Here is a 56,556-nt window from a genome sequence, read left to right on the forward strand (position 1 = left end):
CCAATCGCCGCTCGCCGCGGACCTACGACCGCGACCTCTACAAGGCGCGCCATCTGATCGAAAATTTCTTCGCCAGGCTCAAGCAGTTCCGTGCCATCGCAACCCGCTATGACAAGACTGCCCGCAACTTCCTCGCCGCGGTCCACCTCGCCGCCGCCGTCGTTTGGCTTAATTGACGACACGCCCTAGTCGTCGCCCGGCTGACGCAATCGCCGGGGCCAGCGACGCCCTCACAAGGCCGAAACGAAGGGCAACCTTGATGAAATGGGCTGAGAGACGGTTGGTCATCATCTATAACGTGTGTCCCGATGTCGGATGCACATCAGCCGACGGCAATGTGCCGGTCCGAAGGAACTCCGCACACGTGTCGGCATGGACGATAGCTACGCGATGGTGGGCCGCCCGATATACCTGCATGCGGCCAGGTTCGATAACGGCGACATTGGGGCTCTGGAAGTCCTTGAAATTGAAAGTTGCCAGAATATGCGCGCGGCCCGCAATGGCGGTATCAAGAACACGTCCGTCTTCATCGCCAGCACGTGGCGGGACGACAGACGGGTCGTAAGGGTTGTAGATCGGCATCGTGGCTTCCGCCGTCGAGGCGACTCCGCCACCAAGCACGACATGTGGTGCGACCCCCGCTGGGCCGCGCCTGGACATAGTGCCGATGTTGGAGCAGAAGGCGGACGCATCGCCGGGTCCGTAGCCAAGCTTTACGAGGACGTCCTCCAGGCGAGATAACATGGTGTGAGATACCACGACCTGAATGGCTCCTGCCGTGCAACGCCCGGCCTGAACCGCCTCGACGATGGCTTGGGCGGCAGTTTGCCGCTCTGAGGGGCGGACTGAGGCACGCAGGTAACGAACCCATACGTTCAGATCAACGCAGAGCCGAATGACTCGATGGACGGGGAGATCAAGCTCCACGTTTGAGAGCGGCCTTCGTGAGACGGACCGCCTCTGCATCAAGCGCCTCATCACTCATACCGTCAGGCATAAGCTCTAGAGAATGCGGCGCCATCCGCTGGCAGGTCATCTCGAACTCCGCGTTGTTGAGTGCTCGCGCGACCTCGTTCAAGGCGGCCCTCCGCTGGTCCGGCGTGCCAAGGTTGTCCAATGCGTTCACGGAGGCGCGCGCTTCCCTTGGCAAGGCCATGAAAAAGCGAACCGCCTGCGCCGCGAGCTGCGCGGGCGAGCGGCTTTCCCTTCGCGCCTCCAAGGTGACGGCCTCGGCGACATCGTCGGATACCCATGCCGAAACGGCTCTGCCAGCCATGTGTCCATCCTCCGAAAACTCAAGACACTCTAGAGCCTGGAGCGGCAACTAGCAAGGTGGATATCGGATGATGTCGGTTACCAGGCACGCTGTGCGCTGAGGTCGAGGCGTCGATGCCGTTCGCCAGATGTAAGCCGAATCCCTCAGATCCATATTTAACGCGGAAGCACGCAACAAGATGGAGCAGCCGACCAATTCACCCCAGTCTAAGTTGCCCAGGACAAATCGATCGCCAATCGGTTAGAACCCTGGTATATGGGGCGAATGGTGAACGGAGGATTGATACGGTATTATGGCTCAAATGCCCCCAACATGCGGCTCCCAGTTGTGGTAGACGTTCCTGTTGCTGCACCCGGTGGCCGCAATGGACTAGATTCGTGCTCCCGACGCGGCTCATGCAGATCCCGGTCGACCCGGCGGTCTACGCCAGACGTCACCCGCGATAGCCGCAACGATGTCGGAGCGCCGTTCGGGAATCAGATGCCGGGCGGGGGGGCGCTTGGCTCCTCGGGGTCGTCGGGCCACACAAGCATCGGCCGCGGGCGGAACTTGAGGCCAGCGTAGATGTCGGCCAGGGAGAACCGGACACCCAGCATCGGCAGGTCCAGCATCGCCTCCGGCCCAATCAGCGGTTCCGGGTGTTCCATCCAGGCGCCATCCGGGCCGCGTCGGTGCATGAGCGCCTGGGGGGCGTAGGGGTCGATGAGGACAATCGCCTCGATTGAGGGGACCGCACGGAAGTCCTCGATCTTGGCGAGGAAGTCGAACTGGTCGCTGCCGCCGACATTGGATTTTGACAGCACCTCGAAGACGGCGCGGGGCTGGTCGGCCTCCATGCCGTCCTCGTCGGGTGCCCCGCATTCGACGCCGAAATCGGCCTGCCGACGGCGGTCGGCCGGCGTCGGAATCCGGATGAAGATGTCCGCAGTGAACGGCTGGCACCGCGATCCGGCCAAGGCCGCCTCAAGCAGCCGCAAGCCGTTCCGGACGATGCGGTCGTGGCGCCAAGTGGCCCCGGCCATCAACCGGACGACGAAGCCGTCGATCAGCTCGAAGCGGCCCGCCTCGCGGGGTTGCGAGCGGACGAAGGCGTAGAACTCGGCGACCGTCACAAGAGGGCCGCGTGGGGCTTCGGACATGGCCACCTCCTTCCCGGACGCGGACTATACGACAGAACCCGCTGTGGCGAATAAGAAAGCCGTCCCGCCACGAACCTCCTGCCAAGTCCACATTACAGTTCAGGAAATGCCGAACTTGGGGGCATTTGAGCCATAATGCCGGAGGCTCTTGTCGGCTTCCGGGGTGGACGGGTGAGGCGTCCCACGGCCCCGAAATCCAACCAGAACCGTGTTGAAAAGGTCCACGACACTGCCCTGTCGGACGACGTGCGCCCCCGCTGCGGCAACAGCCCTGCTGCATTTGCGTTCATCTGCGGTTCCATTTCTGCTTTGGCGCAGCACGCACGCGTTGGAACATCCCTCCCGCCGCCACGCTGATTCAGGAACCGCAGATGAACGCAAATGGGCCGGTGGTGAACTGGACCTCCGAACGTGCTGTTGGCCGCGCGCCGATCGTTGCCAGGGCGCTCGGTTGCGGTTTTCAAGGCTCCTGCCGGGTTCCGGATGGGCGGTGAAGCGTCTCACCACCCCGAAATCCAACAAGAGCCACTGCGGTTTGCTGCCGATCCGTCTATGATAGGCGGGACAACGCACGGGATACAGGCGATGACCGACAAGGAGACGCTGATCCGCCAGTACGCAGCCGGTGATCTTACCTGGCACGCGCTGCAGGAGCGTGGCTTCAACGACTACATCCAGGTTCTTGCCGCCCTTGGTGAACTCGGCCTGAGGCCGCCGATCGCCCCGATGACCGGCCCGAACCGCGCGGCGCGGGAGCGAGGGCGTGCCATGATCCGTGACGCCCTACGGGCGCGGCCGTGAGCGAAACATTCAGCCTTTGATCACCGATGAGCATCGACGACGTAACGACGCAGGGCCTCCGCGTTAGCCGCTCAACCTGGTTTCTCCGGATCAGCAACAGCCGATGCGAAGCGCGCCGCTGAGGCCTGCGCTTCCGCAAGCAAAGACGACCAGTCACCGGGAGGGTTGCCCCGCTTCAGCACGCCGGCAAACACCGCATAGGGATCGCTGGATGCACCGGCCTTGCGCAGCGTGTCGCGATCATTGACCCAGGCATACACGATGATCCGGGACGCGGAATCAACCCGGTAGAACAGACGGAAGCGATTGGCGCCGAATTTCGCCCGGAACCAGTGCCGATGCGCGGGACCGAGCGTGTTGCCCTGGCGAAACGCCGGCGCAAGCGGATCGCGCGGGATCCGGTCCAGGACCATCGTCATCAGGGCCGGAAGTAGCTTGACATTGGCGTTTCCCGGCCAGTCTTTCGGGTTGGCCTGCCGGGCACGCTCGGCTGCGGCCGTCAGTCCTTCAAGCTGGTCGAGAAACAGCGGCAGGGCGAACAGCGTCCAGCCATGGCGCTGGATCACGGCTTATAATCCGACGTCGCCCTCGATCGGGGCGTCCGGATCGACGTCGATGTCCCTGGTCAGGCGCTTGATCCGTCCGACGAGATCGGCGGGCAGCGGAACAATGGCCTCCGGCCGGGTTTTGATCTCGCGCGCCAGCAGTTCCAGGAACGGAGCGAGCGCGGGATCGGTGGCCGAGTCATCGGCGGCATGGACGGTGACGGCGCCATCTTCGATCCGGAACGCGATGCGGCTGCCATAACCCAGGCCAAGTGCTTTTCGAACGGCCTTCGGAACCGTGGTCTGGCCTTTAGCGGTGATGGTGCAGATTTCCTCGATCGGCATGGCACTCTCCAGTCGTGCCAAATGTAAGGAATCTGCATTACCAATTCCAGCACTTTCCGGGCGCCTGTCATGCCGTCGGACGTTCCGCGACCGCTGGCAACTGGCCTGTCCCCGCCAACCGCGCTAGACACCCGGCTTCTCCGGCTGCACACGCCCCGCAAACACCAAGGACCCCGCCATGCCTGCCTATCGCTCCCGCACCACCACCCACGGCCGCAACATGGCCGGCGCCCGCGGCCTGTGGCGCGCGACCGGCGTGAAGGACGGCGATTTCGGCAAGCCGATCATCGCGGTGGTGAACAGCTTCACCCAGTTCGTGCCGGGGCATGTGCATCTGAAGGACCTCGGCCAGCTGGTCGCGCGCGAGATCGAGGCGGCCGGCGGCATCGCCAAGGAATTCAACACCATCGCGATCGATGACGGCATCGCCATGGGGCATGACGGCATGCTGTACAGCCTGCCGTCGCGGGAACTGATCGCCGACAGCGTCGAGTACATGGTCAACGCCCACTGCGCCGACGCCATGGTCTGCATCTCCAACTGCGACAAGATCACCCCCGGCATGCTGATGGCGGCGATGCGGCTGAACATCCCGGCGATCTTCGTCTCCGGCGGGCCGATGGAGGCGGGCAAGGTGGTGCATCGCGGCGAAACCCGCGCGGTGGACCTGATCGACGCCATGATCGCCGCCGCCGACGACACCGTCACGGATGCCGAGGTCGAAGTGATCGAGCGCTCCTCCTGCCCGACCTGCGGCTCCTGCTCGGGGATGTTCACCGCCAATTCGATGAACTGCCTGACCGAGGCTTTGGGCCTCAGCCTGCCGGGCAACGGCACGCTGGTCGCCACCCATGCCGACCGCAAGGGCCTGTTCCTGGAGGCGGGGCGGAAGATCGTCGAGATCACCCGCCGCTACTATGAGACCGACGACCTCTCGGTCCTGCCGCGCAGCATCGCCACCTTCGCCGCGTTCGAGAACGCGATGACGCTGGACATCGCCATGGGCGGCTCCACCAACACCGTGCTGCACCTGTTGGCGGCGGCGAACGAGGGGCAGGTGCCGTTCACCATGCGCGACATCGACCGCCTGTCCCGCCGCGTGCCGGTGCTGTGCAAGGTGGCGCCGTCCGTGCCCGACGTGCATGTCGAGGACGTGCACGCCGCGGGCGGCATCATGGCGATCCTGGGCGAGCTGGAGCGGGTGGGGCTGATCGACACCTCGGTCTCCACCGTGCACGCCGAGACGCTGGCCGAGGCGCTGCAGCGCTGGGACATCAGCCGCACCCAGGACGAGGCGGTGAAGACCTTCTACCGCGCCGCGCCGGGCGGCGTGCCGACCACCGACGCCTTCTCCCAGTCCGCCCGCCACGGGTCGCTGGATGCTGATCGGCAGACGGGGGTGATCCGGGAGGCGGCGCACGGGTTCTCGAAGGACGGCGGGCTGGCGGTGCTGTACGGCAACGTCGCCGAGGACGGCTGCATCGTGAAGACCGCCGGCGTCGATGCCAGCATCCTGGCCTTCGCCGGCCAGGCGCGGGTGTTCGAGAGCCAGGACGCGGCCGTCAGCGGCATCCTGGGCGGCGGGGTGAAGCCCGGCGACGTCGTGCTGATCCGCTACGAGGGGCCGCGCGGCGGGCCGGGGATGCAGGAGATGCTGTATCCGACCAGCTACCTGAAGTCGAAGGGCCTGGGCAAGGTGTGCGCCCTGGTCACCGATGGCCGGTTCTCGGGCGGCTCGTCCGGCCTGTGCATCGGCCATTGCTCCCCGGAAGCCGCCGAAGGCGGGGCGATCGGCCTGATCGAGGATGGCGACACCATCACCATCGACATCCCCAGCCGGACCATCCGGCTGGAGGTTTCCGATGACGTGCTGGCACGGCGCCGCGCGGCGATGGAGGCGAAGGGCGACGCCGCCTGGCAGCCGGTGGCGCGGCAGCGGCACGTGTCCTCGGCGCTGAAGGCCTATGCCGCGATGGCCACCAGCGCGGCCCGTGGCGCGGTGCGGGACGTGAGCGCGGTGCGGCGGCGGTAACCAGGCGAAGACCCGGGCCTGGCCGGCGACAGGCGCGGCATCACGCGGCTGTCGGCGCGTCAGGCTTCGGCGCCGCTGTACGGGCGTGGCGAATCCGGTCGCCATCCCGCCGGTGGGGCAACCGCGCCGCAAGCTCACGCAGCAGCGCCCGGGCGTCGCACAGGTCCCTGGTGCCGAATCCTTCGGTGAACCAGGCATGGACCGGCGCGAGAACGTCGTAGGCCTCCCTGGTCCGGCCCCGGTCGCGCATGAAGCGCGCGTAGCTTGTCGCGGTGCGCAGTTCCCAGGACCTGGCCTGCTGGCGCCGCGCCCAGTCGAGCGAGGCACGGTAATCGCGCTCGGCAGCTTGAACATCGCCGGTTTGCACGCGAACTTCGCCCCTGATCCGGAGGATTTCGGCGATGTAGCTGCGCTCCTCCCAGCCCGGGCGCTCGACCTGCTGGATGGCGGCGTCGAGCAGGCGCAATGCCTCGTCCAGGCAGCCGAGGCGCGCCATGCCCTCGGCAAGGACGCTCCTGCAATAGGGAATGCCATTTCGGCCGCCGCCGGCCTCCCAGGCTGCCAGGCTCGTCCGGAGCAGGTCCGTTCCTTCGGCCGCTTCGTTCAGCCGGATCAGCACCATGCCGCGGAAAATGGGCGCGAGAATGCGGCAGAAGAAAGGCAGGCCCAGCTCTTCGCCCAGCCGCTCGCCTTCCATGGCGCGCGCAAGCGCCTGGTGGGGCTCGCGCAGATAGTTGAAGATCTGCGCGCCCGTCGCGGCCGTGAACGCGAGGTCGAACGGATGCCCGGTCTGGCGCGCGTGGGCCTCCTTGGCGGCGTTGATGCTGATCGCCTGGTCCGGATAGCCCAGGATCCAGGCCGCCTTGGACAGGTAATGCAGCGCGTGCGATTTCGGGTCGTGGTTGAGGACCTCGGCAAGATCCCTGTCCAGGCTCGTGTCGTACAGCGACAGCACCTGCTGTGCGTGATGCCGGCAGTCGACGAAATCCCCGGCCCAGAAGCAGCCAGTCAGCATGGCGTGGTGCCCCTGCATCAGCGTGTTCCTGTCCCGGTACAGTCCGGCGACGTCGAGCGTCTGCCTGGCCCAGTTCAGCGACTCGGCCACGCGGCCCGCGGACAGCACGTGCAGGAAGGTGCCCAGCAGGACCGGCAGCAACGCATCCATGCGGTCGAGAGACCGGGCAAGCACGAGCGCGGGAAAGACGCTGGCCCAGACTTCCTCGGCCTGCCAGCCCTTCAGCCGCATCCCGGCCGTGCCCAGCGCCGTGCGAAGATCCAGTTCCAGGCTGTCGCGTTCGCGGGAGGGCGCAATCGCGGCGATCAGCTCCAGCCCTCGGTTCAGGTGCTTCACGGCCTCCGTCAGGGCCATGCGCCGGATCGCCAGCCGCCCGGCCTTGTGCCAGAGCGGAACGGCCTGGCCGAAGCGCGCGGCCTCGGTGTAGTGATGCGCCAGCAACTCGGGGCCGGTCTGCCGGAGGTCGGGCAGGTGCTCCTCGAGCACGGTCGCGATCCTGGCATGCAAGGCCTGCTTCTGGCTTCTGAGCAGGGAGTCATAGGCGGCATCCTGGACCAGGGCGTGCTTGAACCGGTAGACGGCAGCGGGCGGCGTGCCCTTGCAGGACGCCAGCCCTGACGCAACCAGCCGGTCGAGTGCCTCGTCGCGCTCGGCCTTCGCATGCGGCGCGACGGCCGCAACCAGCTCATAATCGAACTCGCGGCCGATCGCGGCGCCGACCTGGGCGATTTCCTTCATCGGCACGAAGCGGTCCAGCCGCGCCATCAGCGAGTCACGCAGCGTCGGCGGCACGCCCACCGCGATCGTGGCACCCGCGTGCCGGGAGCGGCTGCCGGCGTCACCGGGCGTCACCGTCTCCAGCACCGATTTCGTTACTTCCTCGATAAACAGCGGCACGCCATCGGCCCTGGCGAGGATCTGGTCCATCAGGTCGGGCGGCAAGGTGGTTCCGTGGCTGATACCCTCTATCAGCCGCACGCTCTGTGCCCTGGTCAGTTTTGGTAGAGTGATCGCCGTCACGTTGCCCCAGTTCAGCCAGTTGGACCGGAACCCGGGACGGTGCGTCAGGACGAGCAGCAGGGGAATCTGCGCCAGCCGGTGGACGAGCAGGTCGATCGAGCCCAGCGTGGTCGGATCGGCCCAGTGGACATCCTCGATCAGCACGACCGTCGGTTGCCGGCGCGCGATGGCCTCCGTGACGTCGACCAGGACCCGCAACGTTTCGTCCTTGGCCTTCTGCGGCGTCATCGTGACTTGCCCGTAGCGATGTTCGCACGGGATGGAGAGCATCGCGGCAATGAAGCCGGCGTCCGCCCGCGCGAGTCCGTACTGGCCCACCATCAGGCCCTCCAGCTTGTCGAGCCTGGCATCGGGCGTCTCGTTCCCGCGGAGCTTCAAGGCGCGCGCGAAGTTGTCGATGACCGGATGGTAGGCGCTGTTGACGCGGTGCGGCGAGCATTGCAGGCGCACGCTTTCGACCCGGTGCCGTTCAAGCCGGTCGCGCAGTTCCTTCAGGATGCGGCTCTTGCCGATGCCCGGTTCGCCGGATAGCAGAACGGCCTGTCCCTCGCCGCCCTGCGCGAGGTCCCAGCGCTCCAGCAGCAATGCCAGTTCAGCCTCGCGGCCGATCAGGGGAGCCAGGGGGCCGGCGCGAATGCGGTCAAACCGGCTGCCGGGCCTGGCGGGACGCTCGACCGCCCAGGTCTCCAGGCTTTCGGCGTCGTCGCGGACGAGCGGGGCGTGCGTGCGGTAACAAAAGAGCCCGCCGGTGAGACGGCGCGTCGCCGTCGTGACCAGGACCGTGTCCGCGTCGGCGTGCGCGGCGAGGCGGGCGACGTAGGTGACGGTTTCGCCCAGGACGGCAGGCTCGCCGGGCGATCCGCCAATGACCACCAGACCCGAGGCAATGCCGATGCGGCGATGCAGGCCACCGGGCTGGCCCGTCCAGGGCTGGCTGGCCGGTCCGACCAGCGCCAGTCCGGCATGGATCGCCCGTTCCGCCTGGTGCTCATCGGCCTGCGGATAACCGAAATAGGCCAGCATGCCGTCGCTGAGCAGTTGCGCCACCGTGCCGCCGGCTGCGCGGACGATCTGCGCGCAGTGGGCATGGAAGACGGTGAGAAGGGCGTGCAGATCTTCAAGGTTTCGCCGGGCGGCGAGAAAGGCCGGGCCTGACAGCACGCACTGCAGCACGGTCAACTGGCGCCGTTCGGGCGCGGCCGGACGCTGTTCCGGCGCGGTTGTGGCATCGCCGTCCTCGGGTTGCGCGGTCGGCGAGGCGCGCGTGACCCGCGCGGTGAACTTGTAGCCCGCACCCGGAGCGGTAACGATCAGGCTCGGGTGCCTGGGATCAGGTTCGATCTTTCGCCGCAGGCGCACCACCAGCATGTCGATGCTGCGGTCATATGGGTCGGCATCGCGTCCCGCCGTCGCGCTCAGCAGATCGTCGCGCGACAGGACCCGTCCGGGCCGATGCGCGAACTCCCGCAGCAGCCTGAATTCGCCGGGCGTAAGGGGAATCTCCGTCCCGGTCCGGCCGGTCAGGCTATGGCCGGCGAGGTCGAGGTCGTACTCCAGGAACCGCAGGATCACGGGCACCGGTTCATCGTGCGGCTGATACATTGCGCTAGCGGCCCGGTTTGGCCCAAGCCAGGCCGGCAACGCCGGTGCCAGGCCATGACGGTACGAAACCGGCGGGTGCCGGGGTGCCCGGGACTCCTGGCTCGGATTCCCGAGCACCTCCGTTTCGTCCTGATCTTTTCGGAATCGTTATGACCGGTGCACGACGTGCGGGATCCATGCGCCGGGCAGGGGCGGCGTTCGCGGCGCGGGCACCGCGATGCTTTGCACGATCCGGCAGGCGGTTGCCCGGAATCCGCAAATATGTAGTCCAGATCACGCGTGCTGATCGACGGGGCATCGTGTCCTCCGCTGCACGTCCGCAGATGATGGTCTCCCAGGTGGCGGCACTGTTACCGTCCGGTTACACGGCGATGATACACGATTTACAGCGTTCGCCTAATAAAGAGCCGGGTAGGAGCCAGTCCGCGCCTCCGGAACAGCCGGCGTATGCCGGCTCCGCCATGCGATCCCATAGAGCTTATGGGACGATGCCATCTGGTCAAATGATTTCTACTGCGACTCGATGAGTTCAATTTCAGCGGGCAGAAAGCAATGGTAACAGATGTCACCTACCTGGGTCCGGCTGCAATGTTCCTGTCGCGGGTTTCCAGGATCTATTATACATTGTCGCGTTCATTGTCGCCGGTTCATGGCATGGCATGGACGCTGCTCGTCCTCGCCGCCACCCTGCTCCTGCCGGGCAAGGCATGCGCCGGGCACACGGGCTATATCTTCGTCAGCCACGAGCAGAGCAACGACATTGCGGTCATTGATCCCCAGCAGGACTATCGCATCATCAAGTGGATCAGGACATCCCATCGGCCGCGGGAACTGAGGTTCCGCAAGGATCATCAACAGATATTGGTGGCCTGTGAGGAGGACGATGTCATCGACGTGGTCGATGTGGCGACACTCCAGGTTGCGGATCACATTCCGACCGGGCCACATCCCGTCATGTTCGCGCTGAGCCAGGACGAGGATTTCATCTATGTTCCTGACAAGGCGAGATCGACGATCGACAAGATCAGCGTCACGGACAAACTGATCGAACGTGAAATACCGACCGGGGCCGATCCCGAAGCCATCATTGCCGGCAGCGACGGAAAGACGTTGTATGTGACGTCCGCGGTGAACCACATGGTCCACGTGGTCGACCTGGAGGCCGCCGCGGTCACCGACAACATCCAGGTAGGCACGCATCCCGCGCGCCTGCTTGCGCCGCCGGGCAGTCACGGGCTGTGGGTTTCGAACCAGCTGTCCGGAGAGCTTTCCATCGTGGACCGCTCGACGAAGCTGGTGTCGGGCACGCTCGACCTGCACCTGCCGCATGCGCCGCCGGGCCGTCCCACGCCGGTTGGAATGACCACGACGCACGATGGCGCAACGGTCGTCGTGGCGCTGGGCCAGGCAAACGCCGTGGCGTTCATCGATGCCAGGACGCTGGAAATCGAGGACTACTCACGCGCAGGTTTGTTTCCGTGGGCGGTCGCGTTCAGCGCGGACGACAGGCTGCTCTATGTCCTGAACAGATCCAGCGACGATCTCACGATCGTTGACATGCTGGATCATGGAGCAGTTCGGTCCGTTGCCGTCGGTCCGAAGCCGTATGCGTTGCTGGTCGACGAATAGCTTGCGCCCACCGGCGTCGCGGGCGTGTTCTCGGCAAGGGGCTTCACCATCCGGCGCCATGACGTGGCGCCGGCCGTGGCTCAAATCGCCGGCCGCGAATCCGGCTATCGATTTCTCCGCAACATGGTGATAGACAGCGGGACGGGCGTGGCCGCCACGGCCGCGTTTGTCGATACGCCCATTCAGCACCCGGCTCCTGACGGATGGTACACACCGAACCGTCTCCTCGATAACAGCCCTTTGTACGCTGACAGAAAAAAGGAGGATCAGATGGCCGTAGCGAGTGTCACGAAAATCACCGCCGCGTCCGCGGACGGCTTTGACGCCGCCGTGCGGGAAGGCCTGGAGCGCGCCAACAAGACGCTGCGCAACATCACCGGCCTGCATGTCATGGAACAGAAGGCCAGTGTGAACAACGGCAAAATCAGCGAGTATCGCGTGACGATGGAAGTAACCTTCATCCTTGAGTCCTAGGTCCTGCCGCGGCGCCGGCGGCTGTTCCGCCGGCACCGCGCTCAGGAAGCAGGTCACGGGTGCTGAATGGGCCAATGCCGCGCCGGCTCTCCTGGCCGAAAGCCACGATGCCGGCAGCGGCCACGAGGCTGACAGGGATCCACCGCCGGCACGACCGCCCCGGATGTCATGTGAATGCCACGCAGTTCAGGGGTGACAGCCCCGGTTCGGGCGGGCTAACAGGGCGCATACGCAACCCTCCCGCGGACAATCGGCTTTCAGGGACATGTCAGCCACGAAATACCCCTCGCTGGCCGCTGGTTGGCGCCTGCCGAATCTGTGGGACGCCATCGCGTTCACCTGCGTCATCGGCATCCTGGTGGCGTTCGGCCATGGCGCCGAGGGCACGCTGGTGCCGATCAGCCAGCCAGGGGCCATCGAGGTCTCGCTCGATCCGTCGCACCTGCCGGAATACGCGCTGCGCACGACGCTCCGCATGTTCGCCGCGCTGGCGGCGTCGCTGCTGTTCACCTTCACCTACGGCACTGCCGCCGCCAAGAGCCGCCGCGCCGCGCTGGTGCTGGTGCCGGTGCTGGACGTGCTGCAGTCGGTGCCGATCCTGGGGTTCCTGACGTTCACCGTGGTGTTCTTCATGAACCTGTTCCCCGGCAGGGTGCTGGGACTGGAACTGGCGGCGATCTTCGCGATCTTCACCAGCCAGGCGTGGAACATGGCGTTCAGCCTGTACCAGTCGCTCAAGACGGTCCCGGCCGATTTGTCGGAAGCCGCGGTCAGCTTCCACCTGACCGGCTGGCAGCGTTTCTGGCGGCTGGAGGTGCCGTTCGCCGTCCCCGGCCTGGTGTGGAACACCATGATGTCGATGTCCGGCGGCTGGTTCTTCGTCGTCGCCTCGGAAGCCGTCACCGTCGGCGCCCACAGCTGGAAGCTGCCCGGCATCGGTTCGTATGTCGCGCTGGCGCTGGAGCGGCGCAACATCGGCGCGGTCGCCTGGGCGATCCTGGCGATGCTGCTGGTGATCCTGGCCTATGACCAGTTGCTGTTCCGCCCGCTGGTTGCCTGGTCGTCGAAGTTCCGTTTCGAGACCACCGCCGGCGCCACTGCCGCCGATCCCTGGGTGCTGCGGCTGATCCGGCGCACACGGCTGCTGAAGCCGGGGGGCGAGGCGCTCGGTGACGCCGCCGCTTACCTCGGCGGGCTGCGGTTGTCGCTGGCGGGCCGCCCGCGGGCCGCGCGGGAAACCCGGCCGTCGTGGCTGATCGACGCCGCCTGGGGCGCGGTGCTGCTGGCGGTGCTGGCCTGGGCGGTCTGGCGCGTGGTGAGCTTCGTCTCCCAGGCGGTGAGCTGGACGGAAGTCGAGCACGTGGTGCTGCTCGGCCTGATCACGCTGCTGCGCGTGGTGGTGCTGATGATCCTGGCCAGCCTGGTCTGGGTGCCGATCGGCGTCTGGCTGGGGCTGCGGCCGGTGTGGGCACGGCGGGCGCAGCCGCTGGCGCAGTTCCTGGCGGCGTTCCCGGCCAACCTGCTGTTCCCGCCGTTCGTGCTGGCGATCGTGTATTTCCACCTCAGCCCGGATGTCTGGCTGACGCCGCTGATGGTGCTCGGCACGCAGTGGTACATCCTGTTCAACGTCGTCGCCGGCGCCGCGGCGTTTCCCGGCGACCTGAAGGAGGCGGCGGCGAATTTCCGCATCGGCGGCTGGCTGTGGTGGCGCAAGGTCATCATTCCGGGGATCTTCCCGTACTACATCACCGGCGCGATCACCGCTTCGGGCGGGTCGTGGAACGCCGCGATCGTCGCCGAGGTGGCGTCCTGGGGCGACACCAGGCTGCAGGCGCACGGCCTGGGCGCCTACATTGCCGACGCGACCGACAAGGGCGACATGGCCAAGGTGGTGCTGGGCGTGGTGGTGATGTCGGCCTTCGTCGTGCTGTTCAACCGCCTGCTCTGGCGACCGATGTATGGTTACGCGCAGCGGCGCCTGACCCTGGCCTGAGGAGTTCAAGCATGGATACCGCCGTCGATCTCCGTCCCTGTCTGATTGACGTCAAGGGCTGCCGGCAGGCCTACCACAAGGACGCCTCCGCCGATCTGGTGGTGCTGGAGGACGTCAACCTGACCCTGCGCGAGGGCGAGATCGTCGCCCTGCTGGGCCGCTCCGGTTCCGGCAAGTCCACCCTGCTGCGCATCGTCTCGGGGCTGCTGAAGCCGACCGCCGGCAACGTCACGTGGCGCGGGCGGCCGGTGACCGGGCCGACCGACGGCGTGGCGATGGTGTTCCAGAGCTTCGCGCTGTTCCCCTGGCTGACGGTGCAGGAAAATGTCGAACTCGGCCTGGAAGCCCGCGGCGTGCCCCGCACCGAGCGCGAGCGCCGCGCCGAGGCGGCGATTGACATGATCGGCCTGGGCGGGTTCGAGAACGCCTATCCGAAGGAGCTCTCGGGCGGCATGCGCCAGCGCGTCGGGCTGGCGCGGGCGCTGGTGGTGCATCCCGACCTGCTGCTGATGGACGAGCCGTTCAGCGCGCTGGATGTGCTGACCGCCGAGACGCTGCGCACCGACCTGATCGATTTGTGGGTGGACGGGCGGCTGCCGGTGAAGTCGGTGCTGATGGTGACGCACAACATCGAGGAAGCGGTACTGATGTGCGACCGCATCCTGGTGTTTTCCTCCAATCCCGGCCGGGTGGCGCACGAGCTGCGGGTGCCGTTCCCGCATCCGCGCAACCGCCTGGACAAGGCGTTCCGGCAGGTGGTGGATGACATCTACGGCATCATGACCCGGCGCAAGCCGGTGGAGACGCGGGCGCCGACGGCGGCGCCGGTCTCGCCGCTGGCGATGCCGCTGCCGCGCGTCGGCACCAACGTGATGTCCGGCCTGATGGAGACGCTGGCGGCGGAGCCGTACAACGGCCGGGCCGATCTGCCGGCGCTGGCGGCGTCGCTGCAGTACGAGGTGGACGACCTGCTGCCGCTGGGCGAGATGCTGCAGCTGATGGGCTTTGCGCTGCTGGAGGAGGGCGACATCCACCTGACCGAGCTGGGGCGGCGGTTCGTCGGGGCGGAGACGGACGAGCGCAAGCAGATCTTCGCCGAAACGCTGCGCCAGCACGTGCCGCTGGTGAACATGATCCGGCAGGTGCTGGACGAGCGGTGGAATCACCGGGCCTCGGCGCTGCGGTTCCGGGAGGAACTGGAGGATCATATGTCGCCGGACTATGCGGCGGATACGCTGCGGACGGTGATCGGCTGGGGGCGGTATGCGGAGCTGTTCAGCTATGATGAGGAGGCGGAGCAGTTCAGTTTGGAGGATATCGAGTAGGGGCATGGAGGATAACCCGTGCGCTATCCGATCGCGATTGAAATCGGCACCGGCGAGACGGCGTATGGCATTGTCGTGCCTGACCTGCCCGGCTGCTTCTCGGCTGGGGACACGCTGGATGAGGCCGTGGTTGGCGCTGGGGAGGCGGTTACGGGTTGGATCGAGGCGATGCCTGGCGCCGGCGGTGTGGTTCCTGCGGCGTCCGCAATGGCGGCGATACAGGGGGAGCCGGCGTATGCCGGATGGCTGTTTGACGTTGTTGTGGTGGAGCCAACCGACTACAGCGGTATCGGCTGAATTCGGTCTGTTAACGGCCGATTAACCTCTCCGCGCTATTGCCGTTCGCGGTTGGCCCCTCATGATGGATTTCATGCTGAAGGGTGCGCATCGGCAGTTGGTATCGACACCACGTCATGGTGGGCGAAGGCCCCATTGGCGTTGAAATAGGGCTGGCTGTTGCCTCCACCGTCATGGCCCGGCTTGTCCGGGCCACCTGTCGCGGCACAGTGCTGGAATAGGTGGCCCGGACAAGCCGGGCCATGACGATGAGGACAGGCCACCTGTGCGTCCCAACCGACCTGCGGTCTGCTGTAGGTCGATGCGGACACGCCGGGCCATGACGATGAGGACAGGCCGCCTGTGCGTCCCAATCGACCTGTGGTCTACTGTAGCCGCCTTCCCTCACAGAGCCGACTGCACATCCGTCCGCGAAAAGTCGTTGCCAACGTATAGCAGCGGGCACTTGCGGGTTTGCGCCAGCACGAAGGCAAAGCAGTCGCCGTAGTTCAGGCCAGCCGGGTGAACGCCCTTGCCCCATCGGTTGTAGGCATCCGCCACGCGCACGGAATCAGCTTCGATCAGCGGTATCACCTGCATGTCCGCGCCGGAAATGAGGCGGTCCATTTCTGCTGTCAGACCTTTCCGCGACGCTACGATCAAAGCCTCCGCCAAAGTGGCGGCTGAGATCATGATGTCGGTTTCAGCCGCCAGGACTTCGGCGCAGGCCGGACCGCGTGCTTCACCGGCGGCAATGGCGAACAAGGCGGAGGTATCGACAACGATCAATCTGGAAGCCCCTGATCGTCATACAGGAAATCCTGGCTGCGTGCCGCATCCTCGCCAGCCGTTGCGATCTTGGTACGTCCGCTTTGCATGATGTCGGCGAACAGCGCGCGCTTTTCAGCGGCTGTGGGCATGTGCCTGACGCGTACCAGACGCATCACCGGCTGACCGTGCCGGGTCAGCACAATGTCCTCGCCGGCTTCGGCGCGGCGCACCAGTTCGGTCAGTTGCGCCTTTGCGTCGCTGATCGGGATATTCATGACAAGGTCTCCTATATTTTGGACTACCATGATGGTCCAATCTGATCAAGGGCTTGACGTGCCATCAAGAAGATCGGGGTGCGGTCAAACCCTTGCAGTGGAACTGAAAAGAAGGGTTGTCGCTGCCCGAAACAGTTCATCGTGCTGCTGAATTGGTCTGGTCTGCGGTCCAAGCTCGACCTGTTCTGGCTATTCACGGTGAAGCGCCGGCAGGCCGAGCCCGGCTTGTTCACGCGGGTCGGGAACGCCGTGCGGTTAGTCTTCCGAGCATCCGCCTGAAGCGCGAAGGGCGTTCCCCCGCCTCCCGCAGTGCCTGCTCATGGTTGGCTTTGACAATCCTGGTGTCCGGGTGATCCGGCCCAAGCCTGCGTTCCAGCCCGTCCGCCGCGCGCCGGGACAGCGGCAACGCTGTGGATGCATCGCCACTGCCCCGGAGGAAGCTGGCGGCAAGGTCCGGCAATGTTGCCGGATCCGCACTGTCCTGTTCCGGTGCGAAGCGCCCCGCCACCGCCTGCTGATGCGACGGCAGCAGGCGGCAGAGCGGCGAGACGGTGGGATCGCCAAACCCATACGGGAACGCCGCAAGGCGCGCCACGGCAGCGTCCCGAGCCTGGACGTCCTCGCCCTGGCCGCTGGTGAAGTCGTCGTACGGGAAGCCGGAAACGTCCATACAAAGCCTGCAAGTCGATACGATACAAATATAGTGTCGAACTCCACTGGTGCGTCAGGCCGGCCTGACGCACAGGAAGATGACTCGACCTCCCACCCCCGCTGCCGCATGGAACCGCATCGCCTGACAGAAGGGTTATTCCTCATGCGGATCAACAAACTCGGCCTGCTCGGCGCCCTGGGCTGCATGCTGGCACTGCCGGTCGCGGCGCAGACGACGCAGACGACTCCCACCAAGCCGTCACCCTCCATGGCGGCCGCCAGGCCCGCCCCGGCGGCTGCGCTGGTGGACATCAATTCCGCCGCCGAAGACGATCTCGACAAGCTGCCCGGGATCGGCCCGGCCCGCGCCAAGGCGATCATCAAGGGGCGGCCCTACAAGGGCAAGGACGAACTGGTGACCCGGAAGATCCTGCCGCGGGGCGTGTACAACGGCATCAAGAACAAGATCATCGCCCGGCAAGGCTAACGCCACCGGCGCGATCCGGCGGCGGCTGCAGCGCCGATGGTGGTGACCGCCGCATTGGCGTCAAAATAGGGCTGGCTGTTGCTTCTTCGTCATGGCCCGGCTCGTCCGGGCCACCTATTCCAGCACTGTGCCGCGACAGGTGGCCTGGACAAGCCGGGCCATGACGGAATGGCAAGCATCGTGCCGCCACGCTATTTTAACGCCAATGGGTGACCGCCGGGCTCTGGCATGGTAACGGCCAGGACACTGCCGGTGCGGAACCATCCGTGCACGGCCATGCAGAAAGGATCGCGCACCCGATGCAAGCCTGGAGGTTCAGGGCGGCGGTTGGCCTCATCGCCGGGCTGACGGCGGCGTTCGCTGCCTGCGCCGCCGTTCCCGAATACGTCGTCAGCGTGCAGAAAACCTATCCGCACGATCCGCTGGCCTTCACCGAGGGGCTACTCTACCACAACGGTTTCCTGTACGAAAGCACTGGCCTGGAAGGGCACTCCTCGATCCGCAAAGTCGTCCTGGCCACCGGCAAGGTCGTGCAGGAGCGCGACATCGACCCGCGCTACTTCGGCGAAGGCATCGTCATCTGGAAGAACCGGCTGATCGAGCTGACCTGGAAGTCCGAGATCGGCTTTGCCTACGACGCCCGCTCGTTCGCGCCGCTCTCCAGCTTCCATTACACCGGCCAGGGCTGGGCGCTGACACGGGACAGGACGCATATTTTCATGAGCGACGGCACCAGCGACCTGCGCGTGCTCGATCCCGGCAGCCTGAAGGAGACTAGCCGCATCCACGTGACCTGCGACGGGCGTCCGCTGCAGGCCATCAACGAACTGGAATGGGTCAACGGCGAGATCTACGCCAATATCTGGCAGACCAACGTGATTGCCCGGATCGATCCGGCAAGCGGTCATGTCGTTGGCCTGATTGATCTCAGCGACCTGGCAGCCTGGATCGGCGTCGGGCACCACGTGGATGTGCTGAACGGAATCGCCTACGACGCCAAGGGCAAGCGTCTGTTCGTTACTGGGAAGTTCTGGCCGAGCCTGTTCCAGATCGCCCTCATCCCCCGCACGGCGGCGAAGGACCTGTGCGGCAAGCTGCCCTGAGTCGCCGGCGCGAAGCCTAACCGGCTCACAGAGCTACCCGCCTGTCACACGATGATGTTCCAGAGCGGCAGATGCCAATTCTTCGCCACCTGTGCCGTATCCTGCCCAGGCAGCCATTCGTGGGCCATATCGTCTTGTCGTGGCGCCATCCCGGCCGGGCTACAGCAGACCGCAGGTCGGTTGGGACACTGAGGCCCCCTGTCCTCATCGTCATGGCCCGGCTCGTCCCTACGCAATGCACACATCCTGGAAACGAGTCGGAAATGACCGTAAAATCAAGTGCTTGCCTGGGCGCCAAGAGCGTTCCCCCATCGTCATGGCCCGGCTTGTCCGGGCCACCTGTCGCGGCACAAGTGCTGGAATAGGTGGCCCGGACAAGCCGGGCCATGACGATGGGGGAACGCTGCGGCGGACCGTTTCCGAGATGTGTGCATCCCGTAGGGCTCGTCCGGGCCACCTATCGCGGCACATGTGCTGGAACAGGTGGCGCGGACGAGCCGGGCCATGACGATGAGGGGGCGCCGTCGCCCTGTCTCAATCGACCTGCGTTCTGCTGTAACGCAGACCGCCTCGCTTGAACCACCGCACGGCATCCTCCACCGAGCGAAACACCTGCCCCGGGCCGATCGTCGCCAGCAGGCCGGTCCGTGCGGCGCTGTCATAGGCGCGCTCGGCCGACAGGCGAGCCAGGGCGACCTGGATGCCTTCGCTCCGCAGCCGCCCGATCGCCTGCAGCAGCACGGTCGCGCCGGTGTAGTCGATACCGGTCACGCCGCTGGCCTCCAGCACCACCAGCCGGACCGGTGAGGGCGCACGCTCGATCGCCGCCGTCAACTGGTCGCGGATGAACGTGGCGTTGGTGAAATTCAGCGGCGCGGCGGCGGCGAACACCAGGATGCCCGGTTCGTGCTCCCCGGCCTCGCCGTGCGGCGGCCACCATACCGTCGTGCCCGGGGCGCGGGCCAGTTCCTCGCACAGCGGGCGGGCGATGGCATAGGAACTCAGCAGCAACGACAGGATGATGCTTGCGAGCATGCCGGTCTCGATCGGCAGCAGCACCACCAGCGCGGCGCTGGCGGCGACCAGCCAGATTTCCGCTCCGCCGCTGCGGGCAATGGTCACCATCTCCTTCAGCCGGAAAATCCGCACTGCGACCGCGATCAGGATCCCGCCCAGCGCCGCGTGTGGCACGAACGCCAGCAGCCCGCCTCCACCCAGCAGCAGCGCCGCGGCCAGGATCACGGCGACGATCGAAACCAACTGCGAGCCTCCGCCCGCGGACACCACCACGGCGGTGCGCGGCGGGCTGGCGTTGACCGCGAAGCCGCCAATCAGGCCGGCGATGACGCAACCGGCGCCGACGCCGCCGAAGTCGCGGGCAACGTGGCGCGGGCCATCCGGGTGGGACGGGAAGGCGCGCAGCACGGCGGCGGTCTGCATCATGCAGACCAGGGCCACGATCAGGGCCAGCGGGGCGATCCGCAGGACGTCGTCCGGCCTGGCCACCGGAACAGCCAGATGCGGCAGGGTGGCCGGCAGGGTGCCCAGGACGTCGACGCCATGCCGGTCCAGGTGCAGCAGGGCGGTCGCGCCGGCCACCGCGACCAGCGCCAGCAGCGCCCCGGGCAGGTGCTTCGCCCGGCGCTCGGTTGCCTGCGTGGCGGCCAGCACGAACAGGCCGATGGCCAGCGCGAAGGGGTTGGTGTCGGGCAGGCGCTGGATGATCTGGAGGGCCTGTGCCGCGATCGGGCTGTGCACGTCGGGCAGGCCAAGCACCGAGGGCATCTGGCCGACGATAATGTGGACAGCGATGCCGGCCATGAAGCCGGTGGTGACCGGGATGGACAGCAGGTCGGCCACCCAGCCCGCGCGCAGCAAGGCGGCGCCGATCAGTACGGCCCCGACCATGATCGAGAGCAACGTCGCCAGCCCCGCGTAATCCGCGGACCCCGGGGCAGCGAGCAGGGCCAGCGAACTGGCGAAGATCGGCGCGATGGTGGAGTCGGCGCCGGCCGACAAATAGCGGTTGGTGCCGAACACGGCGAAGCCGATGGCGCCGGCCGCGAACGCGAACAGGCCGGCCTCGGGCGGCATGCCGGCAAGCCGGGCGGTGGCGAGTTGTTCAGGAATGGCGATCGCGGCGAGCAGCAGGCCGGCCATGGCATCCCGCGGCACACCGCTCAAGAGGTTTCGCGCCTGTTTCAGCACCGGATGGTTCCCGCCTGGTCGTTGCAGGCGCGCAGGATAGGCCAGCCCGGACGGCGTTGGGTGTGATTTTGTGGCCCTGCGGGCAATTTCCCCGCGTGGCCACCGGAGCAGGCCCAGCGGACGGGGCGGCGTCCTGCGGCGCGGCGCGCGCAAGCTCGGCCGGGTCGATACCAGGGAGTCGGTCAAACCCCTGCCGCCCGGCCCATGCGGCAGCGAACCGCGGATGGATCGGCACGCCGCTTTGGGAGCCGGGATCTGCCACCCCGTGACGGTGGCCCTGCGGCCGCCATGACGGGGTGGCACCGGCTTTCCCCATTTTTCGTGATGGCCGCGCGGCCAGGGGGACCGCTGGCGAACCAGTTGCCGCAAATAGGGGTATCACTGGTATTTGAATTCTGGCCTGCCCCAATCCACTCCGAATTTGATCGTTGTCAATGTCTTATCCGCCGGGTCGTCAACAGTGCATCGACAAACCTCAGATGCGACATGCCAATGCCGTGGGCTCAAATCCAGGACTGCGCGGATGTGGATGAAGTCCGTTCTGTGACCGGACCGGTCGTGAGCGAGTACTTTGCCGCGAGCGGCGGGCCGTTCCACGTGCGCCTGGTTTCGGTTGCCCTGCACTGCCTTCGGCTGGACTGCGCGACCGAAACACTCCCGCGCTCACTTTTCCTCGAAATGCACGATCGCGTTGGCATTGGCTTTTCCGCCAGTAACAACTTTCCGATGAAGCATCAGGGCGCGGAATTGCTGGCCAATGAGATCTCCATGATGTCTCCAGGAGGGACGCTGTGGCATACCACGACCGGCCCGGGCGATTGGTTTACCATGGCATTGCCCGAGGATGATTTCGCCGAGGCTGGGTCCACGCTCGTCGGCCGGGACATCATGGCGTGCACGCCGTCCCTGGTCGCCAGGGTAGCGCCGTCGTCACTGGCAAGGTTGCAATCCCTTTATGCCGCTGCGGTACGGGCTGCGGAAAGCGCGCCCGAAATCATCGCCCATCCCGCCGCCGCGCGCGCACTGGAAACCACGCTGATCGAAGCCATGCTCGAATGCCTTGCCCAGGGTGACATGCGATACGACAGCGCAAGCCGGCGGCGCCACGCCACCATCATTGGACGGCTGGGTCAACTCGAAGAGGCCAATCGTGGCCGCCCGCTCTTTCTGGCCGACGTCTGTCGAAGCCTGCGGGTCAGTCAGCGCAGCCTCCACCAGATCTGCCAGGAATATCTCGGTGTCGGTCCCAAGCGCTATCTCTTGTTGCGCCGGCTTCGCCTGGCCTATCGCGAACTGGAAACGGCTTCCCGCAGCGAGACGACGGTCACGGAGGTTGCCACCAAGTACGGGTTCTGGGAGCTCGGCCGCTTCGCCGTTGCCTACCGGGAAACATTCGGTGAATCACCTTCAGCCACGCTCGCGCGATAAAGCCGTCGACATCCGTTGGATGCACGCCAGTAAAATCTTGCGGCAGCCGGAGAATTCTCGGTTTCCGCATAGACAAGCGCAGCTTCCGACTGTGAATTTCAGGACAATCCGCCACTCCTGAAACGGCCATGGTGTCGTTGGACACTTTGCGACACGGAGATGACGAATGCTGAACTGCGGTTCGTCGACATTTGCCGATGCCGAGGACTACGAAGCGGCTCTGCCGTTTGATGCCGATCTTCTTTTGTTGCAACCCGGCCACTTCCTCTCGCGCCTCACCTGGATAAACCTGCCCCGGTTGGGCTTGCTGCGCGGGCAGGAGTCGCTGTCCCGGGTCGCCCGCGTGTCGCTGCCGCTGCACCGGATTTTCGTGATTTTTCCAATGGACCGCGCCTCACCATTGATCTGCGACGGCGTCTCCGTGCCGTGGGGCGACATCATGCTTCGCGGCCCTGGCGAACGCTTCTGGCAACGAACCGCGGCCGCCAGCGTCTGGGGCGCTATCTCGCTGACACGCTCCTGCCTGGTTTCGTATGGCCGCACGCTCATTGGCCGCAGCTTCTCACCACCATCCTATGGTCAGGTGCTGCGGCTCGCTGCGGGCGATCGGGAGGACCTGCTGCGCTTGCACAGCCATGCGGCACGCCTGGCCGAAACCGGACCGGAGCGTCTCGCACGACCCGAAATTGTTCGAGCGCTCGAGCACGACGTCATCGCTGCTCTCGTGACGGCGATCGCGGACGCTGATCCGCGACAGGGTGTGACGGATGGGTGTCATTGTTGCGGGCTCCTGGTACGACTGGCGGACGTGATCGCCACTTCCCCGCATCACGTGCCGTCGATCCCGCAGTTCTGCCGCGCCACCGGCGTGTCGGAGCGGATGCTGCGGACCTGCTGCCTGAATCTGCTGGGCATCAGCCCCGCCCGCTACATAAGCCTGCGCCAACGCAAACACCTGCGCCACGCGTGGCAGCCCACTCAGGAACCTGCCGGAAAGGTGGAGGCAACGGGCGCCTGCCGCTCCCACCGCGGCGCCACGGCGACCGGCAGGCCTCCGGTATGGCGGCCGTGCATGAGGGCCTGATTCAGACCGGTTGAAAAACGTTGTCGCGGCGCTGAAATCGCTCTGGTTTGCTGGTGCGCGCAGGCCTTCCGATCGAGTCCGCCGCAGGTCAGGCATCGGTGCGGATCTGGTTTCCGCTCAACCCGGGAAGCATCCTGGCCGGTCAGCGACGGGATGCTCCGGAACCCGGAACTTGCGGGCGGTCGCGTTTCCGCGCGTGCCCCGGGCCGACGCTATTGCGGCGCCTCCTTCTTGGCGGCGGCGGCGGCCATCAGGGTATCGAAACATGGCGCGGAAAGTTGCGAGACATGCGCCTTCATGCAGGCCTTGATGCGTCCCTGGCCCGGCGGCACCCCCGGGCAAAGCCGATCGATGTCGTTGCCGCAGGCCTCGGCAATCTGCAAGCCGCTCGGTGCTGCCGGCGGCTGCGCGAAACCGGGCTTCGCCAGCAGCAGGATTGCGATGGCGATACCCGTCATCAGCTTGGTCATTCGTGTCCTCCGTTGCTCAACCGGCCATGTCATTCCGCTGCTACAGCGGATGCAGCGACAGCTCCACCCGGCGGTTCTCGGCGCGTCCTTCGGGCGTGGCATTCGAGGCGATCGGATCGGCATCGCCGAAGCCCTTCGCCGCGATGAGGTTGGGCCTGACTCCCTGCGAGATCAGGAAGTGCATGACCTCATCGGCCCTCCGTTGTGATAGGACAACATTGGACGGAATGCCCTGCGCCGCCAGTTCCGGGCCAATCGGCGTGCTGTCGGTGAAACCGCTCACATACAGCATGTGCTCCTGCGTCGGCGCGAGTTTGCGCGCGATCCCGGCGATGGCCGCCTTGCCGGCGTCGGACAGTTGCCATCCCCCCGGCGGAAACAGCATGTCGCTTTTCAGCGTGTACAGGACCGAGAGCGCGCTCATCAGCGTATCGAAACAGGACGCCGAGAGCTGCGACATGTGTTTCTTCATGCAGGCCTTGAGGCGCCCGCCGCCTGGCGCCACGCCGGGACAGAACCGATCGACGTCGCCTGCACAGGCCCGTGTGATCTGCTTGCCGCTCGGCACCGGCTCCTGCGCGACGGCAATCGTCGCGAACGACAGGATCAGGACGGAAAGCCCGAAGCCACGTTTCAACATCGCATTCTTTCCTTACCCGCGAAATCCGTCCGTCCCGGTCCCGGTGCCACGGCGATGCGGTTGCTTCGACGCATCGCCGCACCCGGACGAGCGCGGCTTCCGGCGGACGCGATGGATGCTGCTGCCGTAATATTACATACTGACAGCGGACGGGTGGGGCCCATCAGACTGGCCACGGCGCGGCCAATGCCGGCCTGGCAGATCCGCTGCCAGACACGCCAGATGGTTACGCCTGCGACGGCTGAGGCCGTTGCACCGTTGCGGTGGAGTTTTGGCACGTCCCGGTCCTGTATCCGCCGATTTCTTGTCTGGAGAACCGCTGAGCGGCCGCCCGTCGTGCCAGGATGCCTCGCCAGGCGTTCCATTGCTGTGCAAATTCGGCATATACAACGCGAAAATGGCACCCCCGGAAGCCGAAGACTTCCGGGGGTGGCGCGTCACGATGGCGGGCGCCAGGGTGCAGGCAAAGCGGCGACCGGATGCCGAAGCGAGACGGGTATTCCAGAGACGGCCTGTCTTCATCGTCATGGCCCGCCTGTTCGCATCGGCGCTACCAAGGGCCCAAGCCAGGATAACTGACCCACCGGAGCCAGCGCACCGGGCCTTGCCTTTCTCCGTCATGGTGGGCCTGCTCCCCATTGGCGTTAAAATAGGGCTGGCTGTTGCCTCCTGGTCATGGCCCGGCTTGTCCGGGCCACCTATTCCAGCACTGTGCCGCGACAGGTGGCCCGGACAAGCCGGGCCATGACGGAATGGCAAGCATCGTGCCGCCGCCACGCTATTTTAACGCCAATGGGGCCTGCTCCCACCATGACGGGGAGGCACCGACCTTGCCCATTTCCATCCATTGTGGCGGCCGTGACGACAGGGCGGCGCCTCAGCTCAGGAACCCGGTGGAAATCCACGGCACGGCGGCGATCACCACCAACCCGAACACCAGCGCGACCATATACCCCATGATCGGCTTCAGCCCCAGGTCCGGCTTGATCCGGCTGACGGCGCAGGCCGAGTAGTAGCCGACGCCGAACGGCGGCGAGAACAGCCCCACGCCCATCGCCAGCACCACGACGATCGCGTAGTGCACCTCGTTGATCCCCACCGAGCGGGCGATCGGGAACAGCAGCGGGCCGAACAGGACGACCGCCGGGATGCCCTCCAGCACGCTGCCCAGCACCACGAACGCCAGGATCGACACCGCCAGGAAGCTGGCCTTGCCGCCCGGCATCGATGCCATCGCCGTCGCCAGCGCGTGTGAAAAGCCCGACTGCGTCAGCGCCCAGGACATCCCGGTGGCGGCGCCGATGATGATCAGGATCGCCCCCGACAGCGCCGCCGTCTCCACCAGCATCGGCATCAGCCGCCGCCAGTCGAACCGCCGGTAGACCAGCAGGCCGACCAGCACGGTATAGACCACGCCGATGGTCGAGACCTCGGTCGCCGTCGTCGCGCCGCTGATCACGGCGTAGCGGATGACGAACGGCAGCAGCAGCCCGGGCAGCGCCACCAGGAAGGTGCGGCCGATCTGCGCCCAGGAGGCTCGGCGGTGGGTGGCGTCAGACGGCTTGCCCCGCAGCCGCCAGCGCATCACGCCGCACAGCATCAGGCCGAGCACCAGGCCCGGCAGCAACCCGCCGGTGAACAGCGCGGCGATCGACACGCCGGTGACCGAGCCGATGGTGATCAGCACCAGCGACGGCGGGATCGTCTCGGTCTGCGCGCCGGTCGCCGCCAGCAGCGCCAGCAATTCGCCCGGCGCGGCGCCGCGTTCCTTCATTTCCGGGAACAGCACCGGCGCGATCGCCGCCATGTCGGCCGCCTTCGAACCGGAAATGCCAGAGACCAGGTACATTGCGCCAATCAGCACATAGGACAGGCCGCCGCGCACATGCCCCAGCAGGCTGACCAGGAACCCCACCAGCGCCCGGGCGATACCGGTCATCTCCATCAGCAGGCCCAGGATGACGAACAGCGGCACCGCCAGCAGGATCAGTTGCGACATGCCCTCGTCCATGCGCCCGACCAGCACCTGGTCCGGCACGGTGGTGGTCAGCGTCAGGTAGCCGTAGGTGGCCAGACCGAAGGCAAAGGCGATCGGCACCCCGGCCAGCACCATGGCGCCCACCAGGCCGACGAAGAAGACCAGCAGGTTGATGTTGCCCAGGTGGTGCAGCAACGGCTGCGCGGCATAGAACACCGCGCCGATGGCGACGATCGCGCCGATGCCGGCGGCGACCATGCGCAGGCTGCCGACGGTCGCCAGCCGCAGCAGCGCCACCAGCAGCATCAGCGTCGCGCCGACGGGGAAGGCGGCCGCCGCCCAGGCGCCGGAGATTTCCAGCGCCGGCGTGGTGATGAAGCCCTCGTCCTGCGCGAATTCCAGCCCGGGCAGGATCATCAGCGCCAGGAAGGCCAGCGGCACCGCCATCGCCAGCACGTCCAGGAAGGCGCGGGTCGAGGGCTTGGCGCGGACGACCAGCGCGGTCATGCGCATGTGCTCATTCCGCCGCAGCGCGACGACCGAGCCGAGCATCGCCAGCCAGAGGAACAGGATCGACGCCAGTTCGTCCGACCAGATCAGCGGCGCGTTGAACACGTAGCGGGCGAGGACGCCGGCGAACAGCACCACCAGTTCCGCGACGACCAGCAGCGCGGCCGGCACTTCGACCAGGTGCCCGATGACCCGGTCCGCCAGGATGACCCAGCGCGCGCTCTCGCGGCGCGGGGCTGATTCGGAAAGGGCCATGGTGCTCATGCCAACCTCCCCGAGGTCTGCTCCAGCAGGCCCCAGGCCTCGGCACCATACTTGGCCTTCCAGTCGGGGTAGAAGCTGGTTTTCGCCAGGGCGTCGCGGAAGGCGGCCCTGTCCACCTCGTTGAATTTCAGGCCCTTGGCCGTCAGGGTCTGGCGCAGGCTGACGCTGAGCCTGGCGATGTCGGCGCGCTGGTCCATCGCCGACTTGTCGAACTCGCGGGTGACGATGGCGCGGACATCCGCCGGCAGCCTGGCCCAGGCGCGGCGGTTGCCCAGCAGGCAGTAGCCGTCCCAGACATGGCTGGTGAGGGAGCAGTATTTCTGCACCTCATACAGCCGCGTGGTGGCGATGATGGCGAGCGGGTTTTCCTGCCCCTCCACCACCTTGGTCTGCAGCGCCGAATACACCTCGCTGAAATTGATCGGCGTCGGCCCGGCGCCCAGCGCCTGGAACAGCGACGTCAGCATCGGCGCCGGCGGCACGCGCAGCTTCAGGCCCTTCAGGTCCGCCGGGGTGACAATCGGCTTCGTCGAGGTGGTGACCTGGCGGAAGCCGTTGTCCATCAGCTTGCAGACCTGCACCAGGCCCGCCTTGCCGATTTGCGTGCGGACGTAGTCGCCAAGCCCGCCGTCCACCGCTTTCCAGACAGCGTCGTAGTCCGGGAAGGCAAAGCCCGTGCTGAGGATGCCGGCAACCGGCACCAGCGTCGCCAGGATCGCGTTGGACAGGTTGAACATCTCGACCCCGCCCAGGCGCACCTGCGACAGCAGGTCGGTATCGGAGCCAAGCTGGTTGGCCGGGAACAGCTTGATCTCGAGCCGGCCGGACGTCGCCTGGCGGATGCGGTCGATCGCTTCCTGGTCGCGGATGTTGATCGGGTGCGTCGGGTCCTGGCCGGTGGCGAGCTTGTAGCTGAACTCGGCCGCGGACCCGGGCCGCGTCAGGACGCCGACAAGCGGCAGCGCGGCGGCCGAGGCGAGCAGGCCGCGGCGGGTGACGTGTGTGGCCTTCATTGGTGTTTCCCCTGTCTCGTCCGGCTTCAGCCGATGAAGTTGAGTCTGCGATAGCTACGAATTACCTGGCTGTCATCCGCGGCGCCCTCGCCACGGCCGGAGGCGGCGAGGAAAAGCTGGTGCGCCAGCCCCGCCATCGGCAGCGCCGCCCTGGCGTCGCGGCCCGCCTGCATGACGATGCCCAGGTCCTTGACGAAGATGTCGATGGCGCTGGTGACGATGGGGTCCGCTTCCAGCATGCGCGGCCCGCGGTCGCCCAGCATCCAGCTGGCCGCCGAGGAGCCGCCCATCACCTCCAGCAGCATGCGGCCATCGACGCCGAGCTTTTCCGCCAGCGCCAGCCCCTCGGCGGCGACGGCGATGTGCGCGCCGCAGAGCAACTGGTTGACGGTCTTGACCACGGCACCCTGGCCCGGCGTGTCGCCGACATGGAAGATGCGCTGGCCGAGCGCGGCGAACACCGGGCGGACGGCGGCGAACACGTCGTCCGGCGCGGCGGCCATGATGGTGAGTTTCGCCGCGGTGGCGCCGGCGACGCCGCCGGAGACCGGGGCATCGACGAAGCGCCGCCCGGTGGCGAGCACCTTTTCAGCGATCGCCGCGACAGCGGCGGGCGGGCAGGTGGCCATCAGCACGACGATACCCTCCGGCGGCAGCGCGTTCAGGGCGCCGCCGGCGAACAGCGCGGCCTCGGCCTGGGCGGCATCGACCACCATCAGCAGCAGGGCGTCGGCATCCTCGGCGGCCGTGGCGGCGGTGTGGCAAGCAATGCCGCCGGCCGCTGCCAGCGCTTCGCAGGCGGCGGGCCGCACGTCGGTGCCGCGCACGGCGAAGCCGGCGGCGAGCAGCGCCCGCGTCATCGGTTGGCCCATGGCGCCGAGGCCGACGAATGCGATCGTCTTCATCACAGCCAGCCTTTCAGCGTCGCCGCCATCGCCGGGGCGGAGAGGCCGTAGCGGTCGTGCAGCGTCGGCAACGCACCGGCGTCGAGGAACTGGTCCGGCAGGGCGACCTGGCGGAAGCGGGGGGCAATGCCGTTCCGCAGCAGCGTGGCCGCGACCGCCTCGCCGAGGCCGCCGACGACGGAGTGGTTTTCCGCCACCACGACCGGACGGCCGGCGCGTGCCGCCTGGGCGCGGATGGTGGCCTCGTCCAATGGCTTGATCGTCGGCACGTGCAGCACGGCCGCCTCGATCCGGTCCCGGCGCAGCAGGTCCGCGGTTTCCAGCGCGCGCATGGTCATCAGGCCGGTGGAGACGATCAGCACGTCGGCGCCGTCGCGCAGCAGCGCCGCCTTGCCGAGTTCGAACTTGTAGTCGTACTCGTCCAGCACCAGGGGCACGGCGCCGCGCAGCAGCCGCATGTACACCGGCCCCTGGTGCGCGGCGATGGCCGGCACCGCCTGCTCGATGTCCAGCGCGTCGCACGGATCGACGATGGTCAGGTTCGGCATGCCGCGGAAGATCGCCAGGTCCTCGGTGGCCTGGTGGCTCGGGCCGTAGCCGGTGGTCAGGCCGGGCAGGGCGCAGACGATCTTGACGTTCAGGGCCTCCTCGGCGATCCCGAGGCAGATGAAGTCGTAGGCGCGGCGGGAGGCGAACACGGCATAGGTGGTGGCGAACGGGGTGAACCCCTCGCGCGCCAGGCCGGCGGCGGCGCCCATCAGCAGCTGCTCGGCCATGCCCATCTGGTAGAACCGGTCGGGATGCGCCTGGGCGAAGATGTGCAGGTCGGTGTATTTGCTCAGGTCCGCGGTCATGCCGACGATGTCGGGCCGCTGCGCCGCCAGCGCCGCCAAAGCGTGGCCGAACGGGGCGGGTTTCGTCTTCTGGCCCTCGCCGGCGATCGAGGCGATCATCGCCGAGGTGGTCAGGCGCGGTTTCGTGGCGCTCATTGGGTTGCCTCCTCCCGGTCCAGGATCGCCAGGGCCTGCTGCCATTCCTGCGGCTCGACGCGCAGGAAGTGGTTGCGCTCGCGGGCTTCCAGGAACGGGATGCCCCTGGCCATGCGGGTATCGAAAATGATCACGCGCGGACGCGGCTCGGCCAACCCGCGCGCGGTGTCGAAGGCGGCGCGCACGGCGGCGATGTCGTTGCCGTTGACACGCTGGGCGTGCCAGCCGAACGCCTCCCATTTCGGCGCCAGCGGTTCGGCGCACAGCATCGACGTGGATGGGCCGTCGGCCTGCTGGTTGTTGAAGTCGACCAGGCAGATCAGGTTGTCCAGCTTCCAGTGCGCCGCCGACATCGCCGCTTCCCAGGTGGCGCCTTCCCCAAGCTCGCCGTCGGACATCATATTATAGACGAAGGCGCCGGAGCGCTTGCGCTTCAGGCCGAGGCTCATGCCGACGGCGATGCCAAGCCCCTGGCCGAGCGAGCCGCCGCTGATCTCCATCCCCGGCGTGTAGGCGGCCATGCCGGACATCGGCAGGCGGCTGTCATCGATGCCGTAGGTTTCCAGCTCGTCGCGCGGGATGACGCCGGCCTCGATCAGCGCCGCATACATGGCGATGGCGTAGTGGCCGACGGAGAGCAGAAAGCGGTCGCGGCCTTCCCAGTCTGGCTCCTCCGGGCGGTAGGCCAGGGCGTGGAAATACGCCACCGCCAGTACGTCTGCGATGCCGAGCGCCTGGGCGATGTAGCCCTGGCCCTGGACCTCGCCCATGCGCAGAGCGTTGCGGCGGATGTTGCGGGCGCGCTCGGCCAGCGTCGGCGCGTTCGGACGGTCGGTTGCCATGGGTTTCCCCTCCGGTCAGTGGATGTGCATGCCGCCATTGACGTCGATCTCCGCGCCCGTGATGTAGGACGAGAGATCCGAGGCGAGGAACAGGAAGGCGCCGGCGACGTCGTTCGCCTCGCCCAGGCGGTCGAGCGGGATGCCTTTGCGGATGTCCAGCTTCATCTCCGGGGTCAGCTTGCCGCCGGTGATGTCGGTCTGGATCAGGCCGGGGCAGACGGAATTGACCCGGATGCCATCGGCACCAAGCTCGCGCGCCATCGCCTTGGCGAGGCCGAGGACGCCGGCCTTGGCGGCGGAATAGTGCGGCCCGCCGAAGATGCCGCCGCCGCGCTGGGCGGACACCGACGACATGCAGGCGATCGAGCCGGACTTCCGCTGGCGCATGTGCGGCACCACCGCCTGGCTCAGGTTCAGCACGTCGTCGAGGTTGACGGCGATGATGCGCTGCCAGTCGGCCGGCGTGATCTCCTGGAATTTCACCGGCTGGGTGACGCCGGCGTTGTTGACCAGGATGTCGATCCGGCCGGTCTCCGCCAGGGTGCGGCCGATGGCGTCGCGGCAGGCCTCGGGGCTGGTGACGTCGCAGGCGAAGCCGAGATGGTTCGGCCCGATGGACGCGGCGGCGTCCTTTGCTGCGGCTTCTTGCAGGTCGAGGATAACGACACGGGCGCCGTGCGTGGCGAACAGGCGGGCGGTGGCCAGGCCGATGCCGCGGGGGCTGGCAGCCCCGGAAATGACGGCGACGCGGTCCTGCAGCAGCATGGTTTCCTCCGGAACGCTTTGGATGGGGATTCTACTGGACGGTATTTCGATGAGTGACAAACGCGAAATTTGCACCTATTGATGAATTCAGTTCATCGATTTTGCCATGAAGCAGTTGCCATTGACCGGACTCCGCGCCTTCGAGGCGGCCGCGCGCACCGGTTCGTTCCGCGCCGCCGCCGACCTCATCGGCGTGACGCCGAGCGCGGTCAGCCACGCCATCCGCTCGCTGGAATACGCGCTGCAGACCTCGCTGTTCTTCCGCGAAGGGCGGAAAGTCGGCCTGACCGCGCAGGGCGACGTGCTGCTGCGGCACGTGCAGCTTGGGTTCGAGGAACTGATCCGCGGCATTGCCGCCGTTTCCGGCCAGAACCGCATGCTGTTGCGGCTGCACTGCGCGCCGAGCTTCGCCGCGCAGTGGCTGGTGCCGCGGCTGCCGCGGCTGCTGGCCGACACCGCGGGGCTGGAGGTGCGGGTGGCGGCGAGCGTGAACTTCTCCCGCTTCCGCGCCGACGAGTTCGACGTCGACATCGTCTATGGCGCCGACGTGGCGGAGCGCTACGCCCACAGCCGGCATCCGCGCCTGGTGGTGCTGCCGCTGGGCGAGGAAACCGTCACCCCGCTGTGCTGTCCCGCGCTCGCGGCACGCATCCGCACGCCGCGCGACCTGCTGGGGGAGACGCTGATCGAAAGCGATAACAAGGGCGTGCGCTGGCCCGCTTGGTTCGCCGCCAACGGCCTGCCGCCGCCGGAGCCGCATGGGCCGCGCTTCGACCGCAGCTTCCTGTCGATCAGCGCGGCAGCGGACGGGCTGGGGGTGGCGCTGGAATCGACCCGGTTGGCGGAGCGGGAACTGGCGAGCGGGCGTCTGATGCGGCCGCTGCCGGCAGCGCGGGATGTCGCTTATGTCGGCCACTTCCTGACGTTCCCATATGCCGAGCGCTACCGGCTGGAACTGCTGGTGCTGACGGGGTGGCTCGCGGCCGAGCTTGGGATCAGCCTGGACCTGGGGAATGCCGGCAGCGGCGGATAGGGTTGTGGCCAGGAGCCGCGCTGCGGCAAACCGCAGGCAGGTTGAGACGTGGCGACGGCGCGCCTTCATCGTCATGGCCGCCGAATGGCAGTCGTCTACGCCCTACGATGCTGGTTCCGGGAAAGGCGTGGATGGCGGCCTGTGCCCGCCATGACGCCAGGGCGGCCGCCGGGACCATGCGAGGCAGCAAGCCCATGACCGGAGAGACTGGCATGACGGCAATATCCAACTGGCCCATCCGCCAGGGCCGTGACACCGACGGCCCCGGCATCATCGCCCTGATCGCCTCCTGCTGGGCCCGCTATCCCGGCATCCGCATGGACGTGGACGGCGAAATGCCGGAACTTCATACCCTTGCGACCTATTATTCACAGCAGGACGGAGCCCTCTGGATCGCCGGGACCGACAGCCGCGTCGCCGGCATGATCGCCACCCGGCCGCTGGACAGCGGCACCTGGGAAATCTGCCGGGTCTACGTGGACCCCGCATTGCACGGCGCCGGCCTCGGCCATGCCCTGCTTGACCATGCCGAACGCCACGCCATCGCCGCCGGCGCGCAATGCCTCACGCTCTGGAGCGACACGCGCTTCGGCCGCGCCCACCGATTCTACGAAAAGCGTTCCTACCTTCGCCACGGCCCGGTGCGGGTGCTGGCCGACATCTCCAATTCCTTGGAGTTCGGTTATGCAAAGCCGGTCAACGGCCTGGAATTGTTGGATATTGCCGCGGCAACGGCCGCCGCGGCCCGGCTGGCCGACATCCTCGTCGCCTGCGTCCAAACCAGCGCGTCACTGGAATTCCTGCCGCCTCTGGCCGCCGGCAAGGCGCGCGCCTTCTGGCACCAGATCGCCGCCGATGTCGGCGCCGGCCGCCGCGCCCTGGCGGTCGGCTGGCGTGATGGCGTGCTGCTGGCGGCCGGCCTGCTGGACCTGGCAACGCCCGAGACCCAGCGGCACCGCGCCATCGTGCGCCTGGTGATGGTCCACCCCGAGGCCCGCCGCGCCGGCCTGGGCCGCCAGGTCCTGCGCCGCCTGGAGCAGGCGGCCGTTGCCCACGGCCGCACGCTTCTGACCCTGGAAACCCGGGCCGGCGACCCGGAGGAGCCGTTCTTTCAGGCGGAAGGCTGGACCGAGGCCGGGCGCATCCCCGACGCCATCAGCGGCGCCGAGGCTTCGGCGCACGCCGCGGTCGTCTTCTGGAAGCGCGCCGGCTGAGGCGGCTCAGCGCAGGATCGAATGCGGCCGGGCGTAGGTCATCATCCTGGCGCCCATCGCCCATTTCGACGTGCTGTTCGGATCCTCCTGCAACAGCGCGTCCTGCACCGGCTTGCCGACGGCCCCCAGTTCCATCGACAGCTTCGCCGCCGCATCCATCACCTGCGGCAGCACCGCCCGCGGCCGCGGCGGGCGCATCCGCATCGACGGCGAGCTGATGTGCAGCACCGCCACCACCGCCCCGGTGGCGTCGCGCACCGGCGCGGCGATCCCGACGGCGCCGGCGACGACTTCGTCCGAGGTGATCAGGTAGCCGCGGGTGCGGATGCGCTGCAGGTCCGCGGCGATCCAGGTAGAGTCGATCCGGGTCGCGGGCGTGAAGCGGTTCAGCCGCTGGGCCAGCAACTGGGTCTGCACCGGCTCCGGCGCGAACGCCAGCAGCAGGCGGCTGCTGCCGGCGTGCAGCGGGCCGCGCTTGCCCACTTCGGTGTACATGCGGATGGCCGGATCGGTCTGGTAGATCGCGACCGTCTCGCTTTCCATCCCGTCGCGTACCCGGAGATAGACATTCTCCCCCGTCGCCTTGCCCAGCGCCGCCATGATCGGCATGGCCGTCGCGGCCAGCGCGCCCTGGTCCGCCGCCGCCCGACCCAGCGCGCTCCAGCGCGCCCCCAGGCGCCAGAGGCCGCGCGCCTCGTCCTGGATGGTGAAGCCGCGTGCCTTTAAAGTACGCAGCAAGCGAAACGCCGCCGTGCGTGTGCAACCGGCGTTTTCCGCCAGCGCCGCCAGCGAGGCCGGCCCGAGACGCGACAGCGCCTCCAGCAGGTCGAGCGTACGATCGACGGCGGCGATGTTGTAATCCCGGGACCGGCCGGGAGGAAATGGATCATGGGCAGGGGGCGCGGCTTTGAGCTTGGTCTTGGTGGTGGTCGTGCTGCTCTTGGCTGTCCCCATTGTCCGGTCCCTCTACTTTTAGGTGGTGCACGGCGTTGTGGCACACGTTTGATACGCCAAACTGTTTAAACCGGCACCAAAAATACTTGTTGGTAGATTTGCATTCCAAAAAGTTGCAGTCAAAGGGCTTGCTGCATAGGAGCTATGCAATCCGTCCAAAACCGTGCACTATATTGCATATGGTTGCGGCGCACGCGGCTGGCTCGCGTCGGCAGGGGGGTGCTGCCGGTTTGGGCACCAGTCCCACCTTCGTCGCTTGTCGCGCCGCCTCGCCTGCGCTAAAGCGCCGCGTTCAGGTCGCCGCGAACGCGATTCGGGGCGCGCAGACTTATGCGGGCGTGGTGAAACTGGTAGACACGCCAGATTTAGGTTCTGGTGGCGAAAGCCGTGGGGGTTCAAGTCCCTTCGCCCGCACCAGGCGCTGTTGACGTCACGCAGCGGCGACGGGCCGGCAAGGCCCGCACATTCGGTTGAACAGGATTTTTTGGTAGGATTGGCTGGCACAATGCAGGTTACCGAGACGCTCTCCGACGGGCTGAAGCGTGGCTACACCGTGGTTCTCCCCGTCGCCGATCTGGACGCTCGCCGGACCGAGCGCCTGGCCTCGATCAGCAAGTCGGTGCGTCTCCCCGGCTTCCGGCCAGGCAAGGTGCCGATGCCGATCATCCGCCAGCGCTTCGGCAAGGACGTGTCGGCCGAGGTGCTGCAGGAGTCGGTGAACGAGGCGACCCAGCAGGTGCTGAGCGAGCGTGGCCTGCGCCCGGTGCGGACGCCGAAGGTCGACATGGTCACGGAAAACCCCATCGCGCTGGCCACCGACCTGGAATTCAAGCTCGAGATGGAGCTGATGCCGGACGTCACCATGCCGGATTTCAGCACCATCCAGCTGACCCGCTACAAGGCCGAGATGCCATCCGACGCGGTGGACAAGGCGCTGCAGCAGATCGCCAAGTACAATCGTACGCTGGAACCGCTGTCCGCGGAGACGCTGGAGGCCCGCGGCAACGGCGCCGTGACTGGCGAGATCGTTACCATCGACTTCGAGGGCAAGATCGACGGCGTGCCGTTCGAAGGCGGCAAGGGCACCGACATGCAGGTGGAACTCGGCGGCGACGGGTTCATCCCGGGCTTTGCCGAGCAGCTTGAAGGCGCCCGGCCGGGCGAGGCGCGCGTGCTGAACGTCACCTTCCCCGAGAACTACGGCAAGGCGGACCTGGCCGGCAAGCCCGCCACCTTCGACGTCACGGTCAAGCAGGTCAGCAGCCAGGCCATCCCGGCGATCGACGACGAGCTGGCCAAGAAAGTCGGCGCCGGTACCCTGGACGCGGTGAAGGAAATCATTGTCGCCCGCCAGCGGGAGGAGATCGATTCCGCCTCCCGCCTGCGGCTGAAGAAGGAACTGCTGGACGCGCTGGCCGGCATGGTTTCGTTCCCGGTGCCGGACTCCCTGGCGAACCAGGAATTCGACCAGATCTGGCGGCAGTTCGAGCAGGCCCGCAAGGCCGGCACCGAGGACGAGGACGACAAGAACAAGGATGAGGAGACCCTCAAGGCCGAGTACCGGGCCATCGCCGAGCGCCGCATCCGCCTGGGCCTGCTGCTGGCCGAGATCGCGCGGCAGAACAACATCGCCGTCACCGAGCAGGAAGTGACCCGCGGCATCATCCAACGCGCGATGCAGTACCCGGGGCAGGAATCGCAGATGATGGAGCTGTACCGCAAGTACCCGCACCTGACGGACAGCGTGCGTGGCCCGCTGCTGGAGGACAAGACCGTCGATTTCATCCTGGAGCTGGCGAAGGTGACCGACGCCACCGTCACGATGGAGGAGCTGATGCAGGAGCCGCCGGAGGCGCCGAAGACGGAGTCATCGGCGGCATAAGCGCCACATCGTGCTGATTTGCCGCTGGCCATCTGGCCGGGTGGCTGGACTTCCGGCGGCAGGCACATATTTATGAATGGCTTCTGGCTCGACCCTCTGCAACCTCTAGGTGATTATGATGCGGGACCGCGATCCTGTTGAAATTTATGGCAATTCCCTGGTTCCCATGGTGGTCGAGCAGACCGCGCGGGGGGAGCGGGCGTTCGACATCTACTCGCGCCTGCTGAAGGAGCGGATCATCTTCCTCACCGGCGCGGTGTATGACCAGGTCAGCGCGCTGATCTGCGCCCAGTTGCTGTTCCTGGAGTCGGAAAACCCATCAAAAGATATTTCCTTCTATATCAACAGCCCGGGCGGCGTGGTGTCCGCCGGCTTGGCGATCTACGACACCATGCAGTACATCCGCAGCCCGGTCAGCACGGTCTGCATCGGCCAGGCCGCCTCGATGGGCAGTCTGCTGCTGACCGCCGGCGCCAAAGGCAAGCGCTTCGCCCTGCCGAACGCGCGCGTCATGGTGCACCAGCCCTCCGGCGGCGCCCAGGGCCAGGCGACGGACATCGAAATCCAGGCGAGGGAAATTCTTACCCTCCGCAAACGGCTGAATGAAATTTACGTTCGTCACACCGGCCAGCCGATCGAGGCGATTGAACGGAAGCTGGAGCGTGATACCTATATGTCGGCTGAGGAAAGCCGGGACTTCGGTCTGGTGGACGAGGTGGTTGACCGCCGTCCGCCGGTCGAATCTGCCGAGCCTTCCAAGAGCTGAGGCCTATCTCCATTCCAGATATCCGAGGCAGGGGCTTCCTGCCTCGGAATTTTCCCTTTCAGTCAATTCATTGTGGTTTGTGCGGCAGAGTTCGCCGTATGCTTTCCAGCGTTGTAAGGGATGGGCTGTTCGCGGTTCTTGTCCCTGCCGCGTATAGGGAGTTATGCTTCCCCATTGTGCCCCTGTGTCCGGGGGAGGAGTGCGCATGAGCAAGTCCGGCGATTCGAAAAATACCCTCTACTGCTCGTTCTGTGGCAAGTCCCAGCACGAGGTCCGCAAACTCATCGCCGGTCCGACGGTCTTCATCTGCGACGAGTGCGTCGAGCTTTGCATGGATATCATCCGTGAGGAGCACAAGACGCACCTCGTGAAGTCCCGCGACGGGGTGCCAACTCCGCGGGAGATCTGCAAGGTCCTGGACGACTACGTCATCGGCCAGGATCACGCCAAGCGCGTGCTGTCGGTGGCGGTGCATAACCATTACAAGCGCCTGGCCCACGGCCAGAAGAACAACGACGTCGAGATCGCGAAGTCCAACATCCTGCTGGTCGGCCCCACCGGCTCCGGCAAGACCCTGCTGGCGCAGACGCTGGCCCGCATCCTCGACGTGCCGTTCACCATGGCCGACGCCACCACGCTGACCGAGGCGGGGTACGTGGGCGAGGATGTCGAGAACATCATCCTCAAGCTGCTGCAGGCGGCCGACTACAATGTGGAGCGGGCGCAGCGCGGCATCGTCTATATTGACGAGGTCGACAAGATCTCGCGCAAGTCGGACAACCCCTCGATCACCCGGGACGTTTCTGGCGAAGGCGTGCAGCAGGCGCTGCTGAAGATCATGGAAGGCACGGTTGCCTCGGTCCCGCCGCAGGGCGGGCGGAAGCATCCGCAGCAGGAGTTCCTGCAGGTCGACACAACCAACATACTGTTCATCTGCGGCGGCGCGTTCTCGGGCCTCGAGAGGATTATCAGCTCGCGTGGCAAGGGCTCGGGCATCGGCTACGGCGCCGAGGTCCGCTCGCAGGATGAGCGCCGGATGGGCGCGATCCTGCGCGAGGTGGAACCGGAAGACCTGCTGAAGTTCGGCCTGATCCCCGAGTTCATCGGCCGCCTGCCGGTGGTCGCGACGCTGGAGGACCTGGACGAGGGCGCCCTGATGGAGATCCTGACCAAGCCGAAGAACGCGCTGGTCAAGCAGTACGGGCGTCTGTTCGAGATGGAAGGCGTCAAGCTGTCGTTCACCGACGACGCGTTGAAGTCGGTCGCCACCCGGGCCATCAAGCGCAAGACCGGCGCGCGCGGCCTGCGCTCGATCATGGAACAGATCCTGCTGTCCACCATGTTCGACCTGCCGGGCCTGGACGGCGTCGAGGAGGTCGTGATCAACCGGGAGGTGGCGGAGTCCCGTTCGAATCCGCTGTACCTGTACGGGAAGGAGCGGGCGGAAAGCACCGCCTGATCCCGACAGCAACCCGGAAACCCGGCTCTCGGTGGAGCGATCACGGATTTCAAGGGCTTGCGACAATCTTTCCTGCGGCCATATCGGCCGCATGAGATTGCGACAGGCCCATGAATGCGTCGTCCGTGCCGCTGCCGGGCGGATAACGCTGACTGTCCATCAAGGAGGTCATGAATGACGGAACAGGATCGGCCAGCCCCCGAGCGGCCAGCGAACCCGCAAAGACCACAGGGTCAGAGTGACGTGATGGCCGTGCTGCCGTTGCGCGACATCGTGGTCTTCCCGCACATGATCGTCCCGCTGTTCGTCGGCCGGGAAAAGTCGGTGCGGGCCCTGGAAGCGGTGATGCGGGACGACAAGCAGATCCTGCTGGTCGCGCAGAAGAATGCCTCCCAGGACGATCCGACGGTCGAGGATATTTATCGCGTCGGCACCGTCTCGACGATCCTGCAGTTGCTGAAGCTGCCGGATGGCACGGTGAAGGTGCTGGTCGAGGGCGGCCGCCGCGCGCGGATCACCGGCTTCAAGGAAACCGAGGCGTTTTTCGAGGCGCAGACCGAGCCGATGACCGACGTCGTCGGCGAGAAGAAGGACCTGGAAGCGCTCGGCCGCACCGTGGTTTCTCAATTTGAGCAGTATATCAAGCTCAACAAGAAGATCGCGCCGGAAGTCCTGGTGTCGCTGAACCAGATCGAGGAGCCGTCGAAGCTGGCTGATACGGTCGCCAGTCACCTGAACCTGAAGATCCCTGAGAAGCAGGACCTGCTGGAGATCGCCAAGGTCAGCGAGCGCCTGGAACGCGTGTTCGGCCACATGGAGTCGGAAATCGGCGTCCTGCAGGTGGAGAAGCGCATCCGCAACCGCGTCAAGCGGCAGATGGAGAAGACCCAGCGCGAGTACTACCTGAACGAGCAGCTGAAGGCGATCCAGAAGGAACTGGGCGAGCGCGAGGACGGCAAGGACGAGAACGCCGAGCTCGAATCCAAGATCAAGAAGACCCGGTTCTCCAAGGAAGCCCGCGACAAGGCCATGGCGGAGCTGAAGAAGCTGCGCACCATGAGCCCGATGAGCGCGGAAGCGACGGTGGTTCGTAACTACCTGGACTGGATGCTGTCGATCCCCTGGAAGAGGCGCAGCAAGATCCGCAACGACGTGGTCGAGGCCGAGAAGGTGCTCGAGGCGGACCACTATGGCCTGGACAAGGTCAAGGAGCGGATCATCGAATACCTGGCGGTGCAGGCGCGCAGCCCCAAGGTGCGCGGCCCGATCCTTTGCCTGGTTGGCCCGCCCGGCGTCGGCAAGACCTCGCTGGGCAAGTCGATCGCCAAGGCGACGGGGCGCAACTTCGTCCGCATGTCGCTGGGCGGCGTGCGGGATGAGGCGGAGATCCGTGGCCACCGGCGGACCTATATCGGCTCGATGCCGGGCAAAGTCATCCAGGGCATGAAGAAGGCCAAGACTTCCAACCCGCTGTTCCTGCTGGACGAGGTGGACAAGCTCGGCTCCGACTGGCGCGGCGACCCGTCGTCGGCGCTGCTGGAGGTGCTGGACCCCGAGCAGAACTCCACCTTCGCCGATCACTACCTGGAGGTGGACTACGACCTATCGGACGTGATGTTCGTCACCACGGCCAACAGCCTGCGCATGCCGCAGCCGCTGCTGGACCGCATGGAGATCATCCGCATCCCCGGCTACACCGAGGATGAGAAGGTCGAGATCGCCAAGCGCCACCTGATCAACAAGCAGGGCGAGGCGCATGGCCTGAAGAAGGACGAGTGGAGCATCACGGAAGACGCCCTGCGCGACCTGATCCGCTACTACACGCGCGAAGCCGGCGTCCGGAACCTGGAGCGCGAGATCGCCAACCTGGCGCGGAAATCAGTGAAGGAGATCGTCACCAAGAAGTCGCCCAAGATCGCCGTCACCCGGAAGAACCTGGAGAAGTTCGCCGGCGTGAAGAAGTTCCGCTTCGGCGAGACGGAAGCCGAAGACATGGTGGGCGTCGTCACCGGCCTGGCCTGGACCGAAGTCGGCGGCGAGATCCTGACCATCGAGTCGGTGCTGCTGCCCGGCAAGGGCAACGTCAAGCACACCGGCAAGCTGGGCGACGTCATGCAGGAAAGCGTCTCGGCCGCGATCAGCTACGTCCGCAGCCGCGCGACCAAGTTCGGCATCAAGCCGACGCTGTTCGAGAAGCGCGACATCCACGTGCACGTGCCGGAAGGGGCGACTCCGAAGGACGGCCCGTCGGCGGGCGTGGCGATGGCGACGTCGATCGTCTCCATCCTCACCGGCATCCCGGTGCGGCGTGACGTGGCGATGACCGGCGAGGTGACGCTGCGTGGGCGCGTGCTGCCCATCGGCGGCCTGAAGGAGAAGCTGCTGGCGGCCCTGCGCGCCGGGATCACCACGGTATTCATCCCGAAGGAGAACGAGAAGGACCTGGCCGAGATCCCGGACAACGTGAAGAAGCACCTGAAGCTGATTCCGGTGTCCGATGTGGACGAGGTCATCGCCCAGGCCCTGGCGCGGCGTCCGACGCCGATCGAGTGGGAAGAGCCGGCGGAGGCGCCATTGCCGGCGGCACCGGCGGCACCGGCCTCGACATCCTTGCCACATTGAACATGAACGGCCCGCTGAACCACTTCAGCGGGCCGTTTTCCCCAGAAATCCGTGGTTCCCAGCATTGACGCGGTTAAAACCCGGCAAGTAGTGTCCGCCGGCTTTCTCCGGACATGTTGTTCGGGACTTCGATTCGTGACTATGGATATGAGAGGGGCCACGCCGTGAACAAAATGGACCTCATTGCAGCGGTCGCTGACGGGACAGACCTCTCGCGTGCGAAGGCAGGTGAAGTCGTCGATTCCGTGTTCGGCGCGATTATCGATGCGCTGAAGAAGAAGGAAGAAGTCCGGCTGGTTGGCTTCGGCACGTTCGTCGCGGCCACGCGTAAAGCCAGCACGGGCCGCAATCCGCGAACCGGCGAAGAGATGGAAATTCCCGAATCGACCACCGTGCGCTTCAAGGCCGGCAAGGGCCTGAAGGACTCGGTGGGCTGAGACGGGCAAGGGGGGGTGCTTTCGGGCGCCTCCCGCCTCCAGGGGCGGTTAGCTCAGCGGTAGAGCGTCTCGTTTACACCGAGAGGGTCGGCGGTTCAAATCCGTCACCGCCCACCAGGGTTCCAGACCTACCGTTGCCTTGAAGCAGTCCGTCTACTGGCAACTTTTCTCCCAATTGGCTTCCTGTACGCCGTTGGCGATGAAAGCCGCCAGGGGTCGAGGCCGCGCTTGTGGCTCCTGTCGCCACACAGGCCAGAACGCGCAAGCCGACCGAATCTCCGTTCGTAACATGCCGCTGACACGAAGTGGACCGGCTCTCCGCCCAAGTGGCGGCCTTGGGCTCCTGTGGTTCTAATCCCATCGGTCCTTTGACCAGTTACGCACCTCCACGCTCCCGTCCGCACGCACCTCCACCAGCAGGTTGATCAGGCTGTCCTGGCATTCAACAGTGTCAAGCGCCAAGCCAGACAAACGGCATTGCTCGTCGGCCGCTACCGTTGGCACGATTATGATCAGCCCATTGTGTACCTCAAGCTGGGCATAGATCCGAAGGAAGTCACGGCGATTGTTGGTGACGATGATGTAGTCGCGTTCAGCCGCCAACATGGCCAAAACCCGGTCGTCAGCGCCTTCCCGATTAAGCCAGGCGACGTGCATTGCGACATAGCCACGCTCTTTGGCCGTGCCAGCCAAATAGGGCGACAGACACTCATCAATCAGGATGGGGTCCATCACGCCGCAGCCGGATGGTCCCGCCAGCCTGGCCCGATCGTCTCCTCAGCCCACGCGATGGCCGCCTCGATCCCGTCGAGAGGCAGGGAGGGGTAGTGATTGAAGATGTCCACGCGGCTGTATCCTGCCCGCAGATGCACCAGGATCATCTCCACCGGGATTCGCGTGCCGCGAATCGTCGGTACCCCGCCCATGATCTCGGGATTGCAGACAATCTCCGCCGGGAGGCTCCGCTTCTTTGCGTGCAGAATCATGACCGGTGGCTCCTTTCCCCAATATATACCCGCCAGTCGCGCGATTTCCAGCCAAACGCCCTTGACGCCCTACGCCGCCCGGCATACACGCAGCGCCACACGATGCGCGGGTGTAGCTCAGTCGGTTAGAGCGCCGGCCTGTCACGCCGGAGGTCGCGGGTTCGAGCCCCGTCACTCGCGCCATCATCTCATTCCCCACCGCACATGCCGAAAGCCCGGGCTGCCCTGACGGCCCGCTGTGCCGTGCGGATTTGTTGTGAATCCGCTTCTTCTTGCGCGCTCGTCATCTTCCGGTGCAGGTTTTGTTACCTTAGCCTATGGCCCTCGCCGCGCGTTCGCGTTAAGAGCCTTGCGCAACTGCGGAACCGGACAAGCCCACGCGAGACGCGCGCGGCGCGGCCGGTTCTGCGGTCGCGTCCAAAGAGCAAGTGCGGATCAATCAATGCAACCTGTCCTGTTCGGGTATCTGCCCATCCTCGTCTTCCTGGTGATTGCCGGCGTTATTGCCGTCGCCATGGTGGGTGGGTCATTGATCGCCGCCCGCCAGAAGCCATATGCCGAGAAGCTTTCGGCCTACGAGTGTGGGTTTGAGCCCTTCGACGATGCGCGCCGGCGGTTTGACGTGCGGTATTACCTCGTCGCGATTCTCTTCATCATCTTCGATCTGGAGGTCGCGTTCCTCTTTCCCTGGGCCGTCGCCCTGAAGGGAATCGGCGCCTTCGGCTTCTGGTCGATGATGGCGTTCCTGGGCGTCCTCACCGTGGGCTTCATCTACGAGTGGTGCAAAGGCGCCCTGGAGTGGGAGTGACAGCATGAGCGACGCAACCGTACTGGCCTGGAACCGCGACCATCTGCCGCCCGGCCCGGAGCAGGATGCCGTCATCAAGGGCATCACCGGCGAGATGGCCGACAAGGGCTTCCTGGTGGCGAATATCGACAAGGTGGTGAACTGGGCACGCACCGGCAGCCTGTGGCCGATGACCTTCGGGTTGGCCTGCTGCGCGATCGAAATGATCCACGCCTACATGCCGCGCTATGACCTCGACCGGCTCGGCATGATCCCGCGCGCCTCGCCGCGGCAGAGCGACGTGATGATCGTCGCCGGCACGCTGACCAACAAAATGGCGCCGGCGCTGCGCAAGGTGTACGACCAGATGCCGGAGCCGCGCTGGGTGATCAGCATGGGCAGCTGCGCCAACGGCGGCGGCTACTACCACTATTCCTATTCCGTGGTGCGCGGCTGCGACCGGGTCGTGCCGGTCGACGTCTACGTCCCCGGCTGCCCGCCCACCGCCGAGGCGCTGGTTTACGGAATCATGCAGTTACAGAAAAAGATCCGCCGCACAGGGACAATTCTCCGTGGCTGACGCAGAAACGAAAACCGAGGCCGCTCCGCCGCCACCCTCGCCGCTGGAACAACTCGGCCAGGCGGTCGCAACGATTCGCGGCATCGCCGGCTGGCGCATCGAGCGCGATGAACTGATTGCCACAGCAGACCGCGACTCGCTGCTGGCGGTGATGCTGACGCTGCGCGACGACCCGCGCTTCGCCTTCGAGCAGGTGATGGACATCTGCGGCGTCGATTGGCTGGAGCGGGCCGAGCGGTTCGACGTGGTCTACAACCTGCTGTCGGTTTCGCTGAACCACCGCCTGCGGGTGATCGTCACCACCGACGAGAAGGCGCCGGTGCCGTCTGTCCATACTGTCTGGCCAGCCGCGACGTGGTGGGAGCGCGAATGCTGGGACCTGTTCGGCGTCGTGTTCTCGGGCCAGCCGGACCTGCGCCGGATCCTGACCGACTACGGCTTCGAAGGCCACCCGCTGCGCAAGGACTTCCCGCTGACCGGCTATGTCGAGGTCCGCTACGACGAGGAGCGCAAGCAGGTCGTCTATGAGCCGGTCAAGCTGACCCAGGACTGGCGCAGCTTCGACTTCCTCTCCCCGTGGGAGGGCGTGACCACCTTGCCGGGCGACGAGAAGGTTTACACCGAGCGCTCCGAGCAGGCGAAAGGCTAAGGCAATGAGCGAAGCGACCGGCACGACGCCCGCGATCGTCGAGATCGACAGTCATTCGATCAATTTCGGCCCGCAGCACCCCGCGGCGCACGGCGTGCTGCGCCTGATCCTGGAAATGGACGGCGAGATCATCGAACGCGCGGACCCGCATATCGGCCTGCTGCACCGCGGCACCGAGAAGCTGATGGAATACCGCACGTATCTACAGTCCGTGCCGTATTTCGACCGCCTCGACTACGTTTCGCCGATGTCCGAGGAGCACACCTACGCGCTTGCGGTGGAAAAGCTGCTCGGCATCACCGCGCCGGACCGCGCGCAGTGGATTCGCGTGTTGTTCGCCGAGATCACCCGGGTGCTGAACCACCTGCTGAACCTGACGACCTACGCGCTCGACGTCGGCGCCATCACCCCGAGCCTGTGGGGGTTCGAGGAACGCGAAAAGCTGATGGAGTTCTACGAGGCGGCCTCCGGCGCACGGCTGCACTCCAACTACTTCCGTCCGGGCGGCGTGGCGCGCGACCTGCCGGCCGGCCTGACCGACCGCATCCACGGGTGGAGCGAAACGTTCCCGAAGTTTATCGACGACCTGGAGGAACTGCTCACCGCCAACCGCATCTGGAAGCAGCGCACTGTCGATATCGGCGTGTTTACGGCCGAGCAGGCGCTGGCCTGGGGCTTTGCCGGCCCGCCGCTGCGCGCCTCCGGCGTGCCGTGGGACCTGCGCCGCTCGCAGCCGTACGACAAGTATAACGAGGTCGACTTCCAGGTTCCCGTCGGCCGCAACGGCGACTGCTACGACCGCTACCTGATCCGCATGTATGAGATGCGGGAGAGCGTGAAGATCATCCGCCAGTGCCTGCCGAAGATGCAGCCCGGGCCGGTGAAGGTGCAGGACCGCAAATTCTCGCCGCCGACGCGCGCCGAGATGAAGCGCTCGATGGAGGCGCTGATCCATCACTTCAAGCTGTTCACCGAAGGCTTCCACGTGCCGGCCGGCACGACATACACCGCGACGGAAAGCCCGAAGGGCGAGTTCGGCGTCTATCTGGTTGCCGACGGCACCAACCGGCCGTATCGTTGCAAGATCCGTCCAACCGGATTCGGCTTCCTCCAGGCAACCGATGCGATAGCCAAACGGCATATGCTGGCTGATATCACGGCGATCATCGGATCGATGGATATCGTGTTCGGCGAAATCGACAGGTAGACCATGACGACAACCAATAGTTCGGAAACGTTCCGGCAACCGGACAGCTTCGCTTTCGATGCGGAAAGCGAGGCTGAAATCGCGCAGGTCATCACCAAGTACCCCGCCGGCAAGCAGGCGAGCGCGGTGATTCCGGCGCTGTACGTGGCGCAGCGGCAGATGCAGCGGCAGACCGGCAGCGCCTGGGTGCCGGTCAAGGCGATGGACGCGGTGGCGGCGCGGTTGGGCATGGCGCCGATCCGCGTCTATGAAGTCGCCACCTTCTACTTCATGTTCAACACAAAGCCGATCGGCAAGTATCACCTGCAGGTGTGCACCACCACGCCGTGCTGGCTGCGCGGCTCCGACCAGATCGTCCAGGCCTGCTGCCAGGAAACCGGCATCAAGCATTTCGGCGAAACCAGCGCGGACGGAATGTTCACCATGACCGAGGTCGAATGCCTCGGCGCCTGCGTGAACGCGCCCATCCTGCAGGTTGACGATGATTACTATGAAGATATGGATGCGGAGAAGGTGAAGGACCTGCTGGCCGCGCTGCGCCGCGGTGAGCGTCCGGCGCCGGGCTCCATGACCGGACGCCAGACATCGGCTCCCGAAGGTGGCCCGAATACGTTGACCACGCTGCGCTTCGCGCCGGAGGGTTGAATGCTGCAGGACAAGGATCGCATCTTCACCAATCTCTACGGCCTGCATGACCCGTACCTGAAGGGCGCGCGGGCGCGGGGCGACTGGGACAATACGGCCGCGATCCTGGCCCGCGGCCGCGACGCGCTGATCCAGGAGATGAAGGATTCCGGCCTGCGCGGCCGCGGCGGCGCCGGTTTCCCCACCGGCCTGAAGTGGTCGTTCATGCCGAAGCAGTCCGACCGTCCGTGCTACCTGGTGGTGAACGCCGACGAATCCGAGCCCGGCACCTGCAAGGACCGCGACATCATCCGCCACGATCCGCACAAGCTGGTCGAAGGCTGCCTGGTCGCCGGCTTCGCCATGGGCGCCTGCGCGGCGTATATCTACATCCGCGGTGAGTTCTTCAACGAATCGGTCGTGCTGCAGCGCGCGATCGACGAAGCCTACGCCGCCGGGCTTATCGGCAAGAACGCCTGCGGCTCCGGCTACGATTTCGACGTGTTCCTGCACCGCGGCGCCGGGGCCTATATCTGCGGCGAGGAAACCGCCCTGATCGAAAGCCTGGAAGGCAAGAAGGGCATGCCGCGGATGAAGCCGCCGTTCCCGGCCGGCGTCGGGCTGTATGGCTGCCCGTCCACGGTGAACAACGTCGAATCGATCGCCGTGGCGCCGACGATCTTCCGCCGCGGCGCGTCCTGGTTCACCAGCTTCGGCCGGCCCAACAACACCGGCACCAAGCTGTTCTGCATTTCCGGCCACGTGAACCAGCCGTGCAACGTCGAGGAGGAACTCGGCATTCCGTTGCGGGAGCTGATCGACCGCTACGCCGGCGGCGTGCGCGGCGGCTGGGACAACCTGCTGGCGGTGATCCCGGGCGGCTCCTCCGTGCCGCTGATCCCGAAATCGATCTGCGACGATGTGCTGATGGACTTCGACAGTCTCCGCAACGTGCGCAGCGGCCTGGGCACGGCAGCCGTCATCGTCATGGACAAATCGACCGACGTCATCAAGGCGATCGCCCGACTGTCGAAATTCTACATGCACGAAAGCTGCGGCCAGTGCACGCCGTGCCGCGAGGGCACCGGCTGGATGTGGCGCGTCATGACCCGCATGGTCGAAGGCCGCGCCACGCCGCAGGAAATCGACACGCTCGACCAGGTGACCCGCCAGGTTGAGGGCCACACCATCTGCGCCCTGGGCGACGCGGCGGCGTGGCCGGTCCAGGGCTTGATCCGGCATTTCCGGCCGGTCATGGAAGAACGCATAGCCGCGTACAAGGCGCGCAGCACGACGCGCCTGGCGGCGGAGTAGGACTATAAGCTGTTGCGCAATAATCAAGGACGTCCGGCGGACGAACAGGAGGATGCCCGTTATGGATGACATACGTCCAGACCCGCGGCTCATCATCGAGAAGGGCGGATACACCCTTGATCGTGGCGGTAGAACGCGGCCTCCTGCGCGCCGGCCCGACCAGGAACCATGCCGGCCGGCAACGGGCGGCCCTACGCTGCCGCCGCTCAAGCCTGCCTCTACGTCGCCAGCCGCTCATTCCGGATCGAACAACAAGCATGGCTAAAGTCACCATCGACGGCATCACGGTCGACGTCGCCAACGGCTCGACCATCCTCCAGGCCGCGGAGCAGGCGGGCGTGGAAATCCCGCGCTTCTGCTACCACGAGCGCCTGTCCATCGCCGGCAACTGCCGCATGTGCCTGGTGGAGGTCGAGAAGGCGCCACCCAAGCCGATTGCCTCCTGCGGCTACCCGGTGGCCGACGGCATGGTCGTGCACACCGACACGCCGATGGTCCGCAACGCCCGCCGCGGCGTGATGGAATTCCTGCTGATCAACCACCCGCTGGACTGCCCGATTTGCGACCAGGGCGGCGAGTGCGACCTGCAGGACCAGGCGCTTGGCTACGGCATGGACCACTCGCGCTACGCCGAGAACAAGCGCGCCGTGCCGGACAAGAACCTCGGCCCGCTGGTGAAGACCTCGATGAACCGCTGCATCCACTGCACGCGCTGCATCCGCTTCATCACCGAGATCGCCGGCGTGCCCGACCTCGGCGCCACCGCCCGCGGCGAGCACATGGAAGTCGGCACCTATGTGGAAAAGGCGCTCGGCTCGGAACTATCCGGCAACATCATCGACCTGTGCCCCGTCGGCGCGCTGACCTCGAAGCCGTATGCCTTCGTCGCCCGCCCGTGGGAACTGGCGAAGACCGACAGCATCGACGTGCTGGACGCCGTCGGTTGCAACATCCGCATCGACTCCCGCGGCCCGGAAGTGCTGCGCATCCTGCCGCGCATCAATGAGGACGTGAACGAGGAGTGGCTGGGCGACAAGTCCCGCTTCGCCGTCGATGGCCTGAAGCGCCGCCGCCTGGATCGTCCGTGGGTGCGCGAGAACGGCAAGCTGCGCGCCGCCACATGGGACGAGGCCTTCGCCACCATCGCCGCCAAGCTCAAGCCGCTCGCCGGCCACAAGATCGGCGCCATCGCCGGCGACCTGTGCGACGCCGAGAGCATGCTGGCGCTGAAGGACCTGATGGACAGCCTGGGCTCGGTCAACCTCGACTGCCGGCAGGACGGCGCCCGGCTTGACCCGGCGCGGCGGGATTTCTACTGCTTCAACACCTCGATCGCCGGGATCGAGGAAGCCGACGCGCTGCTGATCGTCGGGTCGAACCCGCGCAAGGAAGCGCCGGTGCTGAACGCGCGCATCCGCAAGGCGTGGCTCCACAGCGGCATGCCCATCGGCGTCATCGGCCCGGACACCGACCTGACCTACGCGGTGACGCAACTCGGCATGCGGCCGGTGGTGCTGAGCAACCTGGTGCATGATACGCACCCGTTCATCAAGGTGCTGCAGGAGGCGAAAAAGCCGATGATCATCGTCGGGCAGGGCGCGCTGGCGCGGCCCGACGGCAATTCCGTGCTGGCCGCGGCCTGGCAACTGGCGGCGCATGTCGGCGCGCTGACGCCGGAATGGCACGGCTTCAACGTGCTGCACACCGCGGCGGCCCGCGTCGGCGCGCTGGACCTGGGCTTCGTCCCGGGGCCGAACGGCAAGGGCATGAACGCGATGCTGGGCGACGGGGTGGATTTCCTCTGGCTGCTCGGCGCCGACTCGGTCGATCCGGCGCGCATCGGCGACAACACCTTCGTGGTCTACCAAGGCCACCACGGCGACGTCGGCGCGCACCGGGCGGACGTGATCCTGCCCGGCGCGGCCTACACGGAAAAGTCCGGCACCTACGTCAACACCGAGGGCCGGGTGCAGCGCGGCCTTCGCGCGGTGTACCCGCCCGGCGAGGCGCGCGAGGACTGGACGATCCTGCGCGCGTTCAGCGCCGTCCTCGGCAGGACGCTGCCGTACGACACCATCGAGGCGCTGCGCGCCCGGCTGGAGCAGGTCAACCCGGTGTTCGGCCGCGTCGGCCACCTGCCGCGCTTCGGCTGCTCGGACCAGGCTGGCCCGACCGGCGACATCACCGCGCTGTCGGACGCGCCGTTCGTCGCGGCGGTGACCAACTACTACCAGACCGACCCGATCAGCCGGGCCAGTCCCACCATGGCCGCCTGCGTGGCGGCGCAGACGACCCCGGCGCTGGCGGCGGAGTAGGCGGATGTACGAGTTCTTCCACGACACCAACCTCGGCCTGGTCCTGCTGACCGTGGGCGAGTGCCTGGCCCTGCTGGTGCCGCTGCTGATCGCCGTCGCCTACCTGACCTACGCCGAGCGCAAGGTCCTGGCGGCGATCCAGTTGCGCAAGGGGCCGAACGTGGTCGGGCCGTTCGGCCTGCTGCAGCCGTTCGCCGACGCGCTGAAGATGCTGACGAAGGAGACCATCATCCCGTCGGGATCGAACCGCGTCCTGTTCCTGCTCGCGCCGATGCTGACCTTTCTGCTGGCGATGCTGGCCTGGGCCGTCATCCCGGTGAACGCGGGCTGGGTGGCGGCGGACATCAACGTCGGCATCCTGTACCTGTTCGCGATCTCCTCGCTCGGCGTGTACGGCATCATCATCGCCGGCTGGGCGTCGAACTCGAAATACGCCTTCCTGGGCGCGCTGCGCTCGGCGGCGCAAATGGTCAGCTACGAGGTCTCGATGGGCTTCGTGCTGGTCAGCGTGCTGCTGTGCGTCGGCTCGCTGAACCTGTCCGATATTGTGCTGGCGCAGCGGCATATCTGGTTCTGCATCCCGCTGCTGCCGATGTTCGTCATCTTCTTCGTCTCGGCGCTGGCGGAGACCAACCGCTCGCCGTTCGACCTGCCGGAGGGGGAGTCGGAAATCGTCGCCGGGTTCTTCGTCGAATATTCGTCCATGAGCTTCGGGCTGTTCTTCCTCGGCGAATACGCGAACATGATCCTCATGAGCGCGATGACCTCTATCCTGTTCCTGGGTGGCTGGCTCGGCCCGTTCGGCTTGCTGCCGCAGCTTGGGCCGCTGTGGCTGATCCTGAAGATCTGCGTCCTGCTGTTCCTGTTCATCTGGATCCGGGGCACCATGCCACGCTACCGCTACGACCAGCTGATGCGGTTGGGCTGGAAGGTGTTCCTGCCGTTTTCATTGCTGTGGCTGGTGCTGACCGCCGGTGCGCTGCTGGCCTTCGGATGGCTGCCGAATGTCGCGTGACCCGGACCTGCACCTGACCCCGTCGGCGGAGGCCTGACATGGCATTTATCGACCGCACAGCGCGCAGCCTGCTGCTTGGCGAGTTGCTCGCCGGGCTGGGCCTGACCCTGCGCTACTTCTTCAAGCAGAAGGCCACCATCAACTACCCCTATGAGAAGGGGCCAATCAGCCCGCGGTTCAAAGGGGAGCACGCGCTGCGGCGCTACCCGAACGGCGAGGAACGCTGCATCGCCTGCAAGCTGTGCGAGGCGATCTGCCCGGCGCAGGCGATCACCATCGAGGCGGAGCCCCGCAGCGACGGCTCGCGGCGCACCACGCGCTATGACATCGACATGACCAAGTGCATCTACTGCGGCCTGTGCGAGGAAGCCTGCCCGGTGGATGCCATCGTCGAGGGCCCGAACTTCGAGTTCGCCACCGAGACGCGCGAGGAACTGCTCTACAACAAGGACAAGCTGCTGGCGAACGGCGACCGTTGGGAACCCGAGATCGCCCGCCGGCTGGAACTGGACGCGCCCTACCGATGATCACCCAGATCCTGTTCTATCTGTTCGCCGTGGTCCTGCTGGGTTCGGCGGCGGCGGTGGTCAGTGCCCGCAATCCGGTGCACTCGGTGCTGTTCCTGATCCTGGCGTTCTTCAACGCCGCGGCGCTGTTCCTGATCGCCGGGGCCGAGTTCCTGGCGATGATCCTGGTCATCGTCTACGTCGGCGCCGTCGCGGTGCTGTTCCTGTTCGTGGTGATGATGCTGGACGTGGACTTCGCCGAGTTGCGAAGCGGCTTCCAGCGCTATCTGCCGGTTGGCGCCACGGTCGGCGCGGTACTGCTGATCGAGCTTGGCCTGGTGCTGAGCGGCTGGACCTTCGCGACGGACTCCGCGCACCTGCGCATGTCGCCGGCGCCGGTGGGAATGTCGAACACCGAGGCGCTGGGGCGGATCCTCTACACCGACTACGTCTTCCTGTTCCAGATCGCCGGCCTGATCCTGCTGGTGGCGATGATCGGCGCGATCGTGCTGACGTTGCGGCGGCGCAAGACCTCGCGGCACCAGATCATCCGCGTGCAGACCGAGCGCGCGGTGACCGAGACGCTGGAGATGATCCCGGCGCCGCTGGGCGCGGGGGTGGCGTCGATGGGCGGCTACCGGCGCCCCAAGGTGGCCGAGCCCGAGCCGGTCGTGGCGGAAGAGGCCGAGGCGGAGGGGCACGGCCATGGGCACCATTAGGAACGCCGTGGCGCCCGGCAACGTAGCGTTGGCGCCGCGCGCTGTGCCCTCTCCGTCATGGCCGGGCGTGTCCCGGCCATCCACCCCCCACCGTCGCAGCGCGCATGGCGGCGTAAGTTCTTCGCCCCATCCTCATGGCCACCCAACCGTCGAAGCGCAGATGGCCGGGACAGGCTCGGCCATGACGGAGAGCGCCCGTCCAACCCTCGGGAGAAAACGTCCATGATGGCCGTCGGCCTCGGACACTACCTGACTGTGTCCGCCATCCTGCTCGTCCTGGGCATTTTCGGCATCTTCCTCAACCGCAAGAACATCATCATCATTCTGATGTCGATCGAGCTCATCCTGCTCGCGGTCAACCTGAACTTCGTCGCTTTCTCCGCCGCGCTGAACGACATGGCCGGGCAGGTGATGGCCATGCTGGTGCTGACCGTCGCGGCGGCCGAGGCGGCGATCGGCCTGGCGATCGTGGTGATCTACTTCCGCAACCGCGGATCGATCCAGGTTGAAGACGTCAACCTGATGAAGGGCTGACCATGCTGTATGCTCTCGCCGTCTTCACGCCGCTGGCCGGCGCCATGGTTTCCGGCCTGCTCGGCCGCATCATCGGCGACAAGGCCGCCATGGGCGCTTCCGTCCTCGGCATGATCGTCGCCGCCATCTGCGGCCCGCTGGCCTTCTTCCAGATCACCGCCGGCAATCCGCCGGGTCTGCTCGACATCGGCTCCTGGATCGAGTCCGGCCGGTTCCACGTGGACTGGGCGCTGCGCTACGACACCCTGTCCGCCGTCATGGTGGCGATGGTGACGTTCGTGTCGATGCTGATCCACGTCTATTCCATCGGCTACATGGGCCACGACGCCCGGCCGCGGTATCGCTTCTTCGCCTACCTGTCGCTGTTCAGCTTCGCCATGCTGATGCTGGTCACGGCCGACAACCTGGCGCAGCTGTTCTTCGGCTGGGAAGGCGTCGGCCTGTGCTCCTACCTGCTGATTGGCTACTGGTATGACCGCCCGAGCGCCTGCGCCGCGGCGATCAAGGCGTTCATCGTCAACCGCATGGCGGACCTGCCGTTCGCCGTCGGCCTGGCGCTGATCTTCTTCAAGTTCGGCTCGATCGAGTTCGCCACGATCTTCCCGGCTGTGCCGCAGCACCTGCACGACACCTACACGCTGTTCGGCACAACCTTCCCGGCGCTGGAGGTCATCGCCTTCCTGCTGTTCATCGGCGCCATGGGCAAGTCGGCGCAGCTTGGCTTCCATGTCTGGCTGCCGGACGCGATGGAGGGCCCGACGCCGGTCTCCGCCCTGATCCATGCCGCGACGATGGTGACCGCGGGCGTGTTCCTGGTGGCGCGGATGTCGCCGCTGATGGAGTATACGCCCTATGCGCTGGGCTTCGTCACCTTTATCGGCGCCTCCACCGCGCTGTTCGCCGCGACCATCGGCTGCACGCAGTTCGACATCAAGCGGGTGATCGCCTACTCGACCTGCTCGCAGCTTGGCTACATGTTCGCCGCGGCCGGTGTCGGCGTGTACCAGGCGTCGATCTTCCACCTGATCACGCATGCCTTCTTCAAGGCGCTGCTGTTCCTGTCCGCCGGCTCGGTGATCCACGCCATGTCGGACGAGCAGGACATGCGCAAGATGGGCGGGCTGGCGCGCAAGATCCCGATCACCGCGGCGGTGATGTGGATCGGCAACCTGGCGCTGGCCGGCATTCCGCCGTTCGCTGGCTACTACTCGAAGGACGCCATCATCTCCGCCACCTACGCCGCCGGCACGCCAATCGGCTATTACGGCTTCTTCTGCACCGTGGCGGCCGCGGCGCTGACCGCGTTCTACTCCTGGCGGCTGCTGTTCATGACCTTCCACGGCAAGGCACGTGCCGATCACCATACGATGGAGCACGTGCATGAGAGCCCGTGGGTGATGCTGGTGCCGCTGATCCTCCTGGCCACCGGCGCCGTCGTCGCCGGCTACCTGCTGTCCGGATGGTTCATCGGCGCCGGCTGGCAGCACTTCTGGAACGGCTCGATCTACAACGGCGCGCACAACGACGTGCTGGCGCGGATCGAGGAAAACCCCATCTGGGTCGATTACATCCCGCTGGTCGTCGGCCTTGCCGGCATCGCCGTGGCGTTCGTGATGTATATCCTGAACCCGCTGCTGCCGGTGCGCCTGTCGCAGACCTTCAGCGGCCCGTACCGCTTCGTCTTCAACAAGTGGTATTTCGACGAACTGTTCGACGCCATCCTGGTGCAGCCGTCGATCCGCCTGGCCCGCATCTTCTGGCAGACGGGCGACGCCACCATCATCGACGGCGTGCCCAACGGCCTGGCCGAACTGACCGTCGACGGCTCCCGCCAGGCGGTCAAGATCCAGACCGGCTCGCTGGCCGTCTATGCCTTCGTCATGCTGATCGGCGTCGTCGTGCTGATCGGTGTCTTCATGCTGAGCCGGTGAGGATTTGCCTGCCATGACCAATGCCGCCGGTTTCCCGATCCTGTCGCTGATCACCTGGCTGCCGCTCGTCGGCTGCGTGATCATCATGATGGTCCGGGGCGACGAGGAGACCATCGCCTCCAACGCCCGCTGGGCCGCGCTGTGGACCAGCCTGATCGTTCTTGCGCTGTCGCTGGTGCTGTGGGTGCTGTTCGACCAGTCCGACCCCGGCTTCCAGTTCAACGAGAGCGTCTCGTGGCTGCCCGAGTACAAAGTCGGCTACAAGATGGGCGTCGACGGCATTTCCGTGCTGTTCGTCCTGCTCTCGACCCTGCTGACGCCGATCTGCATCCTGTCGGCGTGGGACGTGATCAAGGTCAAGGTGAGGGAGTTCATGCTGAGCTTCCTGATCCTGGAGACCATGATGGTGGGCATGTTCTGCGCCACCGACTTCGTGCTGTTCTACATGTTCTTCGAGGGCGTGCTGATCCCGATGTACCTGATCATCGGCATCTGGGGCGGCCCGCGGCGCGTGTATTCGGCGGTGAAATTCTTTCTCTACACGTTGACCGGCTCGGTGCTGATGCTGCTGGCGCTGATCGCCATGTGGGTCCACGCCGGCACCACCGACATCGTCACGCTGCTGCACACGCCCTTCCCGGCGAGCATGCAGACCTGGCTGTTCCTGGCATTCTTTGCCTCGTTCGCGGTGAAGGTGCCGATGTGGCCGGTGCACACCTGGTTGCCGGACGCGCACGTCGAGGCGCCGACGGCGGGATCGGTGATCCTGGCGGGCGTGCTGCTGAAGATGGGCGGCTACGGGTTTCTGCGCTTCTCGATCCCGATGCTGCCTGACGCCTCGACCCATTTCGCGCCGTTCATGTTCGCCCTGTCGGTGGTGGCGGTGATCTACACCTCCCTGGTCGCGCTGGCGCAGGAGGACATGAAGAAGCTGATCGCCTATTCCTCGGTCGCGCACATGGGCGTGGTGACCATCGGCATGTTCACCTTCAACTTCCAGGGCATCGCCGGCTCGATCTTCCAGATGCTGTCGCACGGCATCGTCTCCAGCGCGCTGTTCCTGATCGTCGGCGTCGTGTACGACCGCATCCATACGCGTGAGATTGCCCGCTACGGCGGCCTGGGCGACCGGATGCCGAGCTATGCGCTGGTGTTCATGCTGTTCAC

The 56,556-nt window shown here is 66.2% G+C and carries 53 protein-coding genes and 3 tRNA genes (1 of these 56 only partly in view); 35 read left to right on the forward strand and 21 right to left on the reverse strand.

Features of this window, described 5'->3' with window-relative positions:
* The coding region (locus CCS01_RS08660) for a transposase (protein ID WP_146101497.1) at positions 1-176 on the forward strand (176 nt) is incomplete at its 5' end.
* 115 nt (positions 177-291) lie between these two features.
* Here the strand turns inward: CCS01_RS08660 and CCS01_RS35875 are convergent.
* The 3 genes from CCS01_RS35875 to CCS01_RS08675 form a co-directional block, all read right to left on the reverse strand.
* Positions 292-582, reverse strand: coding sequence for a hypothetical protein (locus CCS01_RS35875; protein ID WP_338049971.1), 291 nt, complete (start codon positions 580-582; stop codon positions 292-294).
* Positions 583-916: 334 nt separating this feature from the next.
* Positions 917-1,276, reverse strand: coding sequence for a hypothetical protein (locus CCS01_RS08670; RefSeq protein WP_104518433.1), 360 nt, complete (start codon positions 1,274-1,276; stop codon positions 917-919).
* A 476-nt stretch (positions 1,277-1,752) separates the two neighbouring features.
* On the reverse strand, positions 1,753-2,388 hold the full coding sequence (locus CCS01_RS08675) for a Uma2 family endonuclease (protein WP_158258297.1): 636 nt from the start codon (positions 2,386-2,388) through the stop codon (positions 1,753-1,755).
* A 612-nt stretch (positions 2,389-3,000) separates the two neighbouring features.
* On the opposite strand from CCS01_RS08675, the gene CCS01_RS08680 reads away from it, so the two are divergent.
* Complete coding sequence (locus CCS01_RS08680; RefSeq protein ID WP_104518435.1) at positions 3,001-3,216, forward strand: hypothetical protein; 216 nt, start codon at positions 3,001-3,003, stop codon at positions 3,214-3,216.
* 71 nt (positions 3,217-3,287) lie between these two features.
* Here the strand turns inward: CCS01_RS08680 and CCS01_RS08685 are convergent, their stop codons facing one another.
* Both CCS01_RS08685 and CCS01_RS08690 read right to left on the reverse strand, forming a co-directional pair.
* The gene (locus CCS01_RS08685) at positions 3,288-3,782 is read right to left on the reverse strand and encodes a type II toxin-antitoxin system YhaV family toxin (protein WP_456307595.1); all 495 of its coding nucleotides are present in this window, start codon (positions 3,780-3,782) and stop codon (positions 3,288-3,290) included.
* Between the two features lie 3 nt (positions 3,783-3,785).
* On the reverse strand, positions 3,786-4,106 hold the full coding sequence (locus CCS01_RS08690) for a type II toxin-antitoxin system PrlF family antitoxin (protein ID WP_104518436.1): 321 nt from the start codon (positions 4,104-4,106) through the stop codon (positions 3,786-3,788).
* A 178-nt stretch (positions 4,107-4,284) separates the two neighbouring features.
* Between CCS01_RS08690 and ilvD the strand changes: the two genes are divergently transcribed.
* Positions 4,285-6,138: a dihydroxy-acid dehydratase gene (gene ilvD, locus CCS01_RS08695; RefSeq protein ID WP_104518437.1), complete on the forward strand. Its 1,854-nt coding sequence runs from the start codon at positions 4,285-4,287 to the stop codon at positions 6,136-6,138.
* 40 nt (positions 6,139-6,178) lie between these two features.
* Here ilvD and CCS01_RS08700 read toward each other — a convergent pair whose 3' ends face one another.
* Positions 6,179-9,745 carry an ATP-binding protein gene (locus CCS01_RS08700; protein ID WP_158258298.1) on the reverse strand — a complete coding sequence of 1,189 codons (3,567 nt, stop codon included), beginning with the start codon at positions 9,743-9,745 and terminating at the stop codon, positions 6,179-6,181.
* A 582-nt stretch (positions 9,746-10,327) separates the two neighbouring features.
* On the opposite strand from CCS01_RS08700, the gene CCS01_RS08705 reads away from it, so the two are divergent.
* The 5 genes from CCS01_RS08705 (at position 10,328) to CCS01_RS08725 (ending at position 15,493) form a co-directional block, all read left to right on the forward strand.
* The gene (locus CCS01_RS08705; protein ID WP_146101625.1) at positions 10,328-11,404 is read left to right on the forward strand and encodes a YVTN family beta-propeller repeat protein; all 1,077 of its coding nucleotides are present in this window, start codon (positions 10,328-10,330) and stop codon (positions 11,402-11,404) included.
* Positions 11,405-11,479: 75 nt separating this feature from the next.
* Positions 11,480-11,878: a dodecin family protein gene (locus tag CCS01_RS34570; RefSeq protein WP_204848190.1), complete on the forward strand. Its 399-nt coding sequence runs from the start codon at positions 11,480-11,482 to the stop codon at positions 11,876-11,878.
* A gap of 265 nt (positions 11,879-12,143) precedes the next feature.
* Entirely contained in the window at positions 12,144-13,871 is a 1,728-nt protein-coding gene (locus CCS01_RS08715) for an ABC transporter permease (RefSeq protein WP_104518441.1), read from the forward strand.
* An 11-nt stretch (positions 13,872-13,882) separates the two neighbouring features.
* Positions 13,883-15,196 carry an ABC transporter ATP-binding protein gene (locus CCS01_RS08720; RefSeq protein ID WP_104518442.1) on the forward strand — a complete coding sequence of 438 codons (1,314 nt, stop codon included), beginning with the start codon at positions 13,883-13,885 and terminating at the stop codon, positions 15,194-15,196.
* Between the two features lie 18 nt (positions 15,197-15,214).
* A complete protein-coding gene (locus tag CCS01_RS08725) occupies positions 15,215-15,493 on the forward strand; it encodes a type II toxin-antitoxin system HicB family antitoxin (RefSeq protein ID WP_104518443.1) in 279 nt (92 codons plus the stop codon).
* A 384-nt stretch (positions 15,494-15,877) separates the two neighbouring features.
* Here the strand turns inward: CCS01_RS08725 and CCS01_RS08730 are convergent, their stop codons facing one another.
* The 3 genes from CCS01_RS08730 to CCS01_RS08740 form a co-directional block, all read right to left on the reverse strand.
* Positions 15,878-16,261: a type II toxin-antitoxin system VapC family toxin gene (locus CCS01_RS08730; protein ID WP_104518444.1), complete on the reverse strand. Its 384-nt coding sequence runs from the start codon at positions 16,259-16,261 to the stop codon at positions 15,878-15,880.
* Complete coding sequence (locus tag CCS01_RS08735; RefSeq protein ID WP_193540119.1) at positions 16,258-16,518, reverse strand: type II toxin-antitoxin system Phd/YefM family antitoxin; 261 nt, start codon at positions 16,516-16,518, stop codon at positions 16,258-16,260. The genes CCS01_RS08730 and CCS01_RS08735 overlap by 4 nt, the downstream gene beginning before the upstream one ends.
* A gap of 229 nt (positions 16,519-16,747) precedes the next feature.
* The gene (locus CCS01_RS08740; protein ID WP_104518446.1) at positions 16,748-17,188 is read right to left on the reverse strand and encodes a hypothetical protein; all 441 of its coding nucleotides are present in this window, start codon (positions 17,186-17,188) and stop codon (positions 16,748-16,750) included.
* Between the two features lie 144 nt (positions 17,189-17,332).
* Between CCS01_RS08740 and CCS01_RS08745 the strand changes: the two genes are divergently transcribed.
* The gene (locus tag CCS01_RS08745; protein WP_104518488.1) at positions 17,333-17,656 is read left to right on the forward strand and encodes a ComEA family DNA-binding protein; all 324 of its coding nucleotides are present in this window, start codon (positions 17,333-17,335) and stop codon (positions 17,654-17,656) included.
* Positions 17,657-17,955: 299 nt separating this feature from the next.
* Positions 17,956-18,759 carry a glutaminyl-peptide cyclotransferase gene (locus tag CCS01_RS08750; protein WP_104518447.1) on the forward strand — a complete coding sequence of 268 codons (804 nt, stop codon included), beginning with the start codon at positions 17,956-17,958 and terminating at the stop codon, positions 18,757-18,759.
* Between the two features lie 534 nt (positions 18,760-19,293).
* On the opposite strand, the gene CCS01_RS08755 is transcribed toward CCS01_RS08750, so the two are convergent.
* Positions 19,294-20,934 carry a SulP family inorganic anion transporter gene (locus CCS01_RS08755; protein ID WP_104518448.1) on the reverse strand — a complete coding sequence of 547 codons (1,641 nt, stop codon included), beginning with the start codon at positions 20,932-20,934 and terminating at the stop codon, positions 19,294-19,296.
* A 591-nt stretch (positions 20,935-21,525) separates the two neighbouring features.
* Here CCS01_RS08755 and CCS01_RS08760 point away from each other — a divergent pair.
* Both CCS01_RS08760 and CCS01_RS08765 read left to right on the forward strand, forming a co-directional pair.
* A complete protein-coding gene (locus CCS01_RS08760; protein WP_158258300.1) occupies positions 21,526-22,395 on the forward strand; it encodes a helix-turn-helix domain-containing protein in 870 nt (289 codons plus the stop codon).
* A 166-nt stretch (positions 22,396-22,561) separates the two neighbouring features.
* Positions 22,562-23,479, forward strand: a complete 918-nt coding sequence (locus tag CCS01_RS08765) for an AraC family transcriptional regulator (RefSeq protein WP_104518450.1) — start codon at positions 22,562-22,564, stop codon at positions 23,477-23,479.
* Between the two features lie 212 nt (positions 23,480-23,691).
* On the opposite strand, the gene CCS01_RS08770 is transcribed toward CCS01_RS08765, so the two are convergent.
* The 8 genes from CCS01_RS08770 to CCS01_RS08805 all read right to left on the reverse strand — a co-directional run bounded on the left by CCS01_RS08770 (position 23,692) and on the right by CCS01_RS08805 (position 31,855).
* The gene (locus tag CCS01_RS08770; RefSeq protein ID WP_104518451.1) at positions 23,692-23,949 is read right to left on the reverse strand and encodes a cysteine rich repeat-containing protein; all 258 of its coding nucleotides are present in this window, start codon (positions 23,947-23,949) and stop codon (positions 23,692-23,694) included.
* 40 nt (positions 23,950-23,989) lie between these two features.
* A complete protein-coding gene (locus CCS01_RS08775) occupies positions 23,990-24,589 on the reverse strand; it encodes an OmpA family protein (RefSeq protein WP_104518452.1) in 600 nt (199 codons plus the stop codon).
* An 877-nt stretch (positions 24,590-25,466) separates the two neighbouring features.
* Complete coding sequence (locus CCS01_RS08780) at positions 25,467-27,341, reverse strand: TRAP transporter large permease (protein ID WP_104518453.1); 1,875 nt, start codon at positions 27,339-27,341, stop codon at positions 25,467-25,469.
* Complete coding sequence (locus tag CCS01_RS08785) at positions 27,338-28,354, reverse strand: TRAP transporter substrate-binding protein (RefSeq protein ID WP_104518454.1); 1,017 nt, start codon at positions 28,352-28,354, stop codon at positions 27,338-27,340. Before CCS01_RS08785 ends, CCS01_RS08780 begins: the two co-directional genes overlap by 4 nt.
* Before the next feature lie 26 nt (positions 28,355-28,380).
* Complete coding sequence (locus CCS01_RS08790; protein WP_104518455.1) at positions 28,381-29,259, reverse strand: NAD(P)-dependent oxidoreductase; 879 nt, start codon at positions 29,257-29,259, stop codon at positions 28,381-28,383.
* The gene (locus CCS01_RS08795; RefSeq protein WP_104518456.1) at positions 29,259-30,248 is read right to left on the reverse strand and encodes a transketolase family protein; all 990 of its coding nucleotides are present in this window, start codon (positions 30,246-30,248) and stop codon (positions 29,259-29,261) included. Before CCS01_RS08795 ends, CCS01_RS08790 begins: the two co-directional genes overlap by 1 nt.
* Complete coding sequence (locus CCS01_RS08800) at positions 30,245-31,090, reverse strand: transketolase (protein WP_104518457.1); 846 nt, start codon at positions 31,088-31,090, stop codon at positions 30,245-30,247. Before CCS01_RS08800 ends, CCS01_RS08795 begins: the two co-directional genes overlap by 4 nt.
* A 15-nt stretch (positions 31,091-31,105) precedes the next feature.
* Positions 31,106-31,855, reverse strand: coding sequence for an SDR family NAD(P)-dependent oxidoreductase (locus CCS01_RS08805; protein WP_104518458.1), 750 nt, complete (start codon positions 31,853-31,855; stop codon positions 31,106-31,108).
* Positions 31,856-31,961: 106 nt separating this feature from the next.
* Between CCS01_RS08805 and CCS01_RS08810 the strand changes: the two genes are divergently transcribed.
* Entirely contained in the window at positions 31,962-32,888 is a 927-nt protein-coding gene (locus CCS01_RS08810; protein ID WP_104518459.1) for a LysR family transcriptional regulator, read from the forward strand.
* A 212-nt stretch (positions 32,889-33,100) separates the two neighbouring features.
* The gene (locus CCS01_RS08815; protein ID WP_158258301.1) at positions 33,101-34,102 is read left to right on the forward strand and encodes a GNAT family N-acetyltransferase; all 1,002 of its coding nucleotides are present in this window, start codon (positions 33,101-33,103) and stop codon (positions 34,100-34,102) included.
* Between the two features lie 6 nt (positions 34,103-34,108).
* On the opposite strand, the gene CCS01_RS08820 is transcribed toward CCS01_RS08815, so the two are convergent.
* Positions 34,109-35,056, reverse strand: coding sequence for an IclR family transcriptional regulator (locus CCS01_RS08820; protein WP_104518461.1), 948 nt, complete (start codon positions 35,054-35,056; stop codon positions 34,109-34,111).
* Positions 35,057-35,388: 332 nt separating this feature from the next.
* On the opposite strand from CCS01_RS08820, the gene CCS01_RS08825 reads away from it, so the two are divergent.
* The 7 genes from CCS01_RS08825 (at position 35,389) to CCS01_RS08855 (ending at position 42,339) form a co-directional block, all read left to right on the forward strand.
* Positions 35,389-35,473, forward strand: a tRNA-Leu gene (locus tag CCS01_RS08825).
* An 88-nt stretch (positions 35,474-35,561) separates the two neighbouring features.
* Positions 35,562-36,938 carry a trigger factor gene (gene tig / locus CCS01_RS08830; protein WP_104518462.1) on the forward strand — a complete coding sequence of 459 codons (1,377 nt, stop codon included), beginning with the start codon at positions 35,562-35,564 and terminating at the stop codon, positions 36,936-36,938.
* Between the two features lie 118 nt (positions 36,939-37,056).
* Positions 37,057-37,704 carry an ATP-dependent Clp endopeptidase proteolytic subunit ClpP gene (gene clpP / locus CCS01_RS08835; protein ID WP_104518489.1) on the forward strand — a complete coding sequence of 216 codons (648 nt, stop codon included), beginning with the start codon at positions 37,057-37,059 and terminating at the stop codon, positions 37,702-37,704.
* 205 nt (positions 37,705-37,909) lie between these two features.
* Positions 37,910-39,163: an ATP-dependent Clp protease ATP-binding subunit ClpX gene (clpX, locus tag CCS01_RS08840; RefSeq protein WP_104518463.1), complete on the forward strand. Its 1,254-nt coding sequence runs from the start codon at positions 37,910-37,912 to the stop codon at positions 39,161-39,163.
* 174 nt (positions 39,164-39,337) lie between these two features.
* Positions 39,338-41,785 (forward strand): endopeptidase La, encoded by a 2,448-nt coding sequence (gene lon, locus CCS01_RS08845; RefSeq protein ID WP_104518464.1) that lies wholly within the window; start codon positions 39,338-39,340, stop codon positions 41,783-41,785.
* A 173-nt stretch (positions 41,786-41,958) separates the two neighbouring features.
* On the forward strand, positions 41,959-42,222 hold the full coding sequence (locus CCS01_RS08850; protein ID WP_104518465.1) for an HU family DNA-binding protein: 264 nt from the start codon (positions 41,959-41,961) through the stop codon (positions 42,220-42,222).
* 42 nt (positions 42,223-42,264) lie between these two features.
* Positions 42,265-42,339 (forward strand) — tRNA-Val (locus tag CCS01_RS08855).
* Between the two features lie 234 nt (positions 42,340-42,573).
* Here CCS01_RS08855 and CCS01_RS08860 read toward each other — a convergent pair.
* Both CCS01_RS08860 and CCS01_RS08865 read right to left on the reverse strand, forming a co-directional pair.
* Positions 42,574-42,954: a DUF5615 family PIN-like protein gene (locus CCS01_RS08860; RefSeq protein WP_104518466.1), complete on the reverse strand. Its 381-nt coding sequence runs from the start codon at positions 42,952-42,954 to the stop codon at positions 42,574-42,576.
* A complete protein-coding gene (locus CCS01_RS08865) occupies positions 42,954-43,208 on the reverse strand; it encodes a DUF433 domain-containing protein (protein ID WP_104518467.1) in 255 nt (84 codons plus the stop codon). Before CCS01_RS08865 ends, CCS01_RS08860 begins: the two co-directional genes overlap by 1 nt.
* A 106-nt stretch (positions 43,209-43,314) precedes the next feature.
* On the opposite strand from CCS01_RS08865, the gene CCS01_RS08870 reads away from it, so the two are divergent.
* From CCS01_RS08870 to CCS01_RS08935, 14 genes are all read left to right on the forward strand, one after another.
* Positions 43,315-43,391 (forward strand) — tRNA-Asp (locus tag CCS01_RS08870).
* 259 nt (positions 43,392-43,650) lie between these two features.
* Positions 43,651-44,016: an NADH-quinone oxidoreductase subunit A gene (locus CCS01_RS08875; RefSeq protein ID WP_104518468.1), complete on the forward strand. Its 366-nt coding sequence runs from the start codon at positions 43,651-43,653 to the stop codon at positions 44,014-44,016.
* Positions 44,017-44,020: 4 nt separating this feature from the next.
* The gene (locus CCS01_RS08880) at positions 44,021-44,575 is read left to right on the forward strand and encodes a NuoB/complex I 20 kDa subunit family protein (protein ID WP_104518469.1); all 555 of its coding nucleotides are present in this window, start codon (positions 44,021-44,023) and stop codon (positions 44,573-44,575) included.
* Entirely contained in the window at positions 44,568-45,224 is a 657-nt protein-coding gene (locus CCS01_RS08885) for an NADH-quinone oxidoreductase subunit C (RefSeq protein WP_104518470.1), read from the forward strand. The genes CCS01_RS08880 and CCS01_RS08885 overlap by 8 nt, the downstream gene beginning before the upstream one ends.
* A 4-nt stretch (positions 45,225-45,228) precedes the next feature.
* Positions 45,229-46,431, forward strand: coding sequence for an NADH-quinone oxidoreductase subunit D (locus CCS01_RS08890; RefSeq protein ID WP_104518471.1), 1,203 nt, complete (start codon positions 45,229-45,231; stop codon positions 46,429-46,431).
* Positions 46,432-46,434: 3 nt separating this feature from the next.
* The gene (locus tag CCS01_RS08895; protein WP_104518472.1) at positions 46,435-47,076 is read left to right on the forward strand and encodes a complex I 24 kDa subunit family protein; all 642 of its coding nucleotides are present in this window, start codon (positions 46,435-46,437) and stop codon (positions 47,074-47,076) included.
* Positions 47,077-48,369, forward strand: a complete 1,293-nt coding sequence (gene nuoF, locus CCS01_RS08900; RefSeq protein WP_104518473.1) for an NADH-quinone oxidoreductase subunit NuoF — start codon at positions 47,077-47,079, stop codon at positions 48,367-48,369.
* 257 nt (positions 48,370-48,626) lie between these two features.
* Positions 48,627-50,684 carry an NADH-quinone oxidoreductase subunit NuoG gene (gene nuoG / locus CCS01_RS08905; protein ID WP_104518474.1) on the forward strand — a complete coding sequence of 686 codons (2,058 nt, stop codon included), beginning with the start codon at positions 48,627-48,629 and terminating at the stop codon, positions 50,682-50,684.
* A 4-nt stretch (positions 50,685-50,688) separates the two neighbouring features.
* Positions 50,689-51,699, forward strand: coding sequence for an NADH-quinone oxidoreductase subunit NuoH (gene nuoH, locus CCS01_RS08910; RefSeq protein WP_104518475.1), 1,011 nt, complete (start codon positions 50,689-50,691; stop codon positions 51,697-51,699).
* Between the two features lie 38 nt (positions 51,700-51,737).
* Positions 51,738-52,226 (forward strand): NADH-quinone oxidoreductase subunit NuoI, encoded by a 489-nt coding sequence (nuoI, locus tag CCS01_RS08915; RefSeq protein WP_104518476.1) that lies wholly within the window; start codon positions 51,738-51,740, stop codon positions 52,224-52,226.
* On the forward strand, positions 52,223-52,924 hold the full coding sequence (locus CCS01_RS08920) for an NADH-quinone oxidoreductase subunit J (RefSeq protein ID WP_104518477.1): 702 nt from the start codon (positions 52,223-52,225) through the stop codon (positions 52,922-52,924). The genes nuoI and CCS01_RS08920 overlap by 4 nt, the downstream gene beginning before the upstream one ends.
* 222 nt (positions 52,925-53,146) lie before the next feature.
* On the forward strand, positions 53,147-53,458 hold the full coding sequence (gene nuoK / locus CCS01_RS08925; protein ID WP_456307596.1) for an NADH-quinone oxidoreductase subunit NuoK: 312 nt from the start codon (positions 53,147-53,149) through the stop codon (positions 53,456-53,458).
* Between the two features lie 2 nt (positions 53,459-53,460).
* Positions 53,461-55,389: an NADH-quinone oxidoreductase subunit L gene (gene nuoL / locus CCS01_RS08930; protein ID WP_104518478.1), complete on the forward strand. Its 1,929-nt coding sequence runs from the start codon at positions 53,461-53,463 to the stop codon at positions 55,387-55,389.
* A gap of 13 nt (positions 55,390-55,402) precedes the next feature.
* Positions 55,403-56,556: the 5' portion of an NADH-quinone oxidoreductase subunit M gene (locus CCS01_RS08935; RefSeq protein ID WP_104518479.1), read on the forward strand. Its footprint extends 370 nt past the window's final position; only the first 1,154 of its 1,524 coding nucleotides appear in the window; the start codon lies at positions 55,403-55,405; the stop codon falls past the right edge of the window.

Source organism: Rhodopila globiformis (assembly GCF_002937115.1).
GTDB lineage: Bacteria > Pseudomonadota > Alphaproteobacteria > Acetobacterales > Acetobacteraceae > Rhodopila > Rhodopila globiformis.

Coding starts and splice junctions, on each gene's coding strand:
- CCS01_RS35875 (WP_338049971.1), bottom strand. CDS start 582: ATGCCGATCTACAACCCTTACGACCCGTCTGTCGTCCCGCCACGTGCT.
- CCS01_RS08670 (WP_104518433.1), bottom strand. CDS start 1,276: ATGGCTGGCAGAGCCGTTTCGGCATGGGTATCCGACGATGTCGCCGAG.
- CCS01_RS08680 (WP_104518435.1), top strand. CDS start 3,001: ATGACCGACAAGGAGACGCTGATCCGCCAGTACGCAGCCGGTGATCTT.
- CCS01_RS08690 (WP_104518436.1), bottom strand. CDS start 4,106: ATGCCGATCGAGGAAATCTGCACCATCACCGCTAAAGGCCAGACCACG.
- ilvD (WP_104518437.1), top strand. CDS start 4,285: ATGCCTGCCTATCGCTCCCGCACCACCACCCACGGCCGCAACATGGCC.
- CCS01_RS08705 (WP_146101625.1), top strand. CDS start 10,328: ATGGTAACAGATGTCACCTACCTGGGTCCGGCTGCAATGTTCCTGTCG.
- CCS01_RS08715 (WP_104518441.1), top strand. CDS start 12,144: ATGTCAGCCACGAAATACCCCTCGCTGGCCGCTGGTTGGCGCCTGCCG.
- CCS01_RS08720 (WP_104518442.1), top strand. CDS start 13,883: ATGGATACCGCCGTCGATCTCCGTCCCTGTCTGATTGACGTCAAGGGC.
- CCS01_RS08735 (WP_193540119.1), bottom strand. CDS start 16,518: ATGAATATCCCGATCAGCGACGCAAAGGCGCAACTGACCGAACTGGTG.
- CCS01_RS08740 (WP_104518446.1), bottom strand. CDS start 17,188: ATGGACGTTTCCGGCTTCCCGTACGACGACTTCACCAGCGGCCAGGGC.
- CCS01_RS08745 (WP_104518488.1), top strand. CDS start 17,333: ATGCGGATCAACAAACTCGGCCTGCTCGGCGCCCTGGGCTGCATGCTG.
- CCS01_RS08750 (WP_104518447.1), top strand. CDS start 17,956: ATGCAAGCCTGGAGGTTCAGGGCGGCGGTTGGCCTCATCGCCGGGCTG.
- CCS01_RS08765 (WP_104518450.1), top strand. CDS start 22,562: ATGCTGAACTGCGGTTCGTCGACATTTGCCGATGCCGAGGACTACGAA.
- CCS01_RS08770 (WP_104518451.1), bottom strand. CDS start 23,949: ATGACCAAGCTGATGACGGGTATCGCCATCGCAATCCTGCTGCTGGCG.
- CCS01_RS08775 (WP_104518452.1), bottom strand. CDS start 24,589: ATGTTGAAACGTGGCTTCGGGCTTTCCGTCCTGATCCTGTCGTTCGCG.
- CCS01_RS08780 (WP_104518453.1), bottom strand. CDS start 27,341: ATGAGCACCATGGCCCTTTCCGAATCAGCCCCGCGCCGCGAGAGCGCG.
- CCS01_RS08785 (WP_104518454.1), bottom strand. CDS start 28,354: ATGAAGGCCACACACGTCACCCGCCGCGGCCTGCTCGCCTCGGCCGCC.
- CCS01_RS08790 (WP_104518455.1), bottom strand. CDS start 29,259: ATGAAGACGATCGCATTCGTCGGCCTCGGCGCCATGGGCCAACCGATG.
- CCS01_RS08795 (WP_104518456.1), bottom strand. CDS start 30,248: ATGAGCGCCACGAAACCGCGCCTGACCACCTCGGCGATGATCGCCTCG.
- CCS01_RS08800 (WP_104518457.1), bottom strand. CDS start 31,090: ATGGCAACCGACCGTCCGAACGCGCCGACGCTGGCCGAGCGCGCCCGC.
- CCS01_RS08805 (WP_104518458.1), bottom strand. CDS start 31,855: ATGCTGCTGCAGGACCGCGTCGCCGTCATTTCCGGGGCTGCCAGCCCC.
- CCS01_RS08810 (WP_104518459.1), top strand. CDS start 31,962: ATGAAGCAGTTGCCATTGACCGGACTCCGCGCCTTCGAGGCGGCCGCG.
- CCS01_RS08815 (WP_158258301.1), top strand. CDS start 33,101: ATGACGGCAATATCCAACTGGCCCATCCGCCAGGGCCGTGACACCGAC.
- CCS01_RS08820 (WP_104518461.1), bottom strand. CDS start 35,056: ATGGGGACAGCCAAGAGCAGCACGACCACCACCAAGACCAAGCTCAAA.
- tig (WP_104518462.1), top strand. CDS start 35,562: ATGCAGGTTACCGAGACGCTCTCCGACGGGCTGAAGCGTGGCTACACC.
- clpP (WP_104518489.1), top strand. CDS start 37,057: ATGCGGGACCGCGATCCTGTTGAAATTTATGGCAATTCCCTGGTTCCC.
- clpX (WP_104518463.1), top strand. CDS start 37,910: ATGAGCAAGTCCGGCGATTCGAAAAATACCCTCTACTGCTCGTTCTGT.
- lon (WP_104518464.1), top strand. CDS start 39,338: ATGACGGAACAGGATCGGCCAGCCCCCGAGCGGCCAGCGAACCCGCAA.
- CCS01_RS08850 (WP_104518465.1), top strand. CDS start 41,959: ATGGACCTCATTGCAGCGGTCGCTGACGGGACAGACCTCTCGCGTGCG.
- CCS01_RS08860 (WP_104518466.1), bottom strand. CDS start 42,954: ATGGACCCCATCCTGATTGATGAGTGTCTGTCGCCCTATTTGGCTGGC.
- CCS01_RS08865 (WP_104518467.1), bottom strand. CDS start 43,208: ATGATTCTGCACGCAAAGAAGCGGAGCCTCCCGGCGGAGATTGTCTGC.
- CCS01_RS08875 (WP_104518468.1), top strand. CDS start 43,651: ATGCAACCTGTCCTGTTCGGGTATCTGCCCATCCTCGTCTTCCTGGTG.
- CCS01_RS08880 (WP_104518469.1), top strand. CDS start 44,021: ATGAGCGACGCAACCGTACTGGCCTGGAACCGCGACCATCTGCCGCCC.
- CCS01_RS08890 (WP_104518471.1), top strand. CDS start 45,229: ATGAGCGAAGCGACCGGCACGACGCCCGCGATCGTCGAGATCGACAGT.
- CCS01_RS08895 (WP_104518472.1), top strand. CDS start 46,435: ATGACGACAACCAATAGTTCGGAAACGTTCCGGCAACCGGACAGCTTC.
- nuoF (WP_104518473.1), top strand. CDS start 47,077: ATGCTGCAGGACAAGGATCGCATCTTCACCAATCTCTACGGCCTGCAT.
- nuoG (WP_104518474.1), top strand. CDS start 48,627: ATGGCTAAAGTCACCATCGACGGCATCACGGTCGACGTCGCCAACGGC.
- nuoH (WP_104518475.1), top strand. CDS start 50,689: ATGTACGAGTTCTTCCACGACACCAACCTCGGCCTGGTCCTGCTGACC.
- nuoI (WP_104518476.1), top strand. CDS start 51,738: ATGGCATTTATCGACCGCACAGCGCGCAGCCTGCTGCTTGGCGAGTTG.
- CCS01_RS08920 (WP_104518477.1), top strand. CDS start 52,223: ATGATCACCCAGATCCTGTTCTATCTGTTCGCCGTGGTCCTGCTGGGT.
- nuoK (WP_456307596.1), top strand. CDS start 53,147: ATGATGGCCGTCGGCCTCGGACACTACCTGACTGTGTCCGCCATCCTG.
- nuoL (WP_104518478.1), top strand. CDS start 53,461: ATGCTGTATGCTCTCGCCGTCTTCACGCCGCTGGCCGGCGCCATGGTT.